The organism is Bacillus sp. FSL K6-1366 (genome assembly GCF_037976695.1).
GTDB classification, from domain to species: Bacteria; Bacillota; Bacilli; order Bacillales; family Bacillaceae; genus Bacillus; species Bacillus subtilis.
In genome coordinates this window covers 230,686-286,544 of the sequence record NZ_CP150268.1, presented here as the reverse complement: position 1 = coordinate 286,544, position 55,859 = coordinate 230,686, and the positions used below count along the sequence as shown (strand labels likewise).

Here is a 55,859-nt window from a genome sequence, read left to right as displayed (position 1 = left end):
ATCAGTGAGCCTGATGCGGTCGCATTTGGTGAACAATATTTGAAGTGGATCGCGTTTTTCTACCCTTTTATTGGGATTAATTTTGTGCTGAACGGAATCGTCAGGGCCGCGGGAGCGATGCTGCAGGTTCTGGTATTAAATTTAATCTCGTTTTGGGTGTTGAGATATCCTTTCACAGCTCTATTTTCAGCTTGGCTTGGACAAAAAGGAATCGGGCTTGGAATCGGAATGAGTTTTTTATTTAGCAGCTGCGCGGCATTTTTGTATTATAGATATGGCCGCTGGAAAGCAATGAAGCTGTTTACTGAAAAATAAGTGAAGCACTGCGAAAAGCACATACCTATATATCGGTATGTGCTTTTTTTCACCGTTTTTTATCAAGTTTGCTGAAGAGCTCGATTAACGTGGCAAGTTCAGCATCAGTGTAGCAGTCAAAGCGTTTAAAGAAATATTCCGTTTTTTTCTCGTTAAAGTGCTGAAGGACTTTTTCGCCTGCTTCAGTGATATGAATGCGGATGATGCGTCTGTCTTCCTTCGATCTGATTCTCGTAATCCATTCCTTTTCTACCAGCGCATCGGTCACAGCCGTAATGTGGCTTGCCGATACCTCTAAAATAGGCGCAAATTCAGTGACTTTTTTAGGCCCTTGTTCACTAAGGATTCGAAGAATGGTGAATTCATTCCGCGACAGCTCTTTATCTAAAATTTCATTGATTTCATTGCGTATTTGTTTAAAGACTTTACGGAGTAAAGTTTCCATATCGTACATCATCTGTGTTCTTACTTTCAAATTTGTGAACCTCCATTACATAAGCATATTGCTTAAAACCTATAGATTTTATTGAAAAGCAGAATCATTTTCATTCTATTTTTACATGCTATAATATAATAATACCACGTATTAACAAAGGAGGCACCAGTATGTCTGAAAAAAAAGAAATCGCCACATTTGCAGGAGGCTGTTTTTGGTGTATGGTTAAACCTTTTGACGAACAGCCGGGAATTGAAAAAGTGGTGTCCGGGTATACAGGCGGCCATACTGAAAACCCTACGTACGAAGAGGTGTGCAGTGAAACGACGGGACATCGTGAAGCCGTTCAAATCACGTTTAATCCTGATGTATTCCCTTATGAAAAACTGCTTGAATTATTTTGGCAGCAAATCGATCCGACAGATGCCGGGGGGCAGTTTGCTGATCGCGGCAGTTCCTATCGCGCAGCCATTTTTTATCATAATGATAAACAAAAGGAGCTTGCGGAAGCTTCCAAGCAACGTCTGGCGGAAAGCGGCATCTTTAAAGATCCGATTGTAACGGACATTTTAAAAGCTGAACCTTTCTATGAAGCGGAAGGCTACCATCAGCATTTTTATAAAAAGAATCCAGCACATTATCAGCGCTACCGGACAGGTTCCGGACGTGCGGGGTTTATCAGCGAGCATTGGGGGGCTAAATAAATGGCGTACAATAAAGAAGAAAAAATAAAGTCATTAAATCGCATGCAATATGAAGTAACGCAAAATAACGGCACGGAGCCGCCATTTCAAAATGAATATTGGGATCATAAGGAAGAAGGGTTGTATGTAGACATTGTGTCAGGCAAGCCATTGTTTACATCCAAGGATAAATTTGATTCCCACTGCGGCTGGCCAAGCTTTACAAAGCCGGTTGAAGAAGAAGAAGTGGAAGAAAAACTGGACACGAGCCACGGCATGATTCGCACAGAAGTAAGAAGCCGAACTGCTGATTCTCATCTTGGCCACGTATTTAATGACGGACCTGGTCCAAACGGACTTCGTTACTGCATAAATTCAGCAGCGCTGCGGTTTGTTCCGAAGCATAAGCTAAAAGAAGAAGGATACGAAAGCTATCTGCATCTCTTTAATAAATAAACTGTTAAAAACAGGCCTGCCTAATGGATAGACAGGCTTGTTTTTATGCCTTTTTCTCTTGATGCAATTCTTCAATAATCTGTGCAATTCTTTCTTTCGTAATGAGCGGGGCTTGATCTGATTGATACCCAGGCAGATTGACTTTGCGAAAGTCAGGATGTTTTTCCGGCTCTGGAAGGATCGCATAAAGGTTGCCCCATTCATACAGTGATTCAATTTCATGTGGAGATGTTAATTCTTCGTGAAGCTTTTCACCTGGACGCTTGCCCACTTCTACTGCAGCCGGCCGCGGGAGCCCGTGCTGCGATGCATATTCTTCAAACCCATGAATCAGTTCTTCAAGTTTCAGTGATTCCATTTTGAAAATAAAGGTTTCTCCGCCTTTTGTAATAGCAGCCGATTGTAATGTCAATGTAGCTGCATCGTCTATTGACATGAAAAATCTAGTCATGTTTTTGTCTGTGATGGTCAGAGGTTCACCCTCCATCATCTGTTCAAATAATATGGGGATGACCGAACCTCTGGAACCGAGAACATTTCCAAAGCGGACCGAACAAAACAAGGTTCCTTTGTTTTGGACGTGGCGGTTTGCTTGATGAAACAGCTTTTCAGATAACAGCTTGGTGGCACCCATTGTGTTCACAGGAGATACTGCTTTATCTGTACTGATATTAATGACATGCTGCACTCGGTGTGAAAGGGCAGCTTCCACCACATTTTGTCCGCCGATGAGATTGGTCTGGATCGCTTCAAATGGATGGTCCTCACATGTCGGAACCTGTTTCAGCGCAGCCGCGTGAAAGACGATATCGACGCCTTTCATCACCTGATTCACCCTTCTGTGATCGCGTATATCTCCAAGTACAAATAATAGCCGCTTATCCTCCGCATACTTTTGGCTCATGACATACTGTTTACTGTCGTCTTTGCTGAATACAATCACCTGTTTAGGTGTAAGCATCAAAAGGCGTTTGACAATTTGACTCCCGATTGAACCCGTTCCGCCAGTGACTAAAACTGTTTTGTTATGGAAAAATGGTTTTAGTTCTGCTGTTTGCTGTTTAGGCATGGCTTATCCTCCAACTCTCGTTTCTCTACCATGCATCATATGTTCAACTTTGTAATCGAATTAATGAAAGCAACCAATAAAACAAAATTTAGGGGAATGATCATGTCACAAAGTGTTCTTTTTTAATAGAAAATGGAAAAACGGACGTAACTAGGGAACAACAAAACTAAATAAACAATGTACTAAATATTCAACATATTTTTATTTCGCTCCGCAAAAGCAAATCTGGCAAAGTCATCTCACGTACCTCTTTGGGGAATAAGTTGTTTATGAGTCAGAAACCCTATAAAAAAAGGTTCATTTTCCTCACGGTAATCACCTGTATATATTTTACAATAGTAGTGTTAGTGATAAAAGAGGAGGGTACCAAATGAAGGTTTCAAAAACAATGCTGCTAAGCACTGCCGCGGGTTTATTGCTTAGCCTGACAGCAACCTCGGTGTCGGCTCATTATGTGAATGAGGAACATCATTTCAAAGTGACTGCACACACGGAGACAGATCCGGTCGCATCTGGCGATGATGCAGCAGATGACCCGGCCATTTGGGTTCATGAAAAACACCCGGAAAAAAGCAAGTTGATTACAACAAATAAGAAGTCAGGGCTCGTTGTGTATGATTTAGACGGAAAACAGCTTCATTCTTATGAGTTTGGCAAGCTCAATAATGTCGATCTGCGCTATGATTTTCCATTGAACGGCGAAAAAATTGATATTGCTGCCGCATCCAACCGGTCCGAAGGAAAAAATACAATTGAAGTATATGCAATAGACGGGGATAAAGGAAAATTGAAAAGCATTACAGATCCGAACCATCCTATTTCCACCAATATTTCTGAGGTTTATGGATTCAGCTTGTATCACAGCCAGAAAACAGGAGCATTTTACGCATTAGTGACAGGCAAACAAGGGGAATTTGAGCAGTATGAAATTGTTGATGGTGGAAAGGGTTATGTAACAGGGAAAAAGGTGCGTGAATTTAAGTTGAATTCTCAGACCGAAGGCCTTGTTGCGGATGATGAGTACGGAAACCTATACATAGCAGAGGAAGATGAGGCCATCTGGAAATTTAACGCTGAGCCCGGCGGAGGATCAAAGGGGCAGGTGGTCGACCGTGCGACAGGAGATCATTTGACAGCTGATATTGAAGGACTGACAATCTATTATGCACCAAATGGCAAAGGATATCTCATGGCTTCAAGTCAAGGAAATAACAGCTATGCAATGTATGAACGGCAGGGGAAAAATCGCTATGTAGCCAACTTTGAGATTACAGATGGCGAGAAAATAGACGGTACTAGTGACACGGATGGTATTGATGTTCTCGGTTTCGGACTTGGCCCAAAATATCCATACGGGATTTTTGTGGCGCAGGACGGCGAAAATATCGATAACGGACAAGCCGTCAATCAAAATTTCAAAATTGTATCGTGGGAACAAATTGCACAGCATCTCGGCGAAATGCCTGATCTTCATAAACAGGTAAATCCGAGGAAGCTGAAAGACCGTTCTGACGGCTAGAATAGAAAGCAGCTTGTGCAGCTGCTTTTTTCTATGAATAAAAAAATCGTTCATAGCAATGAACGATTTTTCAAGAAAGCGCCAGATGAATCGCTTTTAGTTTTGCAGGAAGCTCATCAAACGTAAATGCGGGTACGGTCTCTTTATAATTGGCTGCTGCAGCTTTTTGCCGTTCTTCAGGGTGGTAGATATAGAAAGCGGCTTTTTCCTTAAAGTCGTTCATGCCGTGATAAGAAATAAAGGATGAAAAAGGATGTGCCGCGGGTAAATCTGTTAATTGAAATGCTTCGCATGCAGCGATATCAAACGTTCGGTTATTAAAACTGGCATTTTTGATGCGCATAGTATTTTGGTTGAAAGCAAAATGATAGGGACGATGCGCATTAATTACGATGTCTGCCCCATTATAATAATGAACGGCCTGTTCGGGTGGAACCCATGTGCTGACGACATCAATATGCGGCTGTTTGAGCACTTTTTTAGGCAGATATTTTCCCCATTCCTTGCCGATTACCCGAACCGTGAATGGCAGATGGACCGCTTCTTTCATAAGCTGAACCCGATTAGGGTAAGGATAGCCGATGATTAACAGATTTGAATGATAGGAATGTTCGGTGCCCATTTTTTTAAACAGCCGATGGTTAACTGGTATCGGAACATAATAGACGTTCTGGTAGCCGAGCTCTTGATAGTAGAGAGCTGCATTTTGTTCTATCGTTAATATGGCGTCAGCAAGCTTAATTACCTGAAGGCTGATATCCATATAAAATGGGTCTTCGGTCAGCCAAACATACACGGGGATATCCTTACCCTTTAACCAGGTCAGCCAGTCGTGAGGAACGCGGTCTCCAACCATCATAAGTGTGAAATCCGGCTGAAACGCTTCGATCTTCATCAAAGATTCTGCTTCAGGTTTATCTGCAATCATATACTCTGTATGAGTGTTCTGAAAACATTCTTCAGCCCAGCGATCAAAATAACTGTATATTCCTCCGTATCCCGACTGGATATACAAGACTTTCATCGGATGTTATGAAAAGAACGTAACGCTTTCTACTTTGTCTACATCAATTAATGTTGTAGCTTGGCCTGCCGGAGTGACGGAGCTTTCCTGTGTTACAAATACGATCCCGTGAACCTGATCGAAAGCAACGAAAACAACCGGTCCGATCATGTCACCTGAATCAGTCACAATGCTGATTGTTGTGCCTGGCGTAATTCTGGCAAAAATCCATCTTGCCGGAAGAGAAGGGTCTAAAATAGATTCTGCCGTAACCGTTTCACTTTCATCTACTTTTTGATCGATGGCAGCATCAAGCAAGGCTTTAAGATTACTATCCATATTTTCTCCTCCTTCTGTTGCAGTTGGAAATAAAGGGCTTAAAACGGCTTTAATTAAATCCTTTTTTAACTGTGCATTTTCAGAGCTCATTACACACACCTCCTATTCGATAGTGAACTCACGTTATTCATATTCTTCCGGCTGTTATTTGGTATGAGTCGAACGCCGTACCTGATCTATTTTTCATCTATTTAAGGAAAATGCTGATTTTTTAATGGAGTGGACATAGCCTATACCATAAATCGAAGTCGCACATATTGTGAAACAGAGATAAGGATAAGGGAGAGGGATGATTTGGATTTAGAGAAACAAGTGGATCGAGAAGAAAACCAAGATGATCTGCATTTTATTTTGCTTTTGCTGATTCTGCTGATACGTCAATCGTCTTCTGAAGGAAATCCATCTGACCTCAGACGCCAGCTTGTTTTTGCAAAAGAGCTGGGCGTACCGGTTTCAAAAGTCAATTTGATCAACGGAGATACACTTCAAAATGTCATCGTAAAAGAAGTTCTGACTGATTTGGTTATTTTCCAAAACCCGTTAAATAACACGAGAGCTCATGTTTCACTCTCAAGTGTTGTAAGCTGGGGTGCTTTTTAAATGATGACAGAGGCTCTGCTTGCTGCGGAGCCGTTTTTATGTTTGACGGTGGGAGGCGGTATAGATGGGAGAGAAAGTGTCTATTATTTTAACAAGTTACAACAAACCCGATTATTTGCAAAAAGCGATCGAAAGCGTGATACAGCAAACGCATGATCTTTGGGAGCTTTTTATCATGGATGATCATTCGAATGCAGAAACAACTGCGGTGATTCACAAGTATCTCCATGACCGGCGCATTCAATATCATAACAGTTTCGTGCATCCTGCAGATCGATTAAAAACAGCCCGTTATGCCACATTAATTAACAGTGCGCTCCCATTTGCAGACGGCGATTACATTTCCTATCTTACTGACGACACTGTTTATCATCCTGAGCGGCTGAGCCGTATGGTGCAAGAGTTTTCACATAAGCCTGAAGCGCAGGCGGTCTATTCAAAACAAAAAGTTGTACATGTAAACGAAAGGGGAGAGGAAATCTCACATTTCTACAGAAATGCCAATGCAGTGCTTGATCAGGCCGCTTTTCAAGTTGATCATTGCTCAGTTATGCATCGCCGTTCGTTACTTAATCTCATCCATCATAAATTTGGAGGCTACTGGGATGATGATATGAAGCATTGGAATCATGGCGACGCAATTTTTTGGGCGAGACTCAACAACTTTACCCCATTTCTGCCGATAAATGAAGTATTAGACACAACCTATAAAACCCCAGATTCATTTCAAAATGCATATCGGTTTCTGCCCGCCGATTTGATTGACGGCTCTTTTGTAAAAGGTTCAGATCAAAATGTGTATTTTTTTGATCAGGGTGTAAGGCATCCTGTTGGAGAAAAGTGGGGTTTTTTGTATCTAAATCGGACTGTCGCTGCTCCAGACCCATATTTATTCCAATATAGGATTGGCAAAATTTTAAACATTCCGAATTATATTTTAGTAAAGGAAGCTGACCATCCTGCAATATTTTATATCGAAGCCGGAAAAAAAAGGCGAATTGTGGACCAGTATGCGTTTCAATTTTATCAATTTCAAAGAAAAGACATAGTGACAATTGGAAAAGAAGAGATGGAGACGCTTCCGGAAGGGCCGCCGATTACGTGGAAACGATCTGAATTGATCAAAAATCCGCCTGGCCGACGTCTGTTTTTCATCGAACGCGAGCCGTTTTTGTTTCTAAACGGCGTCTTTCACCCGATTAGTGAACAAGTAACAAGGAAGTTTTTTTTACATCAGAAGCCAATCTCCGCTTCTTTCCGAAATATTCAGCAATTTCCAATTGGAAAGCCGTTTTATCCGGTGTACGATGAGATTATAAAGAAATTGAATATTGCAACAGAGTAAAGGTATAGGTCATAAAAAGGAGACGTTCATGACAGGACATTATTCAAAAACGGAACATCAATATATATTGTTAACGTCTGAATCGGCATCGTTTGATCATTACAGCGTATACAGAGATCCGCAGCTTCCGCAAATTTTTTCTCATAACTTTGTTCAGCTCCATGATACGTTTCCATTGGAGCGGTTACTTAAATTTTTACCCTCCGTACCAAAGCTGCTTGATGCGAATTATCTCCATTTAAAAGCGTCGCCGCAGCATGTTTTTCCGCTCAGTTTGAAGCAGTCACTTGTAAAAAGCGGTTTTGTCGTCGAGGATGAGCTACTATATGACATGAAGCTTAGTGACTGGAAGGGGCAGATGGGACATCCTTTAACCGCATGGGGGACGGCAAAAAGTCTTAGCGACGGATCTTCTATTATGAAAATTTACGATTCCATTTATATTGGAGAAGCAATCGCTGAACAAAAATTAAAAAGAAAATATCCTTTCTATGAAGCAGATATAATCATTCTTGTTGTTTGTTACAGCGACCAGGCACAGAAAGTTCCCATTGGGTGCGGCGAGCTGTTTATCGATCATCAAGAGAAAACGGCTAAAATCGAAGAAGTGGCAATTTTAGATCAGTTTCAAAGGAAGGGCTACGGCAGTATCTTAGTGAAAGAAATGCTGTCCATCGCCAAATCACTAGGAATGGAAGCAGCCTACTTAGTGGCTGCAAGCACTGACGGTGCAACTCAGTTTTACGAAAAGCTGACGTTTAAAAAATATGAGCGGGTGCATACTGTATTTCATTATTTCCTTACATGAAATAGGCGTTTGCACAAACCATTTGGGACTTGGCCCGCATAAAATGCCGTATATCGTGATAAGAAAGGATGAAAACAGCATGTATGGATACTCTGGGTACGGTTACGGATTTGGCTGCGGGACAAATACATTTGTGTTAATTGTTGTCTTGTTCATTTTATTAATTATTGTTGGAGCCGCTTTTATTTGCTAGATGCTGAAATTTCAAAAGAGCCTTCCCTATTAGGAAGGCTCTTTTTATGTGAAAAAGTTTTTGCGGGGAACGTCATGCCGCCATTTGGACACTCATACAATATGGTAAAAGGGGTTTTGAGGTGGGAGCATGAGCAGTTATTTGATTAAGCCAGAGCTTAGCTCGGCCTATCCGGTTGTCAGTTATGCGAAGGGTTCATATGTTTATGATCAGACCGGAAAAAAATATCTCGACGGCTCGTCAGGTGCGGTGACATGTAATATCGGCCACGGAGTTCGTGATGTGACTGAGAAGCTGAAAGAACAGCTTGATCAGGTGTCTTTTGCTTACCGCTCACAGTTTACGAGTGAGCCCGCCGAGCAATTAGCCGCTCTCTTGGCACAGGAGCTGCCCGGAGATGTGAATTGGTCTTTTTTTGTCAACAGCGGATCAGAAGCGATAGAAACAGCTATGAAAATCGCCATTCAGTATTGGCAGGAAAAAAAGCAAACACAAAAATCCATCTTTTTGTCTCGATGGAGCAGTTACCACGGAATAACTTTGGGAGCGCTTTCATTGTCTGGTTTTTATGAAAGGAGATACCGGTTCACCCATCTCATTGAGCGGTATCCAGCTATCTCAGCTCCACATATTTATCGGCTGAATCACGAGACAGAAGAAGACTTTGTTCAGACTGCAGCTGATGAACTGGACACTATGATCAAAAGAATCGGAAGCCAATTCATCGCCGGCTTTGTGGCTGAGCCTATTATTGGTGCTGCAGGAGCAGCGATTACTCCGCCTCCGGGATATTATGAGAGATTAAGTGAGGTATGCCGCACACACGATGTGCTTTTTATTGCAGATGAAGTGATGACGGGGCTTGGGAGAACAGGAAGGATGCTCGCGACAGAGCATTGGGACACCGTACCTGATATTGCTGTACTGGGGAAGGGACTCGGTGCGGGGTATGCGCCTATTGCTGCTGCCGTCGTATCTGATTCTATTATTGAAACGATAAAACAAGGGTCAGGTGTGATTATGAGCGGTCACACATATAGTGCACATCCCTATTCAGCCAAAGCTGCTCTTGAAGTTTTGCGATATGTGTTAAAGCACGGCTTGATCAAACAATCAGAAAAAAAGGGCGCTGCGCTGAAGAAGAAGCTTGATGAGGCGGCATCTCAAAGCGGCATTATAGGTGATGTGCGCGGAAAAGGACTGCTATTAGGCATTGAATTTGTGGCAGACCAAAAAACGAAGAAAGTGTTTCCGCCAGAGCAGGCGATAACCCAGATTATTGTCAGCGAGGCGAAAAAACGCGGGCTGATTGTTTATCCTTCCAAAGCTGGAATAGACAGTGGAGAAGGAGATGCTGTCATTATTGCTCCTCCTTTTACCATTTCAGACGGTGAAATGGAAGAGCTTATCTCTATTTTTTCAGAAACAGTTGCAGCGGTCGAAAAAAACTTAAAAAAGGATTGACATTAAATGGCGCCATTTCAAAAAGCAATCAGCATTGACACAGCAATTGCAGATGTTCGGGATGGATCGGTTCTGATGTTTGGCGGTTTTGGGGGAGTCGGGTCGCCTCCTTCATTGATTGAAGCGATATTGGACAGCGGTGTAACGGATTTAACTGTGATTTGCAATGACGCCGGTTTCCCGGATATCGGGATCGGCCCGCTTATTGTTAATCAACGGGTCAAAACCCTGATCGCCTCGCATATCGGTTCCAATCCTGTAGCCGGAAAACAGATGACAGAGGGGACGTTAGAGGTTCAATTTTCACCTCAGGGAACGCTTGCGGAACGGATTCGCGCCGGCGGAGCGGGGCTTGGCGGTATTTTAACCGACGTGGGCATTGATAATCAAATGGTTTGCGAAAAAAAGGACATTGTAACAGTGGCGGGAAAACGATACTTGATTGAAGAGGCGCTGACGGCTGATTTTGCTTTCATCAATGCTTACATTGCAGATGAATTCGGCAATCTAACGTATGACAAAACCGCGCGCAATATGAACCCGCTTATGGCAATGGCCGCCAGGAGAACCTTTGCCGAAGCTGAGCGTATCGTTCCGATGGGTGAGATTTCTGAAGAAATGATTGTCACACCGGGGGTTTTTGTTGAGGGAGTTGTACGAAGCGAGGGAGTGAAGTGGAAATGGGCTTGGGAGTAGCAGAAAGAGAACAGATTGCAAAACGGGCTGCTACTGAAATTAAGCAGGGCATGATTGTGAATCTCGGTATCGGTATCCCATCCTTGGTACCGAACTTTTTGCCGCCTGACATGCAGGTCATGTTTCAAGCGGAAAACGGTGTCCTTGGCATTGGAGAAAGTCCCGAAAAGGGAGAAGAGGATGCGCATTTATGCAACGCCGCGGGCTATCCTGTCCGCGCTGTAAAAGGGGCGTCTTATTTTGATACAACCATGTCTTTTGCGATGATCAGAAAAGGCAAAATTGATATTACGATTTTAGGCGCCCTGCAGGTGAGCCAATCAGGAGATTTGGCAAATTGGCTTGTTCCGGGAAAAAAGGTGCCTGGTATGGGCGGGGCGATGGAGCTTGCCCAAAAAGCGAAAAAAGTGGTTGTCGTCATGAGTCATACAGATCAAAAGGGAAGGCCTAAATTAACAGAAAGATGTACGCTGCCATTAACTGCTGCAGGCTGTGTAGATTTGATTATTACCGAAAAAGCGGTTCTTGAGGTCGATAGCCATCACTTCATTTTAAAAGAGCTGATGAATGGCTCGACAATCGATGAGGTGACGAGGCTGACAGAAGCTGAAATCAAAATAGATATGCCTTTTTCTTAAGAGGGGGAATGAGGATGCAAGACATTGAAAGAAAAGTAATCGGGTGGCTTGATCAGCATTCGGCCAAAGCCATTCGTCTTCTCAAAAGGCTGATTGGGGAAAAAAGCACATTGGGGTCAGAGTTTAACGCCCAAGCTGTTGTGCTTGAAAAGCTGCGGCAATTTCATATGGACATTGATGTATGGGAGCCAAGCATAAAGCAATTAAAACAGCATCCCTACTTTAAATCTAACCGATCCGATTTTCATGAGAGCCCGAATATCGTGGCTAAAAAAACGGGAGCCGGCGGAGGCAGGTCCCTGATTTTGAACGGCCATATCGATGTTGTGCCTGAAGGAAGCGTAAAGGATTGGAAGTATGAACCGTATCAAGCTGTCGAAGAAAACGGTAAAATATACGGCCGCGGCTCAACGGATATGAAGGGAGGCAATACAGCCCTTCTTTTTGCTTTAGAAGCCCTGCACGCCTGCGATGTCAAACTGAAGGGAGATGTATTGTTTCAGAGTGTTGTAGATGAAGAGTGCGGCGGCGCCGGTACACTGTCCGCCATCATGAGAGGCTATCGTGCTGACGGGGCGCTGATTCCTGAACCGACGAATATGAAACTATTTATTAAGCAGCAGGGTTCGATGTGGTTTCGGATCACTGTGAAGGGATTATCCGCACATGGGGGCACACGCTATGAAGGGGTAAGCGCGATTGAAAAAAGCATGCACGTTATCACAGCGATACAAGAGCTGGAGAAAGTCCGCAATGCGAGAATTTCAGATCCGCTGTATGACAATATCCCAATACCGGTACCGGTGAATATCGGCACCATCTCAGGCGGTGCCTGGCCATCTTCAGTTGCAGACCGTGTCGTCATAGAAGGGAGATGCGGAATTGCTCCCCATGAGAAACCAGAAGCTGTAAAACTTGAATTGGAAAACTGGCTGAAGGATTTAGAATACCATGACGAATGGTTTAAACGCCATCCCGTACAAGTAGAATGGTTTGGCGCTCAATGGCTGCCGAATGATTTACCTGATGATCACCCTTTAATTTCTGTGCTGCAATCAGCCTATCAAAAAATGAAACAGACAGAGCCGATTATTGAGGCTTCCCCGTGGGGAACGGATGGAGGGCTTTTGTACCATGCAGGAGATACACCAGTTATCGTTTTCGGGCCGGGGGAAACAAAAACGGCTCATCAGGCCAATGAATACATTGAGGTTGAAGCCATGATAGAATCTGCTAAAATTATTGCACTTTTTGTCATGGATTGGTGCGGGCTTCATACAGATGGGGAGGATGCGGATGCTCAAGTCAATAAAGAGTAGCGGTGTCACAACAGTTTTGGACCATGACGGTTTTAATAAACGAATCAGAGTGGTCCGTTATGACGGAGCCATTGAGAAGGCCCTGCCGGATATCGTGGCAGCGGCAAAAGAAGAGAATGCAGAAAAAATCATTGTCTATGCGAAGCAGCATGATGAGCCAATCCTTGCCAAACAATTATTTGCGCCGGAGGGCTATCTAAAGGGCTATTATCTCGGCCATTCGGCTTGTGTCATGGTACGTTACCTTTCAGAAAGCCGGAGACAAACAGATTCTTATACAGAGGAACAGGAAATCATCGAAGCCATATATCGCACAGCGCCCCGTCTTCGCAACGACAGTACACCCGTTTTTACGATGAGAAAAGCAGAAACAAACGACATGTACCAGCTATCGATGCTGTATAAAAAAGTATTCCGCACGTACCCAACACCGGTATTTGACCCCGCTTATATTGAAAAGACGATGAATGCAAATACGGTGTATTATATCATGCTTGATCATGACCGCCTGATCAGCGCAGCAAGCGCAGAAATCAATCCAGAGCTTGGGCATGCAGAAATAACCGATTGCGCTGTGCTGCCGGAATATCGCGGCCATTCGTTAACAAGCTTTTTAATCGAGGCGTTAGAAAAAGAAATGGCTGGAAAGGATATCTTTCATGTATTTTCTCTCGCCCGTGCTTCGTCTTTTGGGATGAATGCTGTGTTGTACCATTCAGGTTATCAGTATGGCGGAAGGCTGATCAATAATTGCTTTATAGCCGAAGGCCTTGAAAACATGAATATTTGGTGCAAGCAACTGTAAGTCAAAATATGCGCGAGGAGGAATTCGTTTGAAAAACAAATGGTATAAACCGAAACGGCATTGGAAGGAGATCGAGTTATGGAAGGACGTTCCGGAAGAGAAATGGAACGATTGGCTTTGGCAGCTGACACACACTGTAAGAACGTTAGATGATTTAAAGAAAGTCATCAATCTGACCGAGGATGAAGAGGAAGGCGTCAGAATTTCTACCAAAACGATCCCCTTAAATATTACACCTTACTATGCTTCTTTAATGGACCCCGACAATCCGAGATGCCCGGTACGCATGCAGTCTGTGCCGCTTTCTGAAGAAATGCACAAAACAAAATACGATCTGGAAGACCCGCTTCATGAGGATGAAGATTCACCGGTACCCGGTCTGACACACCGCTATCCCGACCGTGTGCTGTTTCTTGTCACGAATCAATGTTCCATGTACTGCCGCTACTGCACAAGAAGGCGCTTTTCCGGACAAATCGGAATGGGAGTCCCCAAAAAACAGCTTGATGCTGCAATTGCTTATATCCGGGAAACACCCGAAATCCGTGATTGTTTAATTTCAGGCGGTGATGGGCTGCTCATCAACGACCAAATTTTAGAATATATTTTAAAAGAGCTGCGCAGCATTCCGCATCTGGAAGTCATCAGAATCGGAACAAGAGCGCCCGTCGTCTTCCCGCAGCGCATTACCGATCATCTGTGCGAGATATTGAAAAAATATCATCCGGTCTGGCTGAACACCCATTTTAACACAAGCATCGAAATGACAGAAGAATCCGTTGAGGCATGTGAAAAGCTGGTGAACGCGGGAGTGCCGGTCGGAAATCAGGCTGTCGTATTAGCAGGTATTAATGATTCGGTTCCAATTATGAAAAAGCTCATGCATGACTTGGTAAAAATCAGAGTCCGTCCTTATTATATTTACCAATGTGATCTGTCAGAAGGAATTGGGCATTTCAGAGCTCCTGTTTCCAAAGGTTTGGAGATCATTGAAGGGCTGAGAGGTCATACCTCAGGCTATGCGGTTCCTACCTTTGTCGTTGACGCACCAGGCGGCGGCGGTAAAATCGCCCTGCAGCCAAACTATGTCCTGTCACAAAGTCCTGACAAAGTGATCTTAAGAAATTTTGAAGGTGTGATTACGTCATATCCGGAACCAGAGAATTATATCCCCAATCAGGCAGACGCCTATTTTGAGTCCGTTTTCCCTGAAACCGCTGACAAAAAGGAGCCGATCGGGCTGAGTGCCATTTTTGCTGACAAAGAGGTTTCGTTTACACCTGAAAATGTAGACAGAATCAAAAGGAGAGAGGCATACATCGCAAATCCGGAGCATGAAACATTAAAAAATCGGCGTGAGAAAAGAGATCAGCTCAAAGAAAAGAAATTTTTGGCGCAGCAGAAAAAACAGAAAGAGACTGAATGCGGAGGGGATTCTTCATGAAAACATGCGAATGGTGCGGCGAGCTTGAAGCGGTGCCCGGCAGGAACACGGTGTACTGGGAGCTCCCTGATGGATCGAGGGCTATAGAACTGACAGACACCCCTGCCATGGTATGTTCTTCCTGCGGTATGACCTATCAAGAGGAAAACACGGTTAAGGAGATTGAGGATCAGCTGCTTTTAATTCAAACAAAAAAACTGCCTGAAAGCCTGACATATCAGCAGCTCATGGAGACAGAAAGAATTTTGAAACGCAACTATTTTGACTTCTCCTGAGTCATGTTTCAGTATTCTTTTGTTGTAATTTTACACTTGAACTGTATAATAGAACAACAAAAGACAGACACCAGGAGGGGAAACCCATGAAATCCTTTTATCACTATTTATTGAAATACAGACACCCTAAGCCGAAGGACAGCATCAGTGAATTTGCCAATCAGGCGTATGAGGATCACAGCTTTCCAAAAACATCTACCGATTATCATGAAATCAGTTCATATTTGGAGCTGAATGCTGATTACCTTCACACGATGGCGACGTTTGATGAAGCTTGGGATCAATACGAGTCTGAAGTGCACGGCAGATAATAGCTGTTTCATCCGCAGATAACTGCGGATTTTTTTATGTCCCCCATACCATAATTGGATATTTCCTTTGGTTTTCATGCCCATGCGAATTGGCTTCACCCGGCATACGATAGCGTATGAGAAATGTTGCGGCGAGGGGGAGACACCATGAAGCAAAATAAACCGAAATTCCAAGTAGGGGATATCGTAGTCGTCATTATGTATGGAACAGTCGGCACCATCACAAAAGTACACCAAATTGATAAACACTATCTTTATGAAGTCAATCATAACGAAGTTTTATACTTTGAATCATCTATTCAGCTTTATAAAGATTATGAGGGTGTCATTGTCGACATGGAGAAGCTTGATATTGAGTATGAATTCCTTATTGGGGACGTTGTTTATGTAAAAGATTATGGAAAAGAACTCTTTCGCATTATCGGCCATAGAACAGAAATTTGGAGATATTTAGAAGATGGCTGGGAAGATATCATTTATGAGCTGACCCGTTTAAAGGATGGAGAGTGGCTTGAAACGGAGGAAGAGGATCTCACGCTGGTGCTTAGAAAATATGAAATGGACCAGTTTGTGCATCAGCTGTTGTTTGTCCATTATGTCGGAGAAACTGGCCATGAGATCGGCGAAGATATCGCATCGTCTGCTCTTCTTCAGTTTGAAGGCGATGATGAAGATCAAGATACCCTTCACATCCTTGCTGTGTCAATTGTTGATGAGCTTCTGGATATTTATAATGACTACAAAATTCTGTACGAAATGTTTCATGATGAAGAATATAAAGACATGATGATGTTTGTTTTGGAAAGTTTAAAAGAGCATTTCAGTTAGTTTGTGAACATACGGATCAAGACATATAAAAAATATGGCAGACAGCCCCAAATCATCACACGCGTCATTCCTTTGAGCGTTTTTTCCATTATGATATCAAATCTTTCTCCGTCCAGTGCTTCCATCATTTTAGCAATCATAGCGTCAGCCTCCCATGGCTCGTTTTTTATTCAATATATGACTGAAAGAATTGTTTAGAACACCGGGTATAATTCAGCCTGTTTTTTCATAAAACATAAAAAAGGAGGCGGTACGGAGATGAAAGAAATAGATCTTGTGATTGATACGGAAGAAATCGCTGAATTTTTTTACAGAGAGCTTGCAAGACGGGGCTACATACCGAGTGAGGATGAGCTGTTTGAAATCGCTGATATTACCTTTGATTATTTGATAGAAAAATGTATGATAGATGAAGAGCTGGATGAAGATGAGTGAGGCTTAAAACCGGAGCGGTCAGCTCCGGTTTTATTATTCATGTTCTATGACTTCTGTGAAAATTGAGGTGGTTAAATTGTACAAGCCCGTTAGCTTGTTTCTTTTCTTTCTCATTCTAGCTGCGGCCATTCATACAAATGCTGTTCAATCTGCAGATGAAGCAATAAGCAAGGCAGCTGTTTTGATCCGTCAGCCATGGCTTAATGAAGTCATGACGGGGATCACGCATCTTGGTGCTTCTTCTTTTCTGCTCCCTCTAATTGTCATCATTGGAGCAGGCATGTTTTTCTACAGAAAAACATGGGACGGCCTGTTGATGCTCTTAGTATTCGGCACAGATCGGCTGTTAAACAAAGTCTTAAAAGAATGGATCGAAAGAGTGAGGCCTGATTTTGCACCGCTGGTTCATGAATCATCCTTCAGTTTTCCGAGCGGCCATTCCATGAATGCAGCTTGTGTCTATCCTGTTATTGCTTACTTTTTAGTGAAACACCTCCCGTTTTTGTCCAAGCATAAAAAATTGGTATATATCATAGCCGGTGTAATTGCTGTTTTGGTCGGCATAAGCAGAGTCTATCTGGGGGTTCATTTTTTGACAGATGTGTTAGGAGGCTTCAGTCTCGGCTTGCTTCTGTTTTTCCTAGTAAAAGGTTTTGACGAAAAGATTAAGCGGTTTCGACAAAAATAGAGAGAGGAAAACACAGCAAAAACGCCAATATGTTAAAGAAATAAGAGGGAGGGGATCTTGATGATGTTATCCGTGTTTAAAAAGAAGTCTTGTTCCTATGACGTGACAATATTTCAGACACCCCGGTTTGGCGAAAAAAAGGGCTACAGAGCCGTCTATCGAACTGAACTGAACGGGAGCGATCATCAAGACGTGCTGAAAAGAGCATTCTCTTTGTTTAATGTATTCGACACTGTTCCGAGTGATTATGATGCAAGATTTATGGCCACAGGGGACGTGATCTTGATTGATGAAGGCAGAAAAGGGAAAACATATTATCAACTGCTTCCCGCCGGCTGGAGGAAAATCAATCGTCTGATTGTACAAACGACATAATGAAAAGAAAACTGCGGAAACCCGCAGTTTTCTGCAGTTTTAAGGCTTGCGTTTGGCAGCAGAATATTCTTTCCCGTGTGCTTCTTCAGCTGCAATGATATCTTTTTCAGGTATATGATTGTTCTTTTTTTGGCCGGTGATCCGGTTGCGATGTTTTTTACCCATGTCCCACCCCTCCTTCCTGCGGTTAGGTTTTCAAATTAACACCCCGATTATCCGTTTTTCTGAGGAAGTGCCAAACAGATCCTCGAACATTTCTTTTTTCGACATATTCCTTTATAATCAATGCTGAAGTTTGTTTCATCATGACATTCGTTGTAAAATGGACGGGCTGGATGATAATTTAGATTTACAGGAGGATATGAGATGAGTGTACATATAGGTGCTGAAAAAGGACAAATTGCAGATACAGTGCTTTTGCCGGGAGATCCTCTCAGAGCAAAATTTATTGCAGAAACGTATCTTGAAAATGTAGAGTGCTACAATGAAGTCAGAGGCATGTATGGATTTACGGGTACATATAAAGGTAAAAAAATCTCAGTACAAGGCACGGGAATGGGAGTTCCGTCTATTTCAATTTATGTGAATGAATTAATTCAAAGCTACGATGTGCAAAATCTAATAAGAGTCGGTTCTTGCGGCGCTATTCGTAAAGATGTCAAAGTGCGAGACGTCATTTTGGCGATGACCTCCTCAACTGATTCACAAATGAACAGAGTCGCTTTTGGAAGCATTGATTTTGCGCCTTGCGCAGATTTCGAGCTTTTAAAAAATGCCTATGATGCCGCAAAGGATAAAGGTGTGCCGGTGACTGTAGGAAGCGTATTTACAGCTGACCAGTTCTACAACGACGATTCGCAAATTGAAAAACTTGCAAAATACGGTGTGCTTGGCGTTGAAATGGAAACAACTGCATTGTATACATTAGCAGCGAAGCACGGAAGAAAAGCCCTGTCAATTCTCACCGTGAGTGATCACGTATTAACAGGAGAAGAAACGACAGCGGAAGAGCGTCAAACGACATTTCATGATATGATAGAAGTGGCTTTACATTCCGTATCACAATAAAATATATCAAGAGGCGTGCTGGGTGCCGGCAGCCTCTTCTTTATGAATGCGGAAACGATTGATAAAAGGAAGGTAATGTAATATGAAAAAGTCCGGTAAATGGTTCTCACTGGCTGCCGCTCTGAGTGTAACGGCAATAGTCGGAGCCGGCTGCAGCATGTCGAACGGAGATGCTCAAAAGGATACGAAAACCACAGCAGAAACAAAGCAAACAGAACAAAAAACAGCTGACAGCAAAAAATCAAACACTCAAAACAGTGAGTTTTCATTGGAAAGCCAGTATTTCAATGATATTAAAAAAGTCGATGGTCTGGAAACCATTCAAAATCCAGAAAATATACTCGCGCTTGTCAATAAACAATATGCACTGCCCGGAAACTATGAACCTAGCGATCTTGTCATACCTGATGTAGAGTTTTCTTTTGAAGAAAAGATTCAAAAACGTTACATCAGAAAAGAAGCGGCCGACGCATTAAAAACAATGTTCGATGCTGCCAAAAAGGAAGGCTATGAACTGGCAGCTGTCTCAGGGTACCGTTCGTATGACAGACAGAAAGTTATTTTTGACAATGAAGTAAGCCTAAAAGGGGAAAAGAAGGCAAAGGAAGCGGTCGCTTACCCGGGTGAAAGCGAGCATCAAACAGGCCTTGCGATGGACATTTCGAGCCGGAGCAATGGCTTTGAGCTAAATGAAGCGTTCGGAAGCACGGCAGACGGGAAATGGGTGCAGGACAATGCTTATAAATATGGCTTTATCATTCGCTATCCGAAAAATAAAGAAGATATCACGAAATATGAATATGAGCCATGGCATCTGCGCTATGTAGGCAAAAAAGCCGCAAAGGTCATCCAAGATAATGATTTAACGCTTGAAGAGTACTTTGAAAAAGTGAAGAAAATTTAAAATGAAAAGCCCGCTTACACTAGATAAGCGGGCTTCATTGTGTCTGGTGAATCTAGCATTTGTTCTATGCTTACCAGAAGAATAAACCAGCAAGAGCGACCCCTGTAATTAAACCGAGGGAAATACCGTAAGCTGCTCCGTATCCCCAATAACCGCCCCAATATCCGTAACCGAAACCTCTTGGCCCTCCGCCGGTCGGAGCTATAAAAACTCTGTCTCTTGTTACACGGGTAATTCTGCCGACGTGAACTCTCCCGCCTCTCTCTGTAATTCTGACGACTTTACCTTGATGGTTTTTGCAAAGATGATAATATCTCTCCAATATTGTTCCCCTCCTATCCTGACTTTCTATCAGCATATGATAGATAGGAAAAAAAGGTTGGACGAAAACAGGGGGCGATACGCCGTTTTACTTGTACGCGATAAAAATACAATGACCCATGTACTCACTATATAACTGCATGAGCTGATAATGTGTTTGAAGCGTATCGTAATAGATGGGATCAATCGTTTGCGATAAATCCATTTCTGTGGTTGGTTCAAATTCCATGTCTTCCGGAAGAAGTGTCATCGCTTCTGTTTTTTGAAAGCCATAGGATCTTAGGAGTTTATGCCATTCGCTTTCTTCATGTAAGCAAGTAAATCCGTAAAAATCCATCATTTGCTTCTCTTCTGCAGGGGGCATCGGTTTTTTTAAAGCAGCTTCGATACCAATCAGCATCCCGCCGGGTTTTAAAACTCTTGAAATTTCTTGAAGAGAGGATGTCAGGCGTGAAAAACTGAGGACCGATTCTGACAGGACGCAGGAAAAGGACTCAGAAGAAAACGGGAGATGTTCCAGCTCCGCCTGATATGCAGGGATGGCAAGCCCTTCATTCGCAAATCTTTTTTTCGCTTTCTCAAGCATAATAGGATCTTTATCAACGACTGTTACAGGATACAGCAAATGTCCTAAATAAGCCGCCGTTTGCCCTGTTCCGCATCCGGCATCAAGAATCGGCTGATCCGGAGAGGGCGCAGCCTTTTGCAAGACCGCTTTTGAAAAAGCCAGCCCGCCTGGGTGCGCCCCTGCGACACCGAATAAGGACAGCATTTCTAAATATCGGCTCAATATCGAATCCTCCTTTTTCCTTATCATATGTCGTATAAAGACATAGGTTTATGAAAAGCAAAAGAAGGGCGTTTCTCTTTCATTTCTGCTCCGAGTTGACGAATAAGAATTCGTCCATGATAATAATGTAAGAAGAAAAAGGTGGTGTTTAATTGAAACGGCAATTAAAACTGTTTTTTATTGTGCTGATCACTGCAGTTGTCGCTTCGGCGCTTACTTTATTTATTACGGGCAATTCCAGTATCCTGGGCCAAAAATCAGCAAGCACAGGAGACAGCAAGTTCGACAAATTAAATAAAGCGTATGAGCAAATCAAAAGTGATTATTACCAAAAAACAGATGATGACAAATTAGTAGACGGAGCAATTAAAGGAATGATTCAATCACTGGATGATCCGTATTCTACATATATGGATCAAGAGCAAGCGAAATCATTCGACGAGACGATTTCAGCATCTTTTGAAGGAATCGGAGCCCAAGTAGAGGAGAAAGACGGAGAAATCCTTATTGTATCCCCAATTAAAGGTTCACCTGCTGAAAAAGCCGGTATCAAACCGAGGGACCAAATCATTAAGGTAAATGGAAAAAGCGTAAAAGGCATGAATGTAAATGAAGCCGTCGCTTTAATCCGAGGCAAAAAGGGCACAAAGGTGAAGCTTGAACTGAACAGAGCGGGAGTGGGGAATATCGATCTTTCCATTAAGCGCGATACCATTCCTGTAGAGACTGTCTATTCAGAGATGAAAGACAACAACATCGGAGAAATTCAAATCACTTCTTTCTCTGAAACAACAGCTAAAGAGCTGACAGATGCGATTGACAGTTTAGAGAAAAAAGGCGCCAAAGGCTATATTTTAGACTTGAGAGGCAACCCGGGCGGCTTAATGGAACAGGCGATTACGATGAGCAACCTGTTCATTGATAAAGGGAAAAACATCATGCAGGTTGAATACAAAAACGGTTCAAAAGAAGTCATGAAGGCCGAAAAAGAACGGAAAGTGACCAAGCCGACCGTCGTTTTAGTAAATGACGGTACAGCAAGCGCAGCCGAAATTATGGCCGCTGCCCTTCATGAATCGTCAAACGTACCGTTAATCGGCGAGACGACATTCGGCAAAGGTACAGTACAAACGGCAAAAGAATATGATGATGGCTCTACCGTCAAACTGACAGTTGCCAAATGGCTGACTGCTGATGGCGAATGGATTCACAAAAAAGGCATCAAGCCTCAAGTGAAAGCAGAGCTGCCTGATTACGCGAAGCTGCCGTATTTGGACGCAGATAAAACGTACAAATCAGGTGATACAGGCACAAACGTCAAAGTGGCTCAGAAAATGCTCAAAGCACTTGGTTACAAGGTAAAGGTTAACAGTATGTATGACCAGGATTTTGTATCTGTCGTCAAACAGTTCCAGAAAAAAGAGAAGCTGAATGAAACAGGCATACTGACTGGCGATACAACAACGAAATTAATGATAGAACTTCAAAAGAAGCTGTCTGATAATGATACGCAAATGGAAAAGGCAATTGAAACACTGAAAAAAGAAATGTAAAAAAAACCATACGCGGCTGCCGCGTATGGTTTTTTTATGCGCCCTTTTGATTTGGATTAGCGTCTTGTTTTTTGCCAAATAAACCTTCAATGACAGGATTGGATCCCGCGTTTTTAACGAACAGCGGATTCAGGATGACCACAGCGATCATGTTGGCGGCCAATCCCCAGAATCCTTCATAAATGCCATGTGCGGATTGAGTGATATACACAATAAACGTTACCGCTAGGCCGGCTAATAATCCGATAACCGTTGCTTCTTTCGTTTGGTTTTTCCAGAACAGGCTGACAGCAATCGCAGGGAAGATTTGCACCATACCGGATACACCTAATAGCTGAAGTGTCACTAAGGCAGTCGGGAACAGCATTCCAAACAGCAGCGCAAGACCGATGACAACAAAGACCATTGAACGTGTGACGAGGGTCAGCTTGTTTTGCGACACATTCGGATGAATCAAATCCCGGTATAGGTTGTTGGCGAATAAATTCGATGCGCCGATTGCCATAATGGAACAAGGTATTAATGAAGCAAGAGCGATAGTGGCATATGCAAAGCCTTGTGCCACGCCGCCGTAAGATGTTTGAATCAAATGCAGCAGCGCCAGCCTTGGATTTGTATCTTCCGGCAGGACAAGAAAGGCGATAAAGCCAAGAAAAATAACCAATATTAACACAATATTGTAAAGCGGCAAAAACATGCTGTTTTTTCTTACTGCATCAGCGCTTTTCGCCGTGAAAACACCTGTAGCGGCATGCGCCCACATAAAAAGTGCCAGAGCGGAAACAATAGATGCTGTGATAAACCAAGGGATGCCTTTTGGCCCTTCTGCAGGTATCGTCAGCATTTGCGGCGCTTCCTTCACTAACGTGTCAATCATCGGTGTCCAGCCGTTAAAATGAATGAGAGGGAGGGACACCACCATAAACAGCATAATGACCCATACTAAAATGTCCTTAATGATGGCTGTATATGTGGGCCCTTTAATCCCGCTGAAGAATGTGTAAAGAGCAACAAGAATAAATGAAATGATCACAACGAATTTTACGTTAATATATCCAGTGCCGGCAACCTGAAGCGTGTCTTGAATGCCGCTCAGCTGAAGGCATATGTACGGAATAAGCATGAGTACCCCGACGATGGCAACGAGGCTTGCCAAAAGCTTACTGTTAAAACGTTCCCGGGCATAATCCGCGAGTGTTGTTAATTTATGAATTTTCGCAACTTTCCAAAGTTTCGGCAAGAAGAAGTAGGCGATAAAGTAGGCCAACACAGAATAAGGAATGGCGAAAAATGCAACACTTCCGCCTGTAAAAGCAGTACTGGTCAACCCTAAGAAAGTATAGGCCGTATAAAGGTCAGCGCCTACTAAAAACCAGACGAGAAGACCGCCGAAGCGTCTGCCGCCGACAGACCATTCTTCCAAAGAAGTGCGTGAGGATTTGTCTCTTCCGGCGAGAAAGCCGATACAGACAACGGTTAAAACAATAATAGCAGTAATGAGAAGTGCAGTCAGATTCCCTTGCATTATTCAAGTCCTCCATCTTTTTTTTGCATCTGATAAATGCCAAACGAGCATAACGGCGTAACAATAATCCACAGCAGCAGCCAAAAGTGGAAAAACGGCAGGCCGAACATAATCGGTTCTATTCGATTCACAAGCGGCAAAAGCGCGAGCTGAACGAATGGCAAAAGAATGAGAATAACAATAAGTGCTTTTTTAACCATTTACTTTCCTCCTGAAACATGATAATGCTCACTATAATAGCAGTTGTAAGAAAAGATCACAAGATAATTATTAGAAAAAAATGATTTTTTCAATTATTTAATCAAAACACATGGTTTGCATCCTTTTCAATAAAGGTTTAAAATAATAAATATCTTGAAATCGAGATAAATAGGAGTGAGAAAATGAAAACAGAAGGATTGCACCATGTCACAGCATTCGCCAGAGATCCGCAAGAAAACTTGCGATTTTATACAGAAGTGCTTGGGCTCAGGCTTGTTAAAAAAACAGTAAACTTTGATGATCCCGGAACGTATCATTTTTACTTTGGGAATCAAAACGGAGATCCCGGTACAATAATGACCTTTTTTCCGTTCCAAGGAAGCGGACAGGGAACGGTAGGAAAAGGCCAAGCGGGCCGGGTGTACTTTTCAGTTCCCTCAGGCTCCCTGTCTTTTTGGAAGGAGCGTCTTGAGAAAAGCGGGCTGAGCCTAGAGGAAAAAACGTTGTTTGGTGAAAAAGGTCTTATTTTTGATGATACAGAAGACCTTCCGCTGGCGATCATGGAGGATGCGAAAAGCGGCAAAAGCGAGTGGACGCCTGACGGGATCACAACAAATGAAGCAATTACGGGAATGAAAGGTGTGCTGCTATATTCCTACGACCCGCAGGCGACCATACAATTGTTAATGGAAAGCTTTGGATACACCAAAGTGGCCGAAGAAGACCAGATTGTCAGACTGGCAACCTCAGCGGCCGTCGGCGGTGTCATTGATGTCCATTTATACCCTGAAAAAAGAGGAGTCGGAGGATATGGTACGGTACACCATGTAGCGTTTCGGACAAAGAAAAAGGAACAGGCGAAATGGCTGCCGATTATTGCTGAAAACCATCTGCCTTCGTCAGAAATTCTCGACAGGGAATACTTTACATCAGTTTATTTCAGGGAGAAAGGCGGTATCTTATTTGAAATTGCTACAGATGAACCAGGCTTTATGACAGATGAAACGTTTGCTGAGCTAGGGACTTCCTTAAAACTGCCTGAATGGCTGGAGAAACATAGACAACAAATTACAGACATTTTACCTGAACTTTAATAGGGGGAATTTATAATGAAGCATATTTATGAAAAAGGAACATCTGACAACGTACTTTTGCTGTTGCATGGCACGGGCGGTAATGAACACGATCTGCTTTCATTGGGGCGGTTTATAGACCCTGATGCCCATTTGCTTGGTGTCAGAGGATCGGTGCTTGAAAATGGAATGCCGCGATTTTTCAAACGTCTGAGTGAAGGAGTTTTTGATGAAAAGGATCTTGTGGTGCGGACAAGAGAATTGAAAGATTTTATCGACGAGGCTGCAGAAACGCATCAGTTTAATCGCGGCCGAGTGATTGCAGTCGGTTATTCAAACGGCGCAAACATTGCGGCAAGCCTGCTTTTTCATTATAAAGATGTGTTAAAAGGGGCTATTCTGCATCACCCAATGGTTCCGATTCGAGGTATCGAGCTGCCTGATATGGCGGGGCTCCCTGTTTTTATCGGTGCCGGGAAATACGACCCTCTCTGCACGAAGGAAGAATCAGAAGAGCTTTACCGCTATTTACGTGACAGCGGGGCATCAGCCTCCGTTTACTGGCAGGACGGGGGCCATCAGCTGACTCAGCATGAAGCTGAACAAGCTCGTGAATGGTACAAAGAGGCGATTGTATAAAAAAACCTTAGTCCGGATTTCGGACTAAGGTTTTTCATATCCTTACAGCCAAGTTGATACTTTTGAAAGCGGCAGGCGGTTGCTTTGATGGGCAGGCTTCACTGCTTTGCCGATTGAAATAAGCATAACCGGAACATAGCGCTCACTGATATCAAATTGCTTTTGGAACTGCTCTTTGTTAAATCCGCCAATTGCGCAAGTGTCATAACCTTTTGCTTTTGCGGCAATCATAAGCTGCATAGCAGCTAAAGAAGCATTTAAGAAAGCGGAATCACGTGCGAATTGCTCGCTTTGGTAAGCACCGTTGATTTGGCCGAGCAATGTTTGTTTGATTTCATCCGTAATATAGCCTTGGCTTGCTAATTCAGCATAAACTTCTTCACCGTTTTCATTTGCCTTTAAATCGCCTAAAATGGCAACAACAGCAGAAGACTCAACGATTTGTTTTTGATTATACGCTACAGGAAGAAGCTCCGCTTTTGATTCATCGCTGTGGAATACTGTAAAATGCCAATGCTGAAGGTTCCAAGCAGAAGGCGCTTTAGCGGCAAGGTCTAATAGCTCAGTCAGCTCCTCCTTAGAGATCGGGGCATTTGTATCATATTCCTTTACAGATGCACGTGCTTTTAAAACATCCAGAGTATTCGTCATAGTGTTTCCTCCTTCGGATAAACGTGGTATGATAATAGAAAAGTTAGAAGCTTACTAAATGTAACTTGAAAGATTATTGTAATGGATCATTGAATACATGTCAATCAATAGATGAAGGGATGAAGACTTGTGGGAAATACGATGTGCCCTAAAATGGAATCCGCATTCTCATTGCTGGGAAAACGATGGAACGGTCTGATCATCCATGTGCTAATGGATGGGCCGAAACGGTTTAAAGAGATAACGGAAACAATACCGATGATCAGCCAAAAAATGTTGGCAGAGCGCTTGAAGGAGCTTGAACAAAACGAGATTGTCGAACGGCAGGTTCTCCCTGAAACGCCGGTCAAAGTCATCTACACGCTAACTGAAAAAGGAACAGCGCTTCAAGCTGTATTTCAAGAAATGCAGGCATGGGCCGATCAATTTTGCGAGCCTGGTGACACAGTGTGTGAAGAAGAGAAATAAGGAAAGCGGCACCTGAAAAAGAGCCTTTGTTTCCATGGTGAGTCATGTAAGTACGGTTCACACCCGTTTACATGACTTTTTATATTTGTCAGACTGACATTTCCGGATTGGCAAAAGTGTCATGTTCATGGAAATGATCAATAAGTTATAGCATCCAACCTGTTGTAAATGGGGATTATGAGTTATCTTATTATGCAAATCAGCAAAATTTTATATTTTCGGCCAAAGTCAGCTTCCAATTGGCATTTAAACCGAATCTAAAAGGAGATCCAGGTTTTTCGTATTGCTGGATGCTTCTATACTGATGACTTCCGCATTTATGAAAAAAAGAGAGAGCTTCTTTGGAGCTCTCTCTTTTTTTTATGGGGAGACGAAATCTTATAGTTTTCCATTCAAAAATTGCGCCTCACCAAGACCGAAACTCCAGTCTGCGTCACCATTCTCAGTAATAGATACCATGAGGTCTTCAGGGGAAATTCCGCATTTTTCTTCTAGCCTTTCAGCAAGCAGAGCATACAATTTTTCCTTTTGGCTTTCGGTTCTTGCTTTGCTTGTCATACTAATGATGACCAGATCCTTGGTTCTCTGAAACCCTAATCCCGTATCTTGGATTATAAGCTCGTTTGCGGGATGCTGATGGACAATTTGATAACGGTCTCTTTCCGGAACACCAAATGCTTCAACCATCGCTTGGTGAGCAGTATCTAATAACAATTGCAGCGATTTTTCATCACGGCCCTCAATTACATCAAAACGCAATAATGGCATGTGTACTCCTCCTTCTGTGAAGTTGTTATCCGTCTGTTCTCATATTGTCTCATTTGCTTCCAGACAATGAATAGATATAATGATTGGCAGTCAACTTTAAAAAACATAACATATAACCAAAAGTTAATCAACATATAACTAATAAATCATTGGGTTAGGCGGTAGGTAATCGAGACAAGCTCATAAAAACGATTGACAGTCATTGATTAGGAGATTAGTATGAACATATTAGTTGATCAAAAGATAACAATCATATAACCAAGACGTTTTTAGTTATTAATGAAAGCGTTTTCTGTTCGTCTAGGCATGAAAAGCGCCAAAACATTGTCGCGAGAATCATATAAAACACTTTTGGAGGGGTACCATGCCGATTTTAATTGTAGCTGTCGGAGTGCTGATTCTGTTATTTCTCATTATTAAAGTAAAATTAAATACCTTTGTCTCACTGATTGTCGTTTCATTTTTAGTAGCCATCGGACTTGGAATGGATATCAATAAAATTGTTCTTTCAATTGAGGCTGGAATTGGCGGGCAACTGGGGCATTTAGCTTTAGTGTTTGGACTTGGCGCGATGCTTGGGAGGCTTGTCTCAGATGCTGGGGGCGGCTACCGGATTGCCATTACGCTGATTGACAAATTCGGGAGGAAACGAATACAGGCGGCGGTTGTGGTTGCCTCTTTTATTATCGGGATTGCCCTATTTTTTGAAGTCGGTCTTGTTCTGTTGATACCGATTGTTTACGCGATTGCTAAAGAATTAAAAATGCCTTTTCTGTATCTGGGAATCCCGATGGCCGCCGCCTTAAATGTTACTCACGGATTTTTACCCCCGCATCCTGCTCCAACTGCTATCTCAGTTGCATATGGTGCCCATATTGGCCAGGTGCTGCTTTTGGGAATCATCATCGCTGTTCCGACAACTGTGATTGCCGGGCCTTTATTTAATAAATTTGCGATGAAACGGTTTCCTGGTGCGTATCAAAAGCATGGAAACCTATCGGGGTTAGGACCGAGGAAAGAATTTCAGCTGGATGAAACACCGGGCTTTGCGATCAGTGCTGTCACGTCTTTATTCCCGGTTATCTTTATGGCAATGGCAACAGTTTTTTCTTTATTATTGAGTGAACATTCAAAAGGAAAAGACATTATAGAATTTATCGGCACTCCGGGAACGGCAATGCTCATTTCGCTGTTGCTTGCACTCTATACGATGGGATATGCCCGTAAAATATCTATGCAGGAAATCAGCAGATCTATTTCAGAATCAATTTCGCAAATTGCGATGATGCTGCTCATCATAGGAGGGGGAGGAGCGTTTAAACAGGTGCTGATTGACGGCGGAGTCGGCGATTATGTCGCTGATTTTTTCCGTCAAACAAACATGTCGCCGCTATTCGTTGCATGGACCATCGCCGCGGTTCTGCGTCTGTGTCTAGGCTCTGCTACCGTGGCTGCGCTTACCACAGCGGGAATGGCAGCTCCGCTTATGGAGGCTGGCAGTGTAAACCCCGCGTTAATGGTGCTTGCAACAGGAGCCGGCAGTGTCATTGCGTGTCATGTAAATGATGCAGGATTTTGGATGGTAAAGGAATTTTTCGGCTTGAGCATGAAAGAAACATTTCAAACCTGGACGCTGCTTACAACAGTTCTTTCGGTTACAGGGCTCGGCTGTGTGTTATTGGCAGGGCTTGTGATGTAACAATCATAGACAGTCCGTAGCCCAATCGTTTTTCTTCCTTGCTGAATACTTTACGTATAGGCAGACATAAAGGAGGAAAAAATCATGTACCCTCATCATTCGTATTATCGCGGAATCCCAGGTCCAGCCGGATATCCGGCGCGTAGTCCTTTTTTGTTTGGCGCTCCTCTAGTCGGCGGTTTATTAGGCGGTTTTCTCGGGAGTGCGCTGTTTAACTATTCTCGTCCCTATGCCTATCCTCCTGGCCCTTATGGATATGGAGGCGGACCGTACGGTTTTGGTGCCGGCGTGCCATACGGGGGATATCCCGGCTTCTATTAATAAAAAACGGCCTGCATCGATTGCAGGCCGTTTTTTATCGGATGATTTCTACCTCGGACATATTGTAGTCTTGCTGCTTTTGAAACATGACTTCCAGAAGTCCATCCTTATAGACGGCTTTTGTTCCTTTGCGTTTGACTAAACAAGGAAGGTTTACTTTTTTCGGATGATCTGCTCTTGGGAAGTTTTCCAACCATAATTCGTGAGATGTGTGTTTGATTCTCACTTGTTCCAGCCATTCTTCGCTGATTGGCACCTTTACAAACACATGGTCTGCTGTTTCGAATATATCAATATCAGGTTTGACATCAGGTTTTGCATCAGGTTTGGCGGGATGTTCTTTTTGGGGGAGAGGATCGCGGAAAGGAAATTGAGCCGCATAATCACTGCCGAACACACTTTCCATCACACGATTGACATACGTTTCAACTTCTTTCGGATCAGCTTTTTTTAATGCTTCTTTAGAAAATTGATTGTGGAAAGGAAAGTACTTGTTCCACTCAAACATTGTCTTCACATCCTTTCTTCACGGACAAAATAGTATATGCCCGCCAGATCTTTCACGTGATATAATATAAGATGCTCTAAAGAAAGGCAGGGATATAAATGCAATATTCAGAAACAAAAAAAGGCGTTATTTACACAGCCGTTTCCTTTATCATGTGGGGCCTGTTTCCGCTCTATTGGAAGCTTCTCGAACAGCTGCCGGCTCTTGATATTTTGGCTCATCGTATTATATGGTCTTTTGTTTTTATGTGTATCGTACTTTTTTTCTTGCGGCAATGGAAAATAGGATGGCAGGAGTTGCGCTCTCTGAAAAAGAACGGAGGGATCCTCTCTTTATTTCTTGCTTCTATCCTGATTTCGATCAACTGGTTTGTATACATATGGGCTGTCAACCATGGCTTTTTGCTTGAGGCTAGTCTTGGCTATTACATTAATCCGCTTGTATCAGTGCTCCTTGGGATTTTATTTTTAAAGGAAAAACTGAATCGCCTGCAATTAGTGGCCGTTTCGATTGCGGCAGCCGGTGTCATCATCTCGGCGTTCCAATACGGCTCCATTCCTTATGTTGCGCTTCTGCTCGCATTCAGCTTTGGGCTGTACGGGTTAAGCAAAAAAAGAACAAGCCTGCCGAGCGCCATTGGCTTAACGCTGGAAACATTCATGATTATGCCCATTGCATTGGGGTATTTGCTGTTCAGCGGACATGTTCAGCCAGCGGGTGCAGAAAGCGGAGGGACGTGGCTGCTTCTCTTTTTGGCCGGTGTGTTTACGGCTTTGCCGCTCTTATTGTTTGTGGAAGGAGCGAAACGGCTGCCACTGTATCAAGTCGGTATCTTACAATATATTGCGCCGACCATTACCCTTCTGATCGGGCTGTTTGTTTACAATGAGCCATTTTCAAGCTCGAAGGCTTTTACATTCAGCTGTATATGGGCTGCGCTGATCTTGTTTACGTTTTCACAAGTGAAGTGGAAACGGGCGTCAAAAAGCCATTGAGGCCTTTGGCTTTTCAGCTGATGCATATATTATGTATAATCATTTCATGTATGTAAGACATAAAGGAGCAAGACGATGGACAATGATAAAGAGATAGTGAAAGCCTATGCTTCACTTTGGAATAACCGATCTCTCGCACATGATGACGCAGAAGCGGTAGCAGAGGCGATTGATCTTGAGCTCTTGGATAAACGAACACATCCAAGACTCCGAAAACCGATGCTGGAAAAATATTTTGCCGCGATTCAGCGCATTGTGAATTCACAGCTCGAACCGGCTGTGAAATATCAGCTGGTCAAATTACATACAGAACGTGCAGAGTATTTAAAAGAAGAAAGAGGGGAGCAATCATGAAAGCGATCATAAAAGAAGATGTGCAAGCATCTTTAGAACGATATGCGGACCGCCCTGTATATATCCATTTAGAAACCACCACAGGTTCTTATTCAGCGCATTTAAATGAAAAGAACATGACGGTTGTTGCGTATATCCGCAATGCAAAAGTCACTTATCATCAGGCAAAAATCAAAGGCAACGGGCCTTACCGCGTTGGCTTGAAAACAGAAGAAGGCTGGATTTATGCTGAAGGCTTGACTGAATACACGGTAGATGAAGAAAACCGTTTATTAATGGCGGGACATCTGCCGGGCGGTAAACTGGCTATTTCTCTGCAAATCAGTGAAAAACCGTTCACAGTTTAAAGAAAAGGGTGAAAAATAATGAAAGAACACGTATTAGTAATCCTGCCTCACCCTGATGACGAATCATATGGAGTGGCAGGCCTCATTGCCTTAAACAGAAAAAAAGACATTCCCGTTACGTATGCCTGCGCCACTTTAGGTGAAATGGGCAGAAATATGGGCGATCCATTTTTCGCGAATCGTGAAACGTTGCCGCTGCTAAGAAAACAAGAGCTCATCAATGCCTGCAAAGAAATGGATATCAATGACCTTCGTATGCTTGGACTCCGTGACAAAACGCTCGAATTTGAAGACGATGAGTATTTAGCTGATATCATGGAAGAGATCATAGATGATGTAAAACCAAGTTTAATTGTCACATTTTATCCCGGACACGGTGTGCACCCTGACCATGATGCATGCGGGGAAGCGGTTATCCGTGCATTATACCGCAAAAAGAAAGAAGACCGTCCGCGCACAATCTGCATGGCCATTACCCGCAACAGAGAAGAGGTTCTCGGCGAAGCTGATGTCGTGCTTGATATCAAAGAAGTAGCTGATATTAAAATGAATGCGTTAAGAGCTCACCGCACACAAACAGAAGGCATGCTCAGAGAGCTTGAAGAGAAATTGAAAAATAATGAACCTGTTATGGCAACATGGTTTGAAGAAGAAATATATTGGACGTATCAATGGAATGATTAATCAAAAAGGTATAAGGCCTTAAGCCTTATACCTTTTTTAATTTTAAGTCCGATGCAATTGCTGAAGCGAGAGTGGATCTCAAGGAAATACCTTCGAAAGACAAACCTAGCTGAACCGCTGTTTGCGCGATTTCCGGACGGATTCCAGACAAAGTTGAAGAAACACCGATTAAACGAAGCGCCTCAATCAGACTGAACAGCTGATGGGCAACCATCGTATCAATCACAGCTACTCCTGACAAATCAATATACAGTTGTGTCACCTTTTTTTTCGCACATTGATGCAGTGTGTTTTCCATAATCAGCTTGGCGCGGACTGTATCAATATCTCCGATTAAAGGCAGCAGTCCGACGCTGTGAAACAGCACGATGACCGGAGCGCTCAATTCAGTAATCATATCTTTTTGGGCCTGAAGCTGAAGGCTTGTGTTTTTGTACATTTCTTCTATAAAAATATGAATCACAAGATCAAACGCTTTTATAAGGGCGTGATACAGGTCTTCGGCTTCTTCGCTTTTCACAGTATCCTGATTGAGATGGACAAATTCTTTCACATAGGAAACATATAAATCTCTCACTCTGACAAACTCCCGAATAATATAGTGGATAGGAGTTTTTAAATGCTCTTGATCCTGTGTGACTTCAAAGGCCCAATCTTTCAGTATAGGCAAGTATACGTCCTCATCATCTATAAAAATACGGTTTATTTTATAGTTAAAGGCAAGATTCTGGTTCTTTAAATTGTGAATGACAACAGGATCTGTTGAGGCATAAATGGAATTGGGATCAGTCTCCTCGATTGTTTCATACCACGTTGAACTGATGGTTTCCGCATGCTGGGAAAGATACTCGAATAATTTTTTGTTTTTTGCCATGATTGATCACCTCTTTTAAATGTGTTGTTTTTGCGAATAACGTTTTTGCAGTTTTGCCAGCCTGAAAAACAGCCCAACTGCTCCGGTGGCGAGTCCTGCTATTAATCCAATCCAATAGCCGAATGCACCGAGGCTTGTAAACGTACCGACCATATAACCGACCGGAAGGCCAATGACCCAGTAAGAGACAAAAGCGGCCGCAAGCGTATAGTTCACATCTTTGTACCCTCTGAGTGCTCCCTGGATCGGTGCGGCAACAGCATCGGAAAGCTGAAAAAATAGCGCATAAATTAAAAAGTGCTGTGTCAGCCGGAGCACATCGGGGTCAGAAGTGTACATGCCCGCAATTTGCTCTCTGAATAAAAGGATACAGGCGGCAGTGAACAAAGAAAAGCCGATCGCCATCATGATGCCGATTAAGCTATATGAGCGTGCATCCTTAAAACGGGCTGCACCCGCTTCAAATCCGACCACAATTGTTAGAGCCATGGACACGCTAAGCGGCAGCATATATAAAAGAGACGCAAAATTCATGGCTGCCTGGTGGGACGCGATGGTCACTGTATGAAAATGGCTCATTAGAAGCGTGACAGCTGCGAAAATGCTCGTTTCAAAAAACACGGCGAACCCAATAGGCAGCCCGATTTTGAGCAAATTTTTGCATGCTTTCCAAGAGAACTTATACAAGGTAAGGAAAATCCCGTATTCAGAAAACGGTGCGTTTTTATGAATAATGAAAAAACTGATGATGCAGATACACCAATAAGTTAACGCGGATGCCAGCCCCGCGCCGACACCCCCAAGTGCCGGCATTCCGAACTTCCCGAAGATAAATACATAATTCAATACAAAATTGATTGGAAGAGAACTGAGTGTAATCATCATGGTGACTCTCGTTTTTCCTAATGAGTCGATGAATGATCTCAACACGGTGTAAACAAATAAAGGGAAAATTCCCAGTGATAAAAAGCCTAAAAAGTGTTTAGCAATCTGATACACGTGAATATCAAGGTTCAATCGGCCAAGAATAAGGTCAACTGCAGCATATCCAATCAATAAAACGGCGATGCTAAGTAGCGCGGCCACGTATACAGCCTGTAAAACAGTAAAGGGAATCTTCTGTTTTTTCTCTGCGCCTAATAACTGAGCGACAATCGGGGTGACCGCCATTAATATACCTGCAAGTCCTGTGTAAACAGGGGTCCAAAGGCTTGAGCCAATCGCGACACCCGCTAAATCAGCGGGGCTGACTTTCCCTGACATCACCGTATCTAGAAAAGTCATAAGAGAAAGCCCCGCCTGGGTAATGAATATCGGTATTAAAATGTGCAAGAGCTGTTTGATTTTTTTCCGGGCATTTTGAGTTTCTTTCATACATTGATCTCCGTTTCTTTTTCATAACGAGAGAAATTATAACATTTTATGTATAAAAAGCAATGAACGCCGGGCCTATTCTTTTTTTGTCGGTTTCGTTTTTCTAAACATTTGGGCATAAATAAAAGAAAGCGAAATCACGCCTAAAAAGGTGCAAATATACTGAATGATTCTTTCGATTTCCATTCTTTACATCCCTCCTTTACCAATAGAATGTGCATCAATAAGATAAGCATTCGTGAAAAGTTGGAAATTTGAACAGGAGATGAAGATTATGCGCTATGAGCAGATATCAGAAAATGCGTTCAAGGGGAAAATACAGGTGTACCTAGAGCAAATATTAGGTGATGCATCTCTAATCTTGAAAACGCTTCACGAAAAAGACCAGTGTCTCCTTTGTGAATTAGATGATTTAGGGCACATTTTTCAGGACATGCAGGGGATTGCATCCTCCTTTTATTTGCAATCATACATTGAGGAATTTACGCCGGCATTTATTGAGCTGGCCAAGGCGATTAAAGCCTTATCGGAACATAAGCATGGAGCTTTAATTGTGATTGAAAGAGCAGACCCGGTTGAACATTTTATTCAAAAAGGCACCTCCCTACACGCCGAGATCAGCTCTTCATTAATTGAAAGCATCTTTTTTCCCGGAAACCCTCTTCATGACGGCGCTTTATTAGTGAGGGAAAACAAACTCGTGTCAGCAGCCAATGTGCTCCCGCTGACGACGAAGGAAGTGGATATCCATTTGGGAACCCGGCACCGGGCGGCTCTCGGTATGTCGGGATATACGGATGCACTGGTGCTCGTGGTTTCAGAGGAAACAGGGAAGATGTCGTTTGCCAAAGATGGTGTATTATATCCGTTAATTTCACCAAGAACGTAAAAATAATAAAAAGGGCCTGATTAAGAATCCTATCATGAGACAAAATGACTGAATTCGCATCTTTATTAAAGCATTCGCTTCAAGCTGAATGCTTTTTGTCTTGAAGACAGGAAATATAAGCTGGTAGAAAAGTTATATGTAATGAATATTAATTAAGTGAAATACTTTACCTGTTTATGTATTTATAGTACCGTATAAAATATTACATAAATTTTCAAAGGAAGGGTGCTGTCGCATGGCTAATGTATTAATGATCGGTTTTCCCGGTGAAGGGCATATTAATCCCTCTATCGGTGTGATGAAGGAGCTGAAATCTCGGGGAGAAAACATTACGTACTACGCAGTGAAGGAATATAAAGAAAAAATCACAGCTCTTGATATAGAGTTTCGTGAGTATCATGATTTCAGGGGAGATTACTTCGGGAAAAACGCAACCGGTGATGAAGAAAGAGACTTTACTGAAATGATCTGCGCTTTTTTGAAAAGCTGTAAAGATATTGCGACTCATATTTATGAGGAAGTCAAACATGAATCGTATGATTATGTCATATATGATCACCATCTTCTCGCGGGTAAAGTCATTGCCAACATGCTGAAGCTGCCAAGATTTTCATTGTGTACAACCTTTGCGATGAATGAGGAATTTGCAAAGGAAATGATGGGAGCGTACATGAAAGGATCACTTGAAGATTCGCCTCATTATGAATCATACCAGCAGCTTGCAGAAACTTTAAATGCTGATTTTCAAGCAGAGATCAAGAAGCCATTTGATGTTTTTTTAGCTGATGGTGACTTGACAATCGTCTTTACATCAAGGGGATTTCAGCCACTGGCTGAGCAATTTGGCGAGCGATATGTATTTGTCGGTCCTTCCATTACAGAAAGAGCCGGAAACAATGATTTCCCATTTGATCAGATTGACAATGAAAACGTGCTGTTTATTTCAATGGGAACCATTTTTAATAATCAAAAGCAGTTTTTTAATCAATGCCTTGAAGTATGTAAGGATTTTGACGGCAAAGTTGTGCTTTCCATCGGCAAGCATATTAAAACAAGTGAGTTAAACGACATTCCGGAGAATTTCATTGTACGCCCGTATGTCCCTCAGCTTGAGATCTTGAAAAGAGCCAGCTTATTTGTGACACACGGCGGAATGAACAGCACAAGTGAAGGTTTGTATTTTGAAACCCCGCTCGTTGTCATTCCGATGGGAGGCGACCAATTTGTTGTCGCAGATCAGGTGGAAAAAGTCGGCGCAGGAAAAGTAATTAAAAAGGAAGAATTGTCTGAAAGCCTACTGAAAGAGACGATACAAGAAGTAATGAATAATCGTTCGTATGCTGAAAAGGCAAAAGAAATTGGACAATCACTGAAAGCGGCAGGCGGCTCTAAAAAAGCAGCCGACAGCATTCTTGAAGCTGTAAAACAAAAAACTCAATCAGCAAATGCATAGTGTAAAAGCCTGTTCTTATCGAAAGAACAGGCTTTTTGCCATTTCATAAGAGGGATTTGACACGCCGATAGAGAATTGATTAGAAAAATAGACAAGAAAGGAGGAGAAACTGCTTCGTTCATCAATAGAAAACCATCATTTTTACCCTCGCTTAAATAGTTCCTTAGACTTTCGAAAAACATATCGTGCTTATGTAAAATGTTAGATGTTTATTTGAAGGTTTAAAGGTCGAACGATGCTGAAAATGCTGCGCCAAATGTTTGAAAAGGGTTTAACTTGCTGAAAAATTGACGATAAAACAGTTGTGTGCCATTTTTGGAAACAAAATACTAGCTGTTTTTGCAAAAAAACAGTTTAGGAGGTTGAATGAATGAAAAAGAAGATTGTAGCCGGCTTGGCTGTTTCTGCAGTTGTTGGGTCGTCGATGGCCGCAGCACCCGCGGAAGCAAAAACGATAAAAGTAAAAAGCGGTGACTCTCTTTGGAAACTTTCCCGCCAGTATGATACGACAATATCAGCTCTGAAATCCGAAAACAAATTGAAATCAACGGTGCTTTATGTCGGACAAAGTCTTAAGGTTCCTGAAAGCAGCAAAAAAAGCACGACATCCCCATCTAATTCAAGCAAAACATCAACATACACAGTTGCATATGGTGATTCCCTATGGATGATTGCTAAAAATCATAAAATGAGTGTTTCTGAGCTTAAAAGCTTAAACAGCCTGAGCAGTGACCTGATTCGTCCGGGGCAAAAGCTTAAGATCAAAGGGACAAGCAGTTCAAGCGGATCAAATGGATCAAAGAAAAACAGCGGTTCCAATTCTTCAGGTTCTTCAAAAAGTACATATACGGTCAAGCTTGGTGACTCACTGTGGAAAATCGCAAACAGCTTAAATATGACTGTAGCCGAATTAAAAACCTTAAATGGCTTAACATCAGATACACTTTATCCTAAACAGGTGCTCAAAATAAAAGGAAGCAGTTCACCTAAGAACGGAAACAGCGGTTCCAAAAAGCCGTCAAACTCCAATCCCTCAAAAACAACGACGTACAAGGTAAAAGCAGGCGATTCGCTGTGGAAAATTGCAAATCGGCTCGGAGTCACTGTCCAAAGCATCCGTGATAAAAACAATTTATCATCGGATGTGCTGCAAATCGGGCAGGTTCTGACTATTTCGGGAGCATCAAAATCTAATCCTTCAAATCCGACAAAGCCAACAAAGCCAAAAGATAACTCAGGGTCAAACATTCAAATAGGTTCGAAGATTGACAGAATGATAACGGAAGCGAAAAAATATGTCGGAGTGCCTTACCGATGGGGCGGAAACACGCCTGCCGGTTTTGATTGCAGCGGCTTCATTTATTACCTCATTAATAATGTATCATCTATATCAAGATTGAGTACGGCAGGGTATTGGAATGTCATGCAGAAGGTCAGCCAGCCGTCAGTAGGAGACTTTGTCTTCTTTACCACATATAAATCCGGCCCGTCTCACATGGGGATTTATCTAGGCGGCGGTGATTTTATTCATGCAAGCTCATCGGGCGTCGACATTTCCAATCTCAGCAATTCGTATTGGAAACAGCGGTACTTGGGCGCAAGAAGTTATTTTTAAAAATGAGTATGACAAAAAGCCTTTTATAGGCTTTTTTGTTTATACCAGACAATGATTGACCACACTGTTAGAAAAAACAAGGGGGAGACAGTATGTACCGTCTCTTGCTGTTGATGATGCTGACGGCACTGGGAGTTGCCGGATGCGGACAAAAAAAACCTCCAGACCCTCCTAACCGGGTGCCGGAAAAAAAAGTGGTTGAAACGTCAGCGTTTGGTCATCATGTCCAGTTGGTCAATCGTGAAGGGAAAGCAGTCGGCTTTATAGAGATCAAAGAATCAGATGATGAAGGCCTCGATATTCATATTTCCGCAAACAGCCTGCGTCCAGGTGCTTCTCTCGGTTTTCATATTTATGAGAAAGGTTCTTGTGTCAGGCCGGATTTTGAATCAGCGGGCGGTCCCTTTAATCCACTGAACAAAGAACACGGCTTCAATAATCCGATGGGGCATCATGCCGGAGATCTGCCGAACCTTGAAGTCGGTGCTGATGGAAAGGTAGATGTCATAATGAATGCGCCTGACACTTCACTGAAAAAAGGAAGTAAACTAAATATTCTCGACGAGGACGGAAGTGCATTTATTATTCATGAACAAGCGGACGATTATCTGACAAACCCAAGCGGCAATTCCGGTGCGCGTATTGTCTGCGGAGCCCTTTTGGGAAATAACGAGAAGCAGTAATATCATCCAAGCCCTTTTGTATTGAGCATACAGGGGCTTTTTTAGTATACTCGTTAATGGAATATGAATAGGAAAGGGAATCTGTCTATGACAACTCAACTACAGCACTTAACATTGCCGGAAGATATACAACAAAAGCTTTTATCATATAAAGAGCAGCCTATTTCCCCGGAGTTTCAATCGCTTATAGGAACATCAGGCTATGAGGCGGAGGATGAAGCCATTTTATTTGACGCCATTATTGCATTAGCCATGGGGAAAAATGTCCTGCTGAAAGGGCCTACAGGTTCAGGAAAAACAAAGCTGGCAGAAACATTGTCCAGCTATTTTCATAAACCGATGCACAGCGTCAACTGTTCAGTCGACTTGGACGCTGAGGCATTGGTCGGTTATAAAACGATTGAAAATCAATCTGGTCAGGCGACAATCGAGTTTGTTTCAGGACCTGTTACAAAGGCAATGAAGGAAGGCCATTTTCTTTATATAGATGAAATCAATATGGCGAAGCCGGAAACACTGCCTATTTTAAACGGTGTATTAGATTACAGAAAAATGATGACAAATCCGTTTACAGGCGAGGTCATACGGGCTAAAAGCGGTTTCGGAGTCATTGCAGCCATCAATGAAGGCTATGTCGGAACTGTTCCTCTGAATGAAGCGTTGAAAAACCGTTTTGTCATCATTGATGTGCCTTATATTAAAGGCGAGCTGCTGAAACAAGTGCTCATGTCTCAGTCAGCCCTGAAAGACGAGAAATTGATTGACAGATTTATCACGCTTTCCTCTGACTTGATCGTTCAGGCCAATAACGGACAGGTGTCTGAAGAAGCGGCATCCATCAGAGCTTTACTCGATACATGTGATTTAGCTGCTTATATTCCGCCGCGTCGTGCCATTGAGCGGGGAATTGTAGAAAAGCTTGATGATGATCGGGAAAAAGCGGCCGTCCGAAATATTGCAGAAACTCTATTTGAATGAGGGGGCTGCGATGAAATTTATCAAATTTAACGACAGCACGATTGATTCATTTTTATTTATGATGCTGACTGATTTGGCCAAAACACTCACCAAGAGTGAAGCGGTAGAAGTGGAGTATGGCGTTCAGTCCTATTACAATCCATTTGAAAAGAAAATCTATATGAGCCACTTTTGGAAAGACAGGGCAGCTGAGGACATGGAAGCGGGTCTGAAAAGCGACGTCTACCTGCGTTCAGTCGGAACAAGATATAGCTCGCTGCATGAGTTTGCGAACTTTTTGAATGATATCCATCGTCATCTCACCTTTAAAAGTTTTGCCAAGCAGCTCTTTATGCTGCTTGAAGACATTAGGATCGAAGAATGCATCAAACGTGAGCGTCCGGGTACGAAACATGTATTTGCGAAGCGAAAAGACATGTACAGAAAACATTTCTCAACCCAGCTGACCTTAAATTTGGAACGAAGCATTTTTACCGATGCGCTCTTTTGCGCGATCTATGTCAAGCTCACAGCGGAATCGCCGCTCGAGACCCTTCCATCCATACGTGAAGATATCGATCTGATGCGCCCGTTTATTGAGCAGCAGCTCTTGCGTGTGTATGAAGCAGATTCGACACGGCAGGTTCTGAAAATTGTTGAGGACCTCATGGACGGACTTGAAGAGGTGCTCGATAAAGACATGTTGAACACCTACTTCTTTTTGCCTGAGCTTGACTACGCAAAAGCTGCAGAACAGCCGTTATTTGAAGAAGAGAAAAAAGCGCCGAAGCTGAGTGATGACATCACGCTTCCAAAACAATCAGACGGTGATGAGGATATCCATGAAGAAGAAATGCCGACATGGCACCGGGAAACAGAAGCACCGTCTAAAAGCTTCCTTCAATTTGATATTGAACACGGCGCAAAATCAGATTTAGGAAGAGATGCTTCAAGGGAAGGCGACGATGGAGATCAGGCCCTTGGCTCTGTTCAAGGATCAGCCAGACAAACGAAACGGAAAGACTATTCCAAGCTTGAAGCGCTGGAGTCCCAAAAAGACCAGCCGAACGGAGCGGGTATGGCTGACGGCAAAGAAAATAAATACGCATTTCCAATTTATAAAGAACCGCAGCCGGCAACAAATGAAGAAGAGCTTTCTTATAAACAGCAGGCAAAAACGATTGAGTCGTATCAAAAGCGTTTGAAACAAATGATTCAAAAAACACTGGAGCATAAAAAAACATTGCCGAGAACAGACCTTCATGCCGGGAGACTGAACAATAAGCTTCTTCGTTACTTCACTGAGCGAAATCCGCGCCTGTTCTACAAAAAGCAAGAACCATCTTCAGAAATCGACGCAGTTTTTACATTGTTGGTCGATTGTTCAGCCAGCATGTTCGACAAAATGGACGAAACAAAACGAGGAATCGTGCTGTTTCACGAAGCGTTGAAATCGGTAGCGGTTCCGCATCAGATTGTCGGTTTTTGGGAGGACACAAATGATGCAACCGAAACAAGCCAGCCAAACTATTTCAATACGGTTATTCCCTTCCAATCATCATTAAGACAAGATTCTGGACCGGCCATTATGCAGCTTGAGCCAGAAGAAGATAACCGTGACGGGTACGCAATTAGGCAGATGACGAAAAAAATGCTGCATCGCAGCGAGGCGCAAAAGTTCTTAATTGTTTTCTCAGATGGAGAGCCGGCCGCATTTGGCTATGAACAAAATGGGATCGTCGATACAAGTGAGGCGGTTATCGAAGCCCGAAAAAGAGGAATAGAAGTGATAAATGTTTTTCTCTCCAACTCAGAAATAGAAGAATCGCAAATGAAGACGATCCAGGATATGTACGGAAAATTCAGTATATTTGTCCCGGATGTTGATCAGCTACCGGATGTTTTGTATCCGCTGCTGAAAAAACTGCTTCATAAAAGCATAGGATAGCCCTTAATCCTATGCTTTTTGGCGTTTGTTTTTTCGAATGATTAAATTTTTTGTTTTTTATAAAGGTTTTTTACTATTTTGTGAACAATCAAGGTAGAATCAAATTGCAAACAGTGGTAAAATATCGTTGGAAGCGTTTTTATTACATAATTTTGGACACAGCGTTCGAAAGTTATTTCAAGATAGTGAATCAATCACTTGATTATTTAAGTTGGGGGTAATATTCAAATGTTTCAAAATAGTATGAAACAACGAATGAATTGGGAAGATTTTTACGGTCCGAACCTCGGCTATGCGCTGGAGCTTTACGATCAGTATACCCAGGATCCGAACAGCATTGACCCGGATTTGAAGGAAATGTTCGACGAGCTCGGTGCTCCGCCAAGCGATATAAAAGAGGCCTCGGGAACAAAAGAAAAGGGACGTGTTACAGCCGATCTGATTCAAAAGATCGCATCCGCAGTCAAACTTGCAGAAGATATCCGAACCTATGGCCATTTGAACGCTTCCGTCAATCCGCTCAGAAAGGATGAGAAAAAGAGCGAACTTTTTCCATTATCCGATTACGGGCTAACAGAAGAGGAAATAAAAGCAATACCTGCGTCTGTCATCTGCAAAGACGCTCCTAAAAACATTACGAACGGTTTAGAAGCCATTCAGTATTTACGAAATACGTATAAAAGAACCATCTCTTTTGAATTTGACCATGTGCATGACTTCAAAGAGCGCGAGTGGCTGACAAGAAAAATTGAATCTGGCGAGCTGTTCCAGAAGAACTCAGCTGAAAAGCTGTCAGCTGTGCTGGAAAGATTGACAGAAGTAGAGGGCTTTGAGCAGTTTTTGCACCGCACATTCGTCGGGCAGAAGCGCTTTTCCATTGAGGGTCTGGACGCTCTTGTTCCAGTGCTTGATGACATTATTGCACAATCTGTCAAATCAGGCACGACAAGTGTCAACATCGGGATGGCGCACAGGGGACGCCTGAATGTCTTGGCACATGTGCTCGGCAAACCGTATGAAATCATCTTCTCTGAATTCCAGCATGCGCCGAATAAAGATCTTGTCCCGTCTGAGGGATCAATTGGAATCAGCTACGGATGGACAGGGGATGTCAAATACCATTTGGGGGCGAATCGGGAGCTTCAAGACGCTGAAACAAAATCAGCGCGCATTACGTTAGCGAACAACCCGAGCCACTTGGAATTTATCAATCCGATTGTTGAAGGCAGCACTAGAGCGGCACAGGAAACGCGGACACAAAGCGGATACCCGGTACAAGATGAAACAAAATCGCTGGCCATTTTAATCCATGGAGACGCTGCATTCCCTGGGGAAGGAATTGTAGCTGAAACATTGAATTTAAGCTCTTTAAAAGGGTATCAAGTAGGCGGTGCGATTCATATTATCGCCAATAACATGATCGGATTCACAACAGAAAGCGCTGAATCCAGATCGACAAAATATGCCAGCGACCTGGCCAAGGGTTATGAAATTCCGATTGTTCACGTGAATGCGGACGATCCTGAAGCTTGTCTTTCAGCTGTTAAGTTTGCGGTCGAATACCGAAAAACATTCAACAAGGATTTTCTGATTGATTTGATCGGGTATAGACGCTATGGACACAACGAAATGGATGAACCGTCAACCACTCAGCCAATGCTGTATGATGCTGTCAGAAAGCATCCGACCGTCAAACAAATTTTCGCTGAAAAGCTGGTAAAAGAAGGCGTGCTTACCGAGGAAGTCGTTCAAAACATCGAAAAATCGGTAACGAAGCGCATTGAGGATGCATATCAGAAAGTTCCGTCTAAAAAGGAACACACTGCTTGTGAAATTGAACTTCCAGAGCCTGTATCAAACGGTTTCCCAGATGTGGACACTTCGATTGATTTTGATGTGCTCCGCAAGCTGAATGGCGAATTGATCAACTGGCCGGAGTCATTTAATGTTTTCGGCAAGCTAAAGCGCATTTTAGAAAGACGCGCCAAGGCGTTCGATGATGACAGAAAAGTGGAATGGTCTTTGGCAGAATCACTCGCGTTTGCTTCAATTTTGAAAGACGGAACACCGATTCGTTTAACAGGACAGGATTCCGAGCGCGGAACGTTCGCCCAAAGAAACCTTGTGCTTCATGACAGTGAGACGGGCAAAGAATTTGTGCCGCTTCATCACTTATCTGACTGCAGCACATCATTTGCTGTTCATAACAGCCCGCTGTCTGAAGGATCGGTTCTCGGTTTTGAATACGGCTATAACGTGCATTCACCGGAAACGCTTGTTTTGTGGGAAGCACAGTACGGAGATTTTGCCAACGCAGCTCAAGTGTATTTTGACCAATTTATTTCTGCCGGACGCGCCAAATGGGGCCAAAAATCCGGATTAGTCATGCTGCTTCCGCACGGTTACGAGGGACAGGGGCCTGAGCACTCAAGCGGAAGAATCGAGCGATTCCTGCAGCTTGCAGCGGAAAACAACTGGACGGTTGCCAACCTGACAAGCGCGGCACAGTATTTCCATATTTTAAGAAGACAGGCTAAAATGCTGCTTCGTGAAGAAATCAGACCGCTCGTCATTATGACGCCGAAGAGCCTTCTTCGCAACCCAAATACGGTGTCGGAAGTGCAGGAGCTCAGCGAAAGCCGCTTCCAGCCTGTTTATGAACAGTCGGGACTTTCTCATGACTATGAAAAAGTAACCAGACTTGTATTATCCAGCGGTAAAGTGTCTATAGACATTAGCGATCATTTTAATAAGTTAGAAGACGGTAAAGAGTGGCTTCACATTGCGAGAATCGAACAGCTGTATCCATTCCCGGCAAAAGGAGTCAAAGAGTTATTTGCAAAACTTCCGAACCTGAAAGAAATCGTTTGGGTGCAGGAAGAGCCGCAGAACATGGGGGCTTGGGGTTATATCAGCCCGTATTTGACAGAGATTGCACCAGAGGGAGTAAGCGTTCAATATATTGGACGAAGAAGACGATCCAGCCCTGCAGAGGGAGATCCGACAGTTCATAAAAAAGAACAGGAACGTATTGTATCTGATAGCTTGACTCGCAAAAACTAAGGGGGAAATGAAAAAATGGCGGAAATTAAGGTACCTGAATTAGCAGAATCAATCTCAGAAGGAACAATAGCCCAATGGTTAAAGCAGCCTGGTGACTATGTAGAACAGGGTGAATATCTGCTTGAACTAGAAACGGATAAAGTGAATGTTGAATTGACAGCAGAAGAATCGGGTGTACTTCAAGAGGTATTGAAAGATTCGGGTGATACCGTCCAGGTCGGAGAAATTATCGGTACGATTTCAGAAGGCGCGGGTGAAAGTTCTGCCCCTGCTCCTACAGAGAAAGCAGAAAGCAAGGAAAGCGTAAAAGAAGAGAAACAGGCTGAACCAGCTGCACAAGAGGTGAGCGAGGAAGCACAATCTGAAGCAAAATCAAGAACGATCGCTTCTCCGTCGGCCCGTAAGCTTGCGAGAGAAAAAGGAATTGACCTGTCTCAAGTTCCAACTGGAGATCCGCTTGGAAGAGTGCGCAAGCAGGATGTCGAAGCGTACGAAAAACCGGCATCAAAACCGGCTCCTCAGCAAAAGCAGCAGTCTCAGGCTCAAAAAGCACAGCAAAGCTTTGATAAACCTGTTGAAGTGCAAAAAATGTCACGCCGCAGACAAACGATTGCAAAACGCCTTGTAGAGGTACAGCAAACATCAGCGATGCTGACCACATTTAATGAAGTGGACATGACGGCTGTCATGAATCTCAGAAAACGCCGCAAAGATCAATTCTTTGAGCAAAATGAAGTGAAGCTCGGCTTTATGTCTTTCTTCACGAAAGCGGTCGTGGCTGCATTGAAAAAATATCCGCTGTTGAATGCAGAAATTCAAGGCGATGAGTTGATCGTTAAAAAATTCTACGATATCGGAATCGCTGTTGCTGCTGATGAAGGCCTTGTCGTTCCGGTTGTGCGGGATGCGGATCGCCTGACATTTGCAGGAATCGAAAAAGAGATCGGCGAGCTTGCGAAAAAAGCAAGAAACAATAAATTAACCCTTAGCGAGCTTCAGGGAGGCTCCTTCACGATTACAAACGGAGGGACTTTCGGTTCATTGATGTCAACTCCAATTTTAAACAGCCCGCAAGTCGGTATACTGGGCATGCATAAGATTCAGCTGCGCCCTGTAGCCATTGATGAAGAGCGTTTCGAAAACCGTCCGATGATGTATATCGCTTTATCTTATGATCACCGAATTGTAGACGGTAAAGAAGCGGTTGGCTTCCTCGTAACAATCAAAAATTTACTGGAAGATCCTGAACAGCTTTTATTAGAAGGATAATCAAAAAGGGTACATCACGATAAAGTGATGTACCTTTTTTGATGCATATTTAAAGTGATAGCTTGCTGCTTTTGGATCCAGCTTGCTTCTTTTTCACTTTTTTTGACCAATATGTTGCAAGCATAGAACCTGAAAGGTTATGCCACACACTGAATATTGCGCTGGGTACGGCAGATAGCGGTGAGAAATGAGCCGTGGCAAGTGCAGCCCCAAGCCCGGAGTTTTGCATGCCGACTTCGATTGCAATCGCTTTTTGAGACGGGTAATCCATTTTTAAAAGCTTTGCACAAAGAAACCCAAGTAAATAACCGATACCATTATGCAGGATAACAACTGAAAAAATGAGCAACCCCGATTGAAGCAGATTTTCCCGATTGCCACTGACGACAACTGAGACAATCGCAACGATGCCAATGACAGAAACAAGCGGAAGGGCATGTACGGCTTTTGCCACTTGTTTTCTGAAAAACATTTTGACAATCAGACCTGCAATGATCGGAAATAAAACCGCCTGTAAGATTGAGATAAACAAAGACCCCGGCGAGACAGGAAGCCATTCTTTGGCAAACAGCATAATCAACAACGGTGTTACAACAGGTGCCAATAAGGTAGAAATTGTCGTAACCGCAACAGAAAGGGCAGTATTTCCTTTTGCTAAGAATGTCATAACATTAGATGCAGTTCCCCCGGGACAGCAGCCGACAAGAATAACACCAACTGCGATTTCAGCTGGAAGATGAAGCCCAAATGCGAGGCCGAAAGCAACGAGCGGCATGATCGTATACTGAGCTATTACTCCAATAATAACTTGCCAAGGCTTTCTGACCAGCTCTTTGAAATCATCGGCTTGCAGTGTAAGGCCCATCCCAAACATGATAATGCCGAGAAAAATCGTAATATAAGAACTGATCCACGTAAATAAAGATGGGAAAGAAAATCCCAGCACTGCAAAAACAATGACCCATATGCCAAAGGTTTGTCCTGCAAAATGACTTATTTTTCTAATGATGTCCATAAAAACACTCCTAACACACTTATCAAGAACTTCAGCAGAAATTCTTACAAATTTCATAACATTCTCTTATTATAAATAATTTTCTGAATAATTCAATATTAGTTTTTGGCAGATGTCTATAGATATATGATGTAAACTAATTAAAATGTTCTTGACTATATAGGAAGATATTCTTACAATGAACCTTTATAATGGTTAGATCAAATAGGAGTGATACGGTGAAGGAAGCAAATCAATGGTCTTCGAAGCTCGGCTTTATTTTAGCCGCGGCAGGATCAGCTATCGGGCTTGGTGCGATATGGAAATTCCCATATGTTGCCGGAACCAGCGGAGGAGGCGCATTTTTACTTATTTTTATTTTATTTACGGTTTTAATCGGACTGCCTTTATTGTTAGGTGAATTCATCATAGGCAGAAGAACACAGAAAGATGCCGTTCAGTCCTATAAAACACTTGCTCCAGGAACGAAGTGGCATTGGATCGGTTATTTAGGCATGGTGACGTGCTTTATTCTTCTATCTTTCTACAGTGTCGTAGGCGGATGGATTTTAATTTATATTATAAAAGGCTTCACTGGCGGTTTATCGCAGACATCTGGTTTTGATACGATATTTGCAAGTACCATTTCAAATCCTTATTTGGCTGTAGGAGGCCAGCTGCTCTTTATGGTGGTAACAATTTTAGTTGTTGCAAAAGGGGTAAGCAGCGGAATTGAAAAAGCAAGCCAAGTATTAATGCCGGCGCTTTTTCTATTATTCATCATTTTAATGGTGCGTTCGGTTACACTTGATGGCGCGATGGAAGGAATCAAATTTTTCCTGATGCCTGATTTAACTGCAATTGATGCCAATACCATTTTATATGCAATGGGACAATCCTTTTTCTTATTAAGTGTCGGTGTATCTGTCATGGTAACGTATAGCGCTTATTTAGAGAAACAGGAAAATCTGGTACAGTCCGCTGTATCTGTAACTGTTATGAACATGCTTGTTGCTGTAATGGCCGGAATTGCGATTTTTCCAGCTGTCTTTTCATTCGGCCTCAAACCAGACCAAGGCCCGGTTCTGTTATTTAGCGTGCTGCCGACTGTGTTTAATCAAATGCCGTTCGGAATTATCTTTTTATTAGCATTTTTACTTCTATTTTTATTTGCTGCATTGACATCTGCTTTTTCAATGCTGGAAATTTTAGTCGCAGTACTTTCGAAAGGCGATGTCAATAAGAGAAAACGATTCGCTTGGTTAGGCGGAATTGCTATTTTTATTGTCGGTGTGCCGTCTGCATTATCATACGGTGTCTTAAGTGACGTCACTATATTTCATCTGTCTATTTTTGATGCGGCCGACTATCTTGTGAGCAATATTTTAATGCCGTTAGGTGCGTTACTGATTTCGATTTTTGTCCCGCTTAAAATACCGAAACAGGATTTGTTTGACGAGCTGAAAAGCGGTTCCAATCTCAAACGAAAGTGGTTTGCGGTTTGGCTGCTGCTCATTCGATATCTATCTCCTGTTGCCATCATCATCGTGTTTTTGCATGTGGTAGGGATTTTTTAAAACACGGAGCCCCCGGGGAAAGGGGGCTTTTTTTAATAGAGCTTCCAAACGACTTCTTTTGCCTGCTCAAAACGTTTTTCAGCCTCGCGCCAATCCACGACATTCCACCAGTGATCGACATAGCTGGCCCGGTCATTTTTGTATTGCAAATAGTAGGCATGCTCCCATACGTCAAGCGGTAAAAGGGGGATTACATCCCATTGGCTTAAGAGCTGGTGTTTTTCTGCCGTTAAAATCTCCAGCCGTCCTGATCGAGGTGCCCAGACCAGAATGGCCCAGCCGACGCCTTCCACTTTTTTAGCGGCTTGGGTAAAATGTTCTTTAAAAGCGGAATAGCTTCCAAATGAAAGGTCTATCATTTGGAACAATGCCCCTGTAGGACGCCGTTTTCCGTTTGGATGCATAGAAAACCAAAAAATACTATGCAAATAATGGCCTGCTCCATGGAACGCAAGCTCTCTTTCCCAATGAGTGATTAAGTCATAATTCTTTGTCGCTCTCGCTTTTTTAAGCTCTGATTCTGCTTTGTTCAGGCCATCGACATAGCTTTGATGATGTTTTGTATGATGAAGGACCATAATATCGCGTGAAATATAAGGTTCTAAGGCGGAGTATTTGTAGGGAAGCTTTGGCAGCACGTGTTTCCCTATAGGGACATAAGCGCGTCTTTCACTTGTATCATCTGATTCTGTTATATCCCGATAAAGGGCAGCGGCCTGTTTATACCAATCTTCTTCTGTTGTTTGATCATCTTCAAGAGCCTCAATCATCTTGTCGATTTGATCTTCAAACTGGTCAAGCTGACCTCGCTTTTGAATCTGGTCTTTCAGGGCTTCACACCAATTGAACATCTCCGTTTGATAAGATTCACGTTTCATTTGCTGTCTCCTTTTCAATAGAATCTAAATACTTCCCGACAGCCAGCAAAGAGAATACATATGGATAACTGTGATAGCGAATATAAAATTGCTTCGGCAATCCGATCCCTGCTGGATACGCGAGGCTATCGGCGCTATGCGAACTGCTGTCGGTAAGGTATTGCATGCCATTCACAACTGACGGGTGTTCGGAATTTTCATATGTGAGCAAAGCGTCTAAAGCCCAGGCCGTTTGTACAATGGTTCCTCTATGAAGCGGTACATATGTTTTGATTTCGGCGCTTTTGCAGGATTCTCCCCAGCTTCCGTCATCATTTTGTATGGATTTGAGCCAACGCAGAGCCTTTTGTATACCGGGATGCTTTCGGTCAACCCCGCATGCATGCATACCAGTAAGAGCAGCCCAAGTGCCGTAAATGTAGCAAACACCCCATCTGCCGTACCATGACCCATTTTGTTCCTGATGTTCGAAAAGCCAGTTCACAGCGCGTTGAATATGTTGATGTTTTTTTGTGAAGCCAACTTTCTCGCCTAAAAAGTGCAGTACACGTCCGGTGAGGTCGGCGGTTGAAGGGTCAACTGCAGCGTCCTCGGCGGATTCAAGCGGCAGCAGGCGGATCAGCGGATGGTTCACGTTTTTTTCGAAAGCAGAAAATCCGCCGTCATTGTTTTGCATCGATAAAAGCCAAGATACCCCCCGCTCCCATGCTGCAGGAGAATGATTGCGGGGAATCGCCTTTAAAACGGCTGCAGTGTCGTCACAGTCAGGGTTATTTGTATTAATGTTTGAAAACCCCCAGCCGCCAGGAACTGAATTTGGATTTTTGACAGACCAATCTGCTGTTTTGGTATGCTGGCGTTCTAGCAAAAAGTCGGCTGCTTTTGTAACAGAGCCATCCGTTTCGGTCACACCATTTTTTTGTAGGGCATAGCTGATTAGAGCTGTATCCCAAACAGTTGAAGTAGAGTTTTCCAGATAAGGAACCCCGTTGCATTTAGTCACCAGTGATTTAATGCCGGTAATCGCCCTCCTGATAACAGGAGAATAGCGTGACACACCAAGTGACAGAAGGCTGTAAACCATATATATGGTTGCGCTCGCATAGCTGTATAATGTTCCATCTTTTTCAATCCGGTCCAGCATATACGTTTTAGCTGTCTGTAGGCCCAGCTGCTGAAAAGCAAATGGTGCATGAAAAACGCGTTTCCAATGTGACAAAATAGACGTGAGATCTCTTTCTTCGAAAGCATCAGACCGAAGCCAAGTGAAAGGATTTTTTGTCATGTGCGGATCGAGATGGCGAAGAGATGAAATATTGCGGTTAATAAGGACAAATCGCTGATTGAGTGTTACAGCCATAGGAGCAAAATGAATACGGGCATATGAGCTGAACTGATAGAAATGAATCAGCAATGTTGGGGGGAGCGCCATGAGTGATAATGGTAAATACAAAGCAGGCCAAGGATAAAGCCCGTTCGCGGCAAGCATCCATTTTGTCATGAAATGAACATGTCTCAAACCGCCATGTGAGATGATAAATTGTTCAGCTTTCTTCATGTGCGGCTCAGATCTGTGAAAACATCCTGAAGCCAGCATCCCGACATATCCTTGGACGGTAGCTGTTAGATTTCCGCGCGTTTCATCGGGATAGTTGATAAATGTGCCGTCTGGCTGCTGTTTTGCATGAATGCCGGCTGCAAGGGATGATATCAGTTCTTTTTCATTTTCGCCTTCATCTAGTGAGGTAAGGAGCAAAATAAAAAAGGAATTTGTCATGATTGGTCCTTCAAAGCAAAATGTCCATGAACCATCAGCATTTTGCCTGTCTCTTAACTCGGTAATGGTTTTCTTTTGAAAACGCCTCACTTTCTCCTGAAGTGTGCCCATCACGCTCAACTCCTTCAGAAGCATATATATTCAGCGTCTTTTACTGCCATTACAGAAAGAAAAAAACTGCTGGCAGGCAGCAGTTTTTTAAACATACATGTTAGTCTTCAAGGTTTATCCATACACTTTTGACTTCTGTGTAATTATCCAAGGCATATGATCCCATTTCTCGTCCGAGTCCTGACTGTTTATAACCGCCAAATGGAGACGCCGCGTCAAACACATTATAGCAGTTCACCCAAACGGTTCCGGCTTGAAGTCGGTCCGCGATATAATGAGCCTGCTTGACGTTCTCTGTCCATAGTCCGGCCGCAAGCCCATATTCTGAATGGTTTGCCCGTTCAATAACTTCATCGACAGTTTCGTACGGAATTGCAGTCAGCACGGGTCCGAAAATTTCTTCTTTTGCGATGGTCATTTCGTCTTCAACATTCGCAAACACAGTCGGTGCGACAAAATATCCTGCTTCAAAAGGACAGCTTCCGCCGGTCACTGCTTTTGCTCCTTCATCTTTTCCTTTTTGAATATAGGAAAGAACGCGCTCATGCTGTTCCTTGCTTACGAGAGGCCCGATTTGAGTATCTTTATGAAGTCCCGCTCCTTGGCGGAGTGACTCAGCATAGGACGCCATTTCATCAACAACTTCATCATATTGGTCTTTATGAATGAAGACACGTGAGCCCGCACAGCAGACTTGGCCCTGGTTAAACATCACACCGTTTAAAGCGCCCGGGATGGCTTTTTTCAAATTAGCATCCGGCAGAAGAATATTAGGCGATTTTCCGCCCAGCTCCAATGTAACACGCTTAATGCTTTTCGCTGCGGTGGACATGATTTTCTTTCCGATTTCAGTGGAACCGGTAAAGGCAATTTTATCAACCGCTTCGTGGTTCGTCAGCGCTTCTCCCGCATCTTCACCGAATCCTGGGATGATGTTGATTACACCGGCAGGGAAACCGGCTTGGTCAATTAATTCTGCCAAATAAAGAGCTGAAAGCGGTGTTTGTTCAGCCGGTTTGAGGACGATTGTACAGCCTGTTGCAAGTGCCGCGCCCATTTTCCACATCGCCATCAGGAGCGGGAAATTCCATGGAATGATCTGGCCGACGACACCGACAGGCTCATGACGCGTATAATTAAAGTAAGCGCCGGAAACCGGAATCGTCTGTCCTGTTATTTTTGTACACCAGCCGGCGTAATAGCGCATATGCTCAATAGCCAGCGGAATATCTCCATTAGTCGTTTCATTGATCGGTTTCCCATTATCAAGTGTTTCAAGCTGAGCAAGCTCAGTTTTATGCTCTTCCATTAAGTCCGCCAGCTTATACATCAGTCTGCTTCTCGAAGCTGGAGACATTGTTCTCCATTCACCTTGGTCAAAGGCTTTCCGGGCAGCTTTAACCGCTTTGTCCACATCCGCAGCCTGGGCTTCATACAGCGTCATCAAGGTTTCGCCGGTCGCCGGGTTTGGAGTGTCAAAGGTTGCCCCTGAGGCACTCGGAACAAACTTTCCGTCAATATAAAGCTTCTTTGTTCCCTGCAAAAATGTCTCCAGCCTTTTCGTCACTTGCATCGTTAAAGAACTCATCCGTAACAAACCTCCAGTCATTTTTTATGGTCTGTTCTGAGATTCTTGGTGATAGCACATTGATTCTTGGGTTGAATAGCAGAAATAAGCTGTGATAGTTGCTTCAAACGTAAGCGTATACAAACATTCTATAATAGAAATCAAGGCAAAATCAATGAATAACCGATATTGCAATTTACAAAAGAAAAAAGCTACAATAAGCTTATAGATAAGAAAAGGAGATTTCATCATGATTCATAAAAATTGGCTTGAAAAAGAAACAATTAAAAAAGTAAAGTGTGTGCAGACAAACGCAAAAAAATATATCGTAAACCGCGTTTTAACGCCGGGAAAAGAATATGAAGTAAAAAATGAAACAGAGGAGTTTCTCTTTGTGGTCGACAATACGAATAAAGTCGGCGGCTATTATAAAGAATACTTCGAAGAGATGTAATGCTTCCTTGAAGCATCAGACAGATTTTGTTAAAACATCGATACATAATCCGCAGCTCAGCTGCGGTTTTTTTGTGGTTAAAACAGGAAATATAAAACAAAATTAAAAAAATCATTAAAAACCACTTTTTTATAAAAACATTGCTGAATATTGAAACTTTTTTCTCTATATGTGCGTATTACTTGATGACAACAGCTTAAAAGCCAAAAAACAAATCAAAAATTTGAAAAATGTAATCTGTTCGTAATGGTTTAAATGTCTTCTATGTCGTATTCTTATATAGGGATAAAGGACTTATTTTTATGTAGTGAATGATAAAACAAATAGATAAATGCAGAAAGAGGGGTTCTTCATTGGGTATTTTTTCTGTTAGCAGATCAACGGACGCAAAGAAGCTTGAGGCTTTGCTCGTTGAAGGGGAAAGAATAGAATCGATTTATAAGCTCCGAGTGGACCAAATTTGCTTTACAAATAAGCGGATCATTTTCTTTGACAATAAAATGTTTTCCAAAAAGAAGGTTCGTGTATTTCTTCCATATAAAACAATTGAAAGCTTTGCCATCCAAGAAGCGGGAATGTTTGATCCGGACACTGGGCTTTTATTGATGACAAGAAGCAAAACGTTCGAATTAGAATTTGCGAAAGACACCGATTTAAGCGAGGTTCAGGCGGTGCTGACAAAGCATTTGTGCAGCTGAATATTTGATGAGCCAGCCGTTCAAAAAATGGTTAGGCTTTTTTTATATATATAAAAAAGAACAGGGCATGTGCGCCCTGTTCTTATTACACCACACTGTTTTTCGCTGAGTTCGAATCAACAAGATCTGCATCTAATACATTTGAAATCGGTACGACAAGAGGAGTAAAGTCGCCATTTTCTTCTCCAAACCCTTGATTTATTTTAGCTGATAAAAAGTAATCGACCTGCTGATACGGACCGAGTGTTAAAGAGGAACCTCGATCCATCGTATTGATTTTAAATCCGCCGACATTTACGACGGAGGGTGAAAAGAACATCTCATCACTTCCTTTTGATTGAGGAGTTAACCGCTTCACTTTCAAAAGAGGCCGGAGAATCAATTTGGTCTCTGTCATCCACATGGCTTCTCGTGCCCATAAATCCGCTCGCATCTCCAAAATTCTGTCCGTAGCCTTGATTTTTTTTATCTGAATTTTGCCATTCTGCCAATAAATTTTGTCCTACGTTAACCGCTGAAGCATTTTCAAAGGAATTAATTTTCAGCATGAAAATATTAATATTGATATACGGAGTTGGTTGAACCACAGGCAAACCTCCTTTCTATAGTTGTATGCTGGCGGTTATAAAGTATGTTAAGACAGGGGGCTTCAAATGGATTTCGAAAAGATGAAGCAGTGGATGGAATTCGCACAGCAGATGTACGGCGGTGACTTTTGGAAACAGGTATTTGATGAAGACCAAAAAACCCCTTTTATGACAAATG

The 55,859-nt window shown here is 42.9% G+C and carries 66 protein-coding genes (2 of these 66 only partly in view); 45 read left to right on the top strand and 21 right to left on the bottom strand.

Annotated features, from left to right (window positions below; all coding sequences use genetic code 11):
- A protein-coding gene (locus MHI44_RS01405) for an MATE family efflux transporter (protein ID WP_024572007.1) crosses the window boundary here: on the top strand, positions 1–315 show its final stretch. 1,023 nt of this gene lie to the left of the window's left edge; the window shows 315 of its 1,338 coding nt (coding positions 1,024–1,338); its start codon lies beyond the left edge, outside the window; its stop codon occupies positions 313–315.
- Positions 316–364: 49 nt separating this feature from the next.
- On the opposite strand, the gene MHI44_RS01400 is transcribed toward MHI44_RS01405, so the two are convergent.
- Complete coding sequence (locus MHI44_RS01400; protein WP_004398634.1) at positions 365–790, bottom strand: MarR family transcriptional regulator; 426 nt, start codon at positions 788–790, stop codon at positions 365–367.
- Positions 791–921: 131 nt separating this feature from the next.
- Between MHI44_RS01400 and msrA the strand changes: the two genes are divergently transcribed.
- Positions 922–1,455: a peptide-methionine (S)-S-oxide reductase MsrA gene (gene msrA, locus MHI44_RS01395; protein ID WP_014477117.1), complete on the top strand. Its 534-nt coding sequence runs from the start codon at positions 922–924 to the stop codon at positions 1,453–1,455.
- Entirely contained in the window at positions 1,456–1,890 is a 435-nt protein-coding gene (gene msrB / locus MHI44_RS01390; RefSeq protein WP_339202733.1) for a peptide-methionine (R)-S-oxide reductase MsrB, read from the top strand.
- A 43-nt stretch (positions 1,891–1,933) separates the two neighbouring features.
- On the opposite strand, the gene MHI44_RS01385 is transcribed toward msrB, so the two are convergent.
- A complete protein-coding gene (locus MHI44_RS01385; protein ID WP_032722019.1) occupies positions 1,934–2,959 on the bottom strand; it encodes a nucleoside-diphosphate sugar epimerase/dehydratase in 1,026 nt (341 codons plus the stop codon).
- 370 nt (positions 2,960–3,329) lie between these two features.
- Here MHI44_RS01385 and MHI44_RS01380 point away from each other — a divergent pair, with 370 nt between their 5' ends.
- A complete protein-coding gene (locus MHI44_RS01380; RefSeq protein ID WP_015251871.1) occupies positions 3,330–4,478 on the top strand; it encodes a phytase in 1,149 nt (382 codons plus the stop codon).
- Positions 4,479–4,548: 70 nt separating this feature from the next.
- Here the strand turns inward: MHI44_RS01380 and cgeB are convergent, their stop codons facing one another.
- The gene (gene cgeB, locus MHI44_RS01375) at positions 4,549–5,502 is read right to left on the bottom strand and encodes a spore maturation protein CgeB (protein ID WP_041336460.1); all 954 of its coding nucleotides are present in this window, start codon (positions 5,500–5,502) and stop codon (positions 4,549–4,551) included.
- Positions 5,503–5,508: 6 nt separating this feature from the next.
- Complete coding sequence (gene cgeA, locus MHI44_RS01370) at positions 5,509–5,910, bottom strand: spore crust protein CgeA (protein WP_003230824.1); 402 nt, start codon at positions 5,908–5,910, stop codon at positions 5,509–5,511.
- Positions 5,911–6,114: 204 nt separating this feature from the next.
- Between cgeA and cgeC the strand changes: the two genes are divergently transcribed.
- The 14 genes from cgeC (at position 6,115) to MHI44_RS01300 (ending at position 16,546) form a co-directional block, all read left to right on the top strand.
- The gene (cgeC, locus tag MHI44_RS01365; protein WP_033884741.1) at positions 6,115–6,420 is read left to right on the top strand and encodes a spore maturation protein CgeC; all 306 of its coding nucleotides are present in this window, start codon (positions 6,115–6,117) and stop codon (positions 6,418–6,420) included.
- A gap of 64 nt (positions 6,421–6,484) precedes the next feature.
- On the top strand, positions 6,485–7,765 hold the full coding sequence (gene cgeD, locus MHI44_RS01360) for a spore maturation glycosyltransferase CgeD (RefSeq protein ID WP_069322732.1): 1,281 nt from the start codon (positions 6,485–6,487) through the stop codon (positions 7,763–7,765).
- A gap of 28 nt (positions 7,766–7,793) precedes the next feature.
- Complete coding sequence (gene cgeE / locus MHI44_RS01355) at positions 7,794–8,573, top strand: spore maturation N-acetyltransferase CgeE (RefSeq protein WP_339202730.1); 780 nt, start codon at positions 7,794–7,796, stop codon at positions 8,571–8,573.
- A 79-nt stretch (positions 8,574–8,652) separates the two neighbouring features.
- Positions 8,653–8,766: a YhzE/YjcZ family sporulation protein YoyG gene (yoyG, locus tag MHI44_RS01350; RefSeq protein ID WP_003218179.1), complete on the top strand. Its 114-nt coding sequence runs from the start codon at positions 8,653–8,655 to the stop codon at positions 8,764–8,766.
- Complete coding sequence (locus tag MHI44_RS01345) at positions 8,760–8,915, top strand: hypothetical protein (RefSeq protein ID WP_003230835.1); 156 nt, start codon at positions 8,760–8,762, stop codon at positions 8,913–8,915. Before yoyG ends, MHI44_RS01345 begins: the two co-directional genes overlap by 7 nt.
- Complete coding sequence (locus MHI44_RS01340; protein WP_251233015.1) at positions 8,896–10,230, top strand: aspartate aminotransferase family protein; 1,335 nt, start codon at positions 8,896–8,898, stop codon at positions 10,228–10,230. The genes MHI44_RS01345 and MHI44_RS01340 overlap by 20 nt, the downstream gene beginning before the upstream one ends.
- A 6-nt stretch (positions 10,231–10,236) precedes the next feature.
- Positions 10,237–10,926: a CoA transferase subunit A gene (locus tag MHI44_RS01335; RefSeq protein WP_003230839.1), complete on the top strand. Its 690-nt coding sequence runs from the start codon at positions 10,237–10,239 to the stop codon at positions 10,924–10,926.
- The gene (locus tag MHI44_RS01330; protein ID WP_015383895.1) at positions 10,911–11,564 is read left to right on the top strand and encodes a 3-oxoacid CoA-transferase subunit B; all 654 of its coding nucleotides are present in this window, start codon (positions 10,911–10,913) and stop codon (positions 11,562–11,564) included. The genes MHI44_RS01335 and MHI44_RS01330 overlap by 16 nt, the downstream gene beginning before the upstream one ends.
- An 8-nt stretch (positions 11,565–11,572) precedes the next feature.
- Positions 11,573–12,883: a peptidase gene (locus MHI44_RS01325; protein WP_015251879.1), complete on the top strand. Its 1,311-nt coding sequence runs from the start codon at positions 11,573–11,575 to the stop codon at positions 12,881–12,883.
- A complete protein-coding gene (ablB, locus tag MHI44_RS01320) occupies positions 12,861–13,688 on the top strand; it encodes a putative beta-lysine N-acetyltransferase (protein WP_264098996.1) in 828 nt (275 codons plus the stop codon). Before MHI44_RS01325 ends, ablB begins: the two co-directional genes overlap by 23 nt.
- Positions 13,689–13,716: 28 nt before the next feature.
- Positions 13,717–15,132 (top strand): lysine 2,3-aminomutase, encoded by a 1,416-nt coding sequence (ablA, locus tag MHI44_RS01315; protein WP_015714115.1) that lies wholly within the window; start codon positions 13,717–13,719, stop codon positions 15,130–15,132.
- Positions 15,129–15,407 (top strand): YokU family protein, encoded by a 279-nt coding sequence (locus MHI44_RS01310; RefSeq protein ID WP_032722011.1) that lies wholly within the window; start codon positions 15,129–15,131, stop codon positions 15,405–15,407. Before ablA ends, MHI44_RS01310 begins: the two co-directional genes overlap by 4 nt.
- A gap of 86 nt (positions 15,408–15,493) precedes the next feature.
- Positions 15,494–15,718, top strand: coding sequence for a YozE family protein (locus tag MHI44_RS01305; RefSeq protein ID WP_003231160.1), 225 nt, complete (start codon positions 15,494–15,496; stop codon positions 15,716–15,718).
- A 147-nt stretch (positions 15,719–15,865) separates the two neighbouring features.
- On the top strand, positions 15,866–16,546 hold the full coding sequence (locus MHI44_RS01300) for a hypothetical protein (protein WP_014480050.1): 681 nt from the start codon (positions 15,866–15,868) through the stop codon (positions 16,544–16,546).
- Here MHI44_RS01300 and MHI44_RS01295 read toward each other — a convergent pair.
- Positions 16,543–16,686, bottom strand: coding sequence for a hypothetical protein (locus tag MHI44_RS01295; RefSeq protein WP_003231164.1), 144 nt, complete (start codon positions 16,684–16,686; stop codon positions 16,543–16,545). The genes MHI44_RS01300 and MHI44_RS01295 overlap by 4 nt on opposite strands.
- Positions 16,687–16,804: 118 nt before the next feature.
- Here MHI44_RS01295 and MHI44_RS01290 point away from each other — a divergent pair, with 118 nt between their 5' ends.
- The 3 genes from MHI44_RS01290 to yodL all read left to right on the top strand — a co-directional run bounded on the left by MHI44_RS01290 (position 16,805) and on the right by yodL (position 18,044).
- Positions 16,805–16,981, top strand: a complete 177-nt coding sequence (locus MHI44_RS01290; protein WP_003231166.1) for a YozD family protein — start codon at positions 16,805–16,807, stop codon at positions 16,979–16,981.
- A 76-nt stretch (positions 16,982–17,057) separates the two neighbouring features.
- Positions 17,058–17,669 carry a phosphatidylglycerophosphatase PgpB gene (pgpB, locus tag MHI44_RS01285; RefSeq protein ID WP_339202726.1) on the top strand — a complete coding sequence of 204 codons (612 nt, stop codon included), beginning with the start codon at positions 17,058–17,060 and terminating at the stop codon, positions 17,667–17,669.
- A 60-nt stretch (positions 17,670–17,729) separates the two neighbouring features.
- Complete coding sequence (yodL, locus tag MHI44_RS01280; protein ID WP_004399431.1) at positions 17,730–18,044, top strand: shape determination protein YodL; 315 nt, start codon at positions 17,730–17,732, stop codon at positions 18,042–18,044.
- A gap of 39 nt (positions 18,045–18,083) precedes the next feature.
- On the opposite strand, the gene MHI44_RS01275 is transcribed toward yodL, so the two are convergent.
- Entirely contained in the window at positions 18,084–18,209 is a 126-nt protein-coding gene (locus MHI44_RS01275; protein WP_003231174.1) for a hypothetical protein, read from the bottom strand.
- A gap of 201 nt (positions 18,210–18,410) precedes the next feature.
- Here MHI44_RS01275 and deoD point away from each other — a divergent pair, with 201 nt between their 5' ends.
- Both deoD and ldcB read left to right on the top strand, forming a co-directional pair.
- Positions 18,411–19,112, top strand: a complete 702-nt coding sequence (gene deoD, locus MHI44_RS01270) for a purine-nucleoside phosphorylase (RefSeq protein ID WP_003241589.1) — start codon at positions 18,411–18,413, stop codon at positions 19,110–19,112.
- A gap of 82 nt (positions 19,113–19,194) precedes the next feature.
- On the top strand, positions 19,195–20,016 hold the full coding sequence (gene ldcB, locus MHI44_RS01265) for an LD-carboxypeptidase LdcB (protein WP_014480046.1): 822 nt from the start codon (positions 19,195–19,197) through the stop codon (positions 20,014–20,016).
- A 70-nt stretch (positions 20,017–20,086) separates the two neighbouring features.
- Here the strand turns inward: ldcB and MHI44_RS01260 are convergent, their stop codons facing one another.
- On the bottom strand, positions 20,087–20,338 hold the full coding sequence (locus MHI44_RS01260) for a hypothetical protein (protein ID WP_014477099.1): 252 nt from the start codon (positions 20,336–20,338) through the stop codon (positions 20,087–20,089).
- Positions 20,339–20,425: 87 nt separating this feature from the next.
- A complete protein-coding gene (locus MHI44_RS01255) occupies positions 20,426–21,127 on the bottom strand; it encodes a class I SAM-dependent methyltransferase (RefSeq protein ID WP_339202724.1) in 702 nt (233 codons plus the stop codon).
- 152 nt (positions 21,128–21,279) lie between these two features.
- Here MHI44_RS01255 and ctpA point away from each other — a divergent pair, with 152 nt between their 5' ends.
- Complete coding sequence (ctpA, locus tag MHI44_RS01250) at positions 21,280–22,680, top strand: carboxy-terminal processing protease CtpA (protein WP_003231186.1); 1,401 nt, start codon at positions 21,280–21,282, stop codon at positions 22,678–22,680.
- 34 nt (positions 22,681–22,714) lie between these two features.
- Here ctpA and MHI44_RS01245 read toward each other — a convergent pair whose 3' ends face one another.
- A complete protein-coding gene (locus MHI44_RS01245; protein ID WP_212060652.1) occupies positions 22,715–24,205 on the bottom strand; it encodes a sodium:solute symporter in 1,491 nt (496 codons plus the stop codon).
- The gene (locus MHI44_RS01240) at positions 24,205–24,405 is read right to left on the bottom strand and encodes a DUF3311 domain-containing protein (RefSeq protein ID WP_003231189.1); all 201 of its coding nucleotides are present in this window, start codon (positions 24,403–24,405) and stop codon (positions 24,205–24,207) included. The genes MHI44_RS01245 and MHI44_RS01240 overlap by 1 nt, the downstream gene beginning before the upstream one ends.
- Before the next feature lie 183 nt (positions 24,406–24,588).
- On the opposite strand from MHI44_RS01240, the gene MHI44_RS01235 reads away from it, so the two are divergent.
- Entirely contained in the window at positions 24,589–25,500 is a 912-nt protein-coding gene (locus tag MHI44_RS01235; RefSeq protein WP_339202722.1) for a ring-cleaving dioxygenase, read from the top strand.
- A gap of 15 nt (positions 25,501–25,515) precedes the next feature.
- Entirely contained in the window at positions 25,516–26,118 is a 603-nt protein-coding gene (locus tag MHI44_RS01230) for an alpha/beta hydrolase (protein WP_003231194.1), read from the top strand.
- A 42-nt stretch (positions 26,119–26,160) separates the two neighbouring features.
- Here MHI44_RS01230 and MHI44_RS01225 read toward each other — a convergent pair whose 3' ends face one another.
- Complete coding sequence (locus MHI44_RS01225) at positions 26,161–26,769, bottom strand: nitroreductase family protein (RefSeq protein WP_014477092.1); 609 nt, start codon at positions 26,767–26,769, stop codon at positions 26,161–26,163.
- Positions 26,770–26,898: 129 nt separating this feature from the next.
- On the opposite strand from MHI44_RS01225, the gene yodB reads away from it, so the two are divergent.
- Entirely contained in the window at positions 26,899–27,237 is a 339-nt protein-coding gene (yodB, locus tag MHI44_RS01220; RefSeq protein WP_004399427.1) for a transcriptional regulator YodB, read from the top strand.
- A gap of 378 nt (positions 27,238–27,615) precedes the next feature.
- Here the strand turns inward: yodB and MHI44_RS01215 are convergent, their stop codons facing one another.
- Positions 27,616–28,005, bottom strand: a complete 390-nt coding sequence (locus MHI44_RS01215; protein WP_014477090.1) for a tautomerase family protein — start codon at positions 28,003–28,005, stop codon at positions 27,616–27,618.
- 364 nt (positions 28,006–28,369) lie between these two features.
- Here MHI44_RS01215 and MHI44_RS01210 point away from each other — a divergent pair, with 364 nt between their 5' ends.
- Positions 28,370–29,704 carry a gluconate:H+ symporter gene (locus tag MHI44_RS01210; RefSeq protein WP_085187488.1) on the top strand — a complete coding sequence of 445 codons (1,335 nt, stop codon included), beginning with the start codon at positions 28,370–28,372 and terminating at the stop codon, positions 29,702–29,704.
- An 84-nt stretch (positions 29,705–29,788) separates the two neighbouring features.
- On the top strand, positions 29,789–30,025 hold the full coding sequence (locus tag MHI44_RS01205; protein WP_014480034.1) for a hypothetical protein: 237 nt from the start codon (positions 29,789–29,791) through the stop codon (positions 30,023–30,025).
- A 34-nt stretch (positions 30,026–30,059) separates the two neighbouring features.
- Here the strand turns inward: MHI44_RS01205 and gerT are convergent, their stop codons facing one another.
- Positions 30,060–30,533, bottom strand: coding sequence for a spore germination protein GerT (gene gerT / locus MHI44_RS01200; protein WP_024573595.1), 474 nt, complete (start codon positions 30,531–30,533; stop codon positions 30,060–30,062).
- A gap of 98 nt (positions 30,534–30,631) precedes the next feature.
- Between gerT and rarD the strand changes: the two genes are divergently transcribed.
- The 4 genes from rarD to bshB2 all read left to right on the top strand — a co-directional run bounded on the left by rarD (position 30,632) and on the right by bshB2 (position 32,913).
- Positions 30,632–31,528: an EamA family transporter RarD gene (gene rarD, locus MHI44_RS01195; RefSeq protein ID WP_339202721.1), complete on the top strand. Its 897-nt coding sequence runs from the start codon at positions 30,632–30,634 to the stop codon at positions 31,526–31,528.
- A gap of 75 nt (positions 31,529–31,603) precedes the next feature.
- A complete protein-coding gene (locus tag MHI44_RS01190) occupies positions 31,604–31,882 on the top strand; it encodes a hypothetical protein (protein WP_003231211.1) in 279 nt (92 codons plus the stop codon).
- Positions 31,879–32,229, top strand: coding sequence for a YojF family protein (locus MHI44_RS01185; RefSeq protein WP_003231213.1), 351 nt, complete (start codon positions 31,879–31,881; stop codon positions 32,227–32,229). Before MHI44_RS01190 ends, MHI44_RS01185 begins: the two co-directional genes overlap by 4 nt.
- A gap of 18 nt (positions 32,230–32,247) precedes the next feature.
- On the top strand, positions 32,248–32,913 hold the full coding sequence (gene bshB2 / locus MHI44_RS01180; protein ID WP_003231215.1) for a bacillithiol biosynthesis deacetylase BshB2: 666 nt from the start codon (positions 32,248–32,250) through the stop codon (positions 32,911–32,913).
- A 25-nt stretch (positions 32,914–32,938) separates the two neighbouring features.
- On the opposite strand, the gene rsbRC is transcribed toward bshB2, so the two are convergent.
- Positions 32,939–33,787 (bottom strand): RsbT co-antagonist RsbRC, encoded by an 849-nt coding sequence (gene rsbRC, locus MHI44_RS01175; protein ID WP_339202719.1) that lies wholly within the window; start codon positions 33,785–33,787, stop codon positions 32,939–32,941.
- 15 nt (positions 33,788–33,802) lie between these two features.
- Positions 33,803–35,161 carry an MATE family efflux transporter gene (locus MHI44_RS01170; RefSeq protein ID WP_339202717.1) on the bottom strand — a complete coding sequence of 453 codons (1,359 nt, stop codon included), beginning with the start codon at positions 35,159–35,161 and terminating at the stop codon, positions 33,803–33,805.
- Positions 35,162–35,426: 265 nt separating this feature from the next.
- Here MHI44_RS01170 and cdaS point away from each other — a divergent pair, with 265 nt between their 5' ends.
- The 8 genes from cdaS (at position 35,427) to odhB (ending at position 47,038) form a co-directional block, all read left to right on the top strand.
- Complete coding sequence (cdaS, locus tag MHI44_RS01165) at positions 35,427–36,050, top strand: cyclic di-AMP synthase CdaS (protein ID WP_015251893.1); 624 nt, start codon at positions 35,427–35,429, stop codon at positions 36,048–36,050.
- Positions 36,051–36,285: 235 nt separating this feature from the next.
- Positions 36,286–37,503: a macrolide family glycosyltransferase gene (locus MHI44_RS01160; protein WP_101172397.1), complete on the top strand. Its 1,218-nt coding sequence runs from the start codon at positions 36,286–36,288 to the stop codon at positions 37,501–37,503.
- 370 nt (positions 37,504–37,873) lie between these two features.
- A complete protein-coding gene (gene cwlS, locus MHI44_RS01155) occupies positions 37,874–39,118 on the top strand; it encodes a D-gamma-glutamyl-meso-diaminopimelic acid endopeptidase CwlS (protein ID WP_004399265.1) in 1,245 nt (414 codons plus the stop codon).
- Positions 39,119–39,210: 92 nt separating this feature from the next.
- The gene (locus MHI44_RS01150) at positions 39,211–39,801 is read left to right on the top strand and encodes a superoxide dismutase family protein (RefSeq protein ID WP_015251895.1); all 591 of its coding nucleotides are present in this window, start codon (positions 39,211–39,213) and stop codon (positions 39,799–39,801) included.
- Between the two features lie 63 nt (positions 39,802–39,864).
- Positions 39,865–40,779: a MoxR family ATPase gene (locus MHI44_RS01145; RefSeq protein WP_015251896.1), complete on the top strand. Its 915-nt coding sequence runs from the start codon at positions 39,865–39,867 to the stop codon at positions 40,777–40,779.
- A 10-nt stretch (positions 40,780–40,789) separates the two neighbouring features.
- Positions 40,790–42,706: a nitric oxide reductase activation protein NorD gene (locus MHI44_RS01140; RefSeq protein ID WP_339202715.1), complete on the top strand. Its 1,917-nt coding sequence runs from the start codon at positions 40,790–40,792 to the stop codon at positions 42,704–42,706.
- Between the two features lie 228 nt (positions 42,707–42,934).
- A complete protein-coding gene (gene sucA / locus MHI44_RS01135) occupies positions 42,935–45,769 on the top strand; it encodes a 2-oxoglutarate dehydrogenase E1 component (RefSeq protein ID WP_033884554.1) in 2,835 nt (944 codons plus the stop codon).
- Between the two features lie 15 nt (positions 45,770–45,784).
- The gene (gene odhB / locus MHI44_RS01130) at positions 45,785–47,038 is read left to right on the top strand and encodes a 2-oxoglutarate dehydrogenase complex dihydrolipoyllysine-residue succinyltransferase (RefSeq protein WP_015251900.1); all 1,254 of its coding nucleotides are present in this window, start codon (positions 45,785–45,787) and stop codon (positions 47,036–47,038) included.
- Positions 47,039–47,087: 49 nt separating this feature from the next.
- Here the strand turns inward: odhB and MHI44_RS01125 are convergent, their stop codons facing one another.
- Entirely contained in the window at positions 47,088–48,053 is a 966-nt protein-coding gene (locus MHI44_RS01125; RefSeq protein WP_339202712.1) for a bile acid:sodium symporter family protein, read from the bottom strand.
- A 218-nt stretch (positions 48,054–48,271) separates the two neighbouring features.
- On the opposite strand from MHI44_RS01125, the gene MHI44_RS01120 reads away from it, so the two are divergent.
- On the top strand, positions 48,272–49,609 hold the full coding sequence (locus MHI44_RS01120; protein WP_339202710.1) for a sodium-dependent transporter: 1,338 nt from the start codon (positions 48,272–48,274) through the stop codon (positions 49,607–49,609).
- 32 nt (positions 49,610–49,641) lie between these two features.
- On the opposite strand, the gene MHI44_RS01115 is transcribed toward MHI44_RS01120, so the two are convergent.
- The 3 genes from MHI44_RS01115 to dhaS all read right to left on the bottom strand — a co-directional run bounded on the left by MHI44_RS01115 (position 49,642) and on the right by dhaS (position 53,963).
- A complete protein-coding gene (locus MHI44_RS01115) occupies positions 49,642–50,487 on the bottom strand; it encodes a superoxide dismutase (RefSeq protein ID WP_015714097.1) in 846 nt (281 codons plus the stop codon).
- On the bottom strand, positions 50,477–52,375 hold the full coding sequence (gene sqhC, locus MHI44_RS01110; protein ID WP_339202709.1) for a sporulenol synthase: 1,899 nt from the start codon (positions 52,373–52,375) through the stop codon (positions 50,477–50,479). Before sqhC ends, MHI44_RS01115 begins: the two co-directional genes overlap by 11 nt.
- A 100-nt stretch (positions 52,376–52,475) precedes the next feature.
- Complete coding sequence (gene dhaS / locus MHI44_RS01105) at positions 52,476–53,963, bottom strand: aldehyde dehydrogenase DhaS (RefSeq protein ID WP_015714095.1); 1,488 nt, start codon at positions 53,961–53,963, stop codon at positions 52,476–52,478.
- 229 nt (positions 53,964–54,192) lie between these two features.
- On the opposite strand from dhaS, the gene MHI44_RS01100 reads away from it, so the two are divergent.
- Positions 54,193–54,396: a DUF6501 family protein gene (locus MHI44_RS01100; protein WP_003231245.1), complete on the top strand. Its 204-nt coding sequence runs from the start codon at positions 54,193–54,195 to the stop codon at positions 54,394–54,396.
- Positions 54,397–54,749: 353 nt separating this feature from the next.
- Positions 54,750–55,094, top strand: coding sequence for a PH domain-containing protein (locus MHI44_RS01095; protein WP_003220141.1), 345 nt, complete (start codon positions 54,750–54,752; stop codon positions 55,092–55,094).
- Positions 55,095–55,179: 85 nt separating this feature from the next.
- Here the strand turns inward: MHI44_RS01095 and MHI44_RS01090 are convergent, their stop codons facing one another.
- Positions 55,180–55,413, bottom strand: coding sequence for a hypothetical protein (locus MHI44_RS01090; protein WP_003231251.1), 234 nt, complete (start codon positions 55,411–55,413; stop codon positions 55,180–55,182).
- Between the two features lie 4 nt (positions 55,414–55,417).
- Entirely contained in the window at positions 55,418–55,681 is a 264-nt protein-coding gene (locus MHI44_RS01085; RefSeq protein ID WP_004399338.1) for a hypothetical protein, read from the bottom strand.
- A 66-nt stretch (positions 55,682–55,747) separates the two neighbouring features.
- Between MHI44_RS01085 and yocM the strand changes: the two genes are divergently transcribed.
- Positions 55,748–55,859 carry the 5' end (the start) of a salt stress-responsive protein YocM gene (gene yocM / locus MHI44_RS01080; protein WP_003231255.1) on the top strand. 365 nt of this gene lie beyond the right edge of the window, so the window shows 112 of its 477 coding nt (coding positions 1–112); the start codon lies at positions 55,748–55,750; the stop codon falls past the right edge of the window.

Excerpts from the sequence above, each read along its gene's own strand:
- MHI44_RS01300 (WP_014480050.1), top strand. The coding sequence starts at position 15,866 with ATGAAGCAAAATAAACCGAAATTCCAAGTAGGGGATATCGTAGTCGTC.
- MHI44_RS01190 (WP_003231211.1), top strand. The coding sequence starts at position 31,604 with ATGGACAATGATAAAGAGATAGTGAAAGCCTATGCTTCACTTTGGAAT.
- dhaS (WP_015714095.1), bottom strand. The coding sequence starts at position 53,963 with ATGAGTTCTTTAACGATGCAAGTGACGAAAAGGCTGGAGACATTTTTG.
- MHI44_RS01245 (WP_212060652.1), bottom strand. The coding sequence starts at position 24,205 with ATGCAAGGGAATCTGACTGCACTTCTCATTACTGCTATTATTGTTTTA.
- MHI44_RS01335 (WP_003230839.1), top strand. The coding sequence starts at position 10,237 with ATGGCGCCATTTCAAAAAGCAATCAGCATTGACACAGCAATTGCAGAT.
- MHI44_RS01125 (WP_339202712.1), bottom strand. The coding sequence starts at position 48,053 with ATGGACATCATTAGAAAAATAAGTCATTTTGCAGGACAAACCTTTGGC.
- MHI44_RS01170 (WP_339202717.1), bottom strand. The coding sequence starts at position 35,161 with ATGAAAGAAACTCAAAATGCCCGGAAAAAAATCAAACAGCTCTTGCAC.
- msrB (WP_339202733.1), top strand. The coding sequence starts at position 1,456 with ATGGCGTACAATAAAGAAGAAAAAATAAAGTCATTAAATCGCATGCAA.
- MHI44_RS01215 (WP_014477090.1), bottom strand. The coding sequence starts at position 28,005 with ATGCCATTATTGCGTTTTGATGTAATTGAGGGCCGTGATGAAAAATCG.
- ldcB (WP_014480046.1), top strand. The coding sequence starts at position 19,195 with ATGAAAAAGTCCGGTAAATGGTTCTCACTGGCTGCCGCTCTGAGTGTA.
- rarD (WP_339202721.1), top strand. The coding sequence starts at position 30,632 with ATGCAATATTCAGAAACAAAAAAAGGCGTTATTTACACAGCCGTTTCC.
- deoD (WP_003241589.1), top strand. The coding sequence starts at position 18,411 with ATGAGTGTACATATAGGTGCTGAAAAAGGACAAATTGCAGATACAGTG.
- MHI44_RS01385 (WP_032722019.1), bottom strand. The coding sequence starts at position 2,959 with ATGCCTAAACAGCAAACAGCAGAACTAAAACCATTTTTCCATAACAAA.
- MHI44_RS01145 (WP_015251896.1), top strand. The coding sequence starts at position 39,865 with ATGAATAGGAAAGGGAATCTGTCTATGACAACTCAACTACAGCACTTA.
- MHI44_RS01305 (WP_003231160.1), top strand. The coding sequence starts at position 15,494 with ATGAAATCCTTTTATCACTATTTATTGAAATACAGACACCCTAAGCCG.
- MHI44_RS01310 (WP_032722011.1), top strand. The coding sequence starts at position 15,129 with ATGAAAACATGCGAATGGTGCGGCGAGCTTGAAGCGGTGCCCGGCAGG.
- cgeB (WP_041336460.1), bottom strand. The coding sequence starts at position 5,502 with ATGAAAGTCTTGTATATCCAGTCGGGATACGGAGGAATATACAGTTAT.
- cgeA (WP_003230824.1), bottom strand. The coding sequence starts at position 5,910 with ATGAGCTCTGAAAATGCACAGTTAAAAAAGGATTTAATTAAAGCCGTT.
- MHI44_RS01185 (WP_003231213.1), top strand. The coding sequence starts at position 31,879 with ATGAAAGCGATCATAAAAGAAGATGTGCAAGCATCTTTAGAACGATAT.
- cgeE (WP_339202730.1), top strand. The coding sequence starts at position 7,794 with ATGACAGGACATTATTCAAAAACGGAACATCAATATATATTGTTAACG.
- rsbRC (WP_339202719.1), bottom strand. The coding sequence starts at position 33,787 with ATGGCAAAAAACAAAAAATTATTCGAGTATCTTTCCCAGCATGCGGAA.
- MHI44_RS01150 (WP_015251895.1), top strand. The coding sequence starts at position 39,211 with ATGTACCGTCTCTTGCTGTTGATGATGCTGACGGCACTGGGAGTTGCC.
- MHI44_RS01160 (WP_101172397.1), top strand. The coding sequence starts at position 36,286 with ATGGCTAATGTATTAATGATCGGTTTTCCCGGTGAAGGGCATATTAAT.
- bshB2 (WP_003231215.1), top strand. The coding sequence starts at position 32,248 with ATGAAAGAACACGTATTAGTAATCCTGCCTCACCCTGATGACGAATCA.
- MHI44_RS01380 (WP_015251871.1), top strand. The coding sequence starts at position 3,330 with ATGAAGGTTTCAAAAACAATGCTGCTAAGCACTGCCGCGGGTTTATTG.
- MHI44_RS01340 (WP_251233015.1), top strand. The coding sequence starts at position 8,896 with ATGAGCAGTTATTTGATTAAGCCAGAGCTTAGCTCGGCCTATCCGGTT.
- gerT (WP_024573595.1), bottom strand. The coding sequence starts at position 30,533 with ATGTTTGAGTGGAACAAGTACTTTCCTTTCCACAATCAATTTTCTAAA.
- MHI44_RS01090 (WP_003231251.1), bottom strand. The coding sequence starts at position 55,413 with ATGTTCTTTTCACCCTCCGTCGTAAATGTCGGCGGATTTAAAATCAAT.
- MHI44_RS01295 (WP_003231164.1), bottom strand. The coding sequence starts at position 16,686 with ATGATTGCTAAAATGATGGAAGCACTGGACGGAGAAAGATTTGATATC.
- MHI44_RS01330 (WP_015383895.1), top strand. The coding sequence starts at position 10,911 with ATGGGCTTGGGAGTAGCAGAAAGAGAACAGATTGCAAAACGGGCTGCT.
- cdaS (WP_015251893.1), top strand. The coding sequence starts at position 35,427 with ATGAAGATTATGCGCTATGAGCAGATATCAGAAAATGCGTTCAAGGGG.
- yodL (WP_004399431.1), top strand. The coding sequence starts at position 17,730 with ATGATGTTATCCGTGTTTAAAAAGAAGTCTTGTTCCTATGACGTGACA.
- MHI44_RS01230 (WP_003231194.1), top strand. The coding sequence starts at position 25,516 with ATGAAGCATATTTATGAAAAAGGAACATCTGACAACGTACTTTTGCTG.
- MHI44_RS01205 (WP_014480034.1), top strand. The coding sequence starts at position 29,789 with ATGTACCCTCATCATTCGTATTATCGCGGAATCCCAGGTCCAGCCGGA.
- MHI44_RS01325 (WP_015251879.1), top strand. The coding sequence starts at position 11,573 with ATGAGGATGCAAGACATTGAAAGAAAAGTAATCGGGTGGCTTGATCAG.
- cgeD (WP_069322732.1), top strand. The coding sequence starts at position 6,485 with ATGGGAGAGAAAGTGTCTATTATTTTAACAAGTTACAACAAACCCGAT.
- yoyG (WP_003218179.1), top strand. The coding sequence starts at position 8,653 with ATGTATGGATACTCTGGGTACGGTTACGGATTTGGCTGCGGGACAAAT.
- MHI44_RS01225 (WP_014477092.1), bottom strand. The coding sequence starts at position 26,769 with ATGACGAATACTCTGGATGTTTTAAAAGCACGTGCATCTGTAAAGGAA.
- MHI44_RS01290 (WP_003231166.1), top strand. The coding sequence starts at position 16,805 with ATGAAAGAAATAGATCTTGTGATTGATACGGAAGAAATCGCTGAATTT.
- MHI44_RS01140 (WP_339202715.1), top strand. The coding sequence starts at position 40,790 with ATGAAATTTATCAAATTTAACGACAGCACGATTGATTCATTTTTATTT.
- MHI44_RS01240 (WP_003231189.1), bottom strand. The coding sequence starts at position 24,405 with ATGGTTAAAAAAGCACTTATTGTTATTCTCATTCTTTTGCCATTCGTT.
- MHI44_RS01115 (WP_015714097.1), bottom strand. The coding sequence starts at position 50,487 with ATGAAACGTGAATCTTATCAAACGGAGATGTTCAATTGGTGTGAAGCC.
- cwlS (WP_004399265.1), top strand. The coding sequence starts at position 37,874 with ATGAAAAAGAAGATTGTAGCCGGCTTGGCTGTTTCTGCAGTTGTTGGG.
- sucA (WP_033884554.1), top strand. The coding sequence starts at position 42,935 with ATGTTTCAAAATAGTATGAAACAACGAATGAATTGGGAAGATTTTTAC.
- MHI44_RS01100 (WP_003231245.1), top strand. The coding sequence starts at position 54,193 with ATGATTCATAAAAATTGGCTTGAAAAAGAAACAATTAAAAAAGTAAAG.
- sqhC (WP_339202709.1), bottom strand. The coding sequence starts at position 52,375 with ATGGGCACACTTCAGGAGAAAGTGAGGCGTTTTCAAAAGAAAACCATT.
- MHI44_RS01210 (WP_085187488.1), top strand. The coding sequence starts at position 28,370 with ATGCCGATTTTAATTGTAGCTGTCGGAGTGCTGATTCTGTTATTTCTC.
- odhB (WP_015251900.1), top strand. The coding sequence starts at position 45,785 with ATGGCGGAAATTAAGGTACCTGAATTAGCAGAATCAATCTCAGAAGGA.
- ablB (WP_264098996.1), top strand. The coding sequence starts at position 12,861 with ATGCTCAAGTCAATAAAGAGTAGCGGTGTCACAACAGTTTTGGACCAT.
- msrA (WP_014477117.1), top strand. The coding sequence starts at position 922 with ATGTCTGAAAAAAAAGAAATCGCCACATTTGCAGGAGGCTGTTTTTGG.
- MHI44_RS01275 (WP_003231174.1), bottom strand. The coding sequence starts at position 18,209 with ATGGGTAAAAAACATCGCAACCGGATCACCGGCCAAAAAAAGAACAAT.
- MHI44_RS01235 (WP_339202722.1), top strand. The coding sequence starts at position 24,589 with ATGAAAACAGAAGGATTGCACCATGTCACAGCATTCGCCAGAGATCCG.